45 protein-coding genes (2 of these 45 running past the window's edge) are annotated in these 57,671 nt (G+C 68.6%); 18 read left to right on the plus strand and 27 right to left on the minus strand.

Translation table 11 applies throughout. The features are described from left to right. From aspS to R5H19_RS13800, 3 genes are all read right to left on the minus strand, one after another. Window positions 1-196, minus strand: the 5' end (the start) of a protein-coding gene (gene aspS, locus R5H19_RS13790) for an aspartate--tRNA ligase (RefSeq protein WP_318159602.1). 1,577 nt of this gene lie to the left of the window's left edge; 196 of the gene's 1,773 nt are visible here — the first part of the coding sequence; its start codon is at window positions 194-196; its stop codon lies off the left edge, out of view. A gap of 86 nt (window positions 197-282) precedes the next feature. Continuing rightward, a complete protein-coding gene (locus R5H19_RS13795) occupies window positions 283-825 on the minus strand; it encodes a DUF3011 domain-containing protein (RefSeq protein ID WP_318159603.1) in 543 nt (180 codons plus the stop codon). A gap of 103 nt (window positions 826-928) precedes the next feature. Then, window positions 929-1,225 carry a zinc ribbon domain-containing protein gene (locus R5H19_RS13800; protein WP_318159604.1) on the minus strand — a complete coding sequence of 99 codons (297 nt, stop codon included), beginning with the start codon at window positions 1,223-1,225 and terminating at the stop codon, window positions 929-931. 679 nt (window positions 1,226-1,904) lie between these two features. On the opposite strand from R5H19_RS13800, the gene R5H19_RS13805 reads away from it, so the two are divergent. Then, the gene (locus tag R5H19_RS13805) at window positions 1,905-2,612 is read left to right on the plus strand and encodes a CsgG/HfaB family protein (RefSeq protein ID WP_318160191.1); all 708 of its coding nucleotides are present in this window, start codon (window positions 1,905-1,907) and stop codon (window positions 2,610-2,612) included. A 73-nt stretch (window positions 2,613-2,685) separates the two neighbouring features. Here the strand turns inward: R5H19_RS13805 and clpB are convergent, their stop codons facing one another. The 4 genes from clpB to rluD all read right to left on the minus strand — a co-directional run bounded on the left by clpB (window position 2,686) and on the right by rluD (window position 8,228). Beyond that, window positions 2,686-5,277: an ATP-dependent chaperone ClpB gene (gene clpB, locus R5H19_RS13810; protein ID WP_318159605.1), complete on the minus strand. Its 2,592-nt coding sequence runs from the start codon at window positions 5,275-5,277 to the stop codon at window positions 2,686-2,688. Between the two features lie 174 nt (window positions 5,278-5,451). Beyond that, the gene (locus R5H19_RS13815; RefSeq protein ID WP_318159606.1) at window positions 5,452-6,336 is read right to left on the minus strand and encodes a c-type cytochrome; all 885 of its coding nucleotides are present in this window, start codon (window positions 6,334-6,336) and stop codon (window positions 5,452-5,454) included. Window positions 6,337-6,458: 122 nt separating this feature from the next. Next, window positions 6,459-7,208, minus strand: coding sequence for a peptidoglycan editing factor PgeF (gene pgeF / locus R5H19_RS13820; protein ID WP_318159607.1), 750 nt, complete (start codon window positions 7,206-7,208; stop codon window positions 6,459-6,461). Window positions 7,209-7,253: 45 nt separating this feature from the next. Then, window positions 7,254-8,228, minus strand: a complete 975-nt coding sequence (rluD, locus tag R5H19_RS13825) for a 23S rRNA pseudouridine(1911/1915/1917) synthase RluD (protein WP_318159608.1) — start codon at window positions 8,226-8,228, stop codon at window positions 7,254-7,256. Between the two features lie 73 nt (window positions 8,229-8,301). On the opposite strand from rluD, the gene R5H19_RS13830 reads away from it, so the two are divergent. Further along, entirely contained in the window at window positions 8,302-9,168 is an 867-nt protein-coding gene (locus tag R5H19_RS13830; protein ID WP_318159609.1) for an outer membrane protein assembly factor BamD, read from the plus strand. A 185-nt stretch (window positions 9,169-9,353) separates the two neighbouring features. On the opposite strand, the gene R5H19_RS13835 is transcribed toward R5H19_RS13830, so the two are convergent. The 3 genes from R5H19_RS13835 to sucC all read right to left on the minus strand — a co-directional run bounded on the left by R5H19_RS13835 (window position 9,354) and on the right by sucC (window position 13,401). After that, the gene (locus R5H19_RS13835) at window positions 9,354-10,985 is read right to left on the minus strand and encodes an NAD+ synthase (RefSeq protein WP_318159610.1); all 1,632 of its coding nucleotides are present in this window, start codon (window positions 10,983-10,985) and stop codon (window positions 9,354-9,356) included. Window positions 10,986-11,059: 74 nt separating this feature from the next. Then, window positions 11,060-11,932: a succinate--CoA ligase subunit alpha gene (gene sucD, locus R5H19_RS13840; RefSeq protein WP_318159611.1), complete on the minus strand. Its 873-nt coding sequence runs from the start codon at window positions 11,930-11,932 to the stop codon at window positions 11,060-11,062. 14 nt (window positions 11,933-11,946) lie between these two features. Next, on the minus strand, window positions 11,947-13,401 hold the full coding sequence (gene sucC, locus R5H19_RS13845; protein ID WP_318159612.1) for an ADP-forming succinate--CoA ligase subunit beta: 1,455 nt from the start codon (window positions 13,399-13,401) through the stop codon (window positions 11,947-11,949). Window positions 13,402-13,418: 17 nt separating this feature from the next. On the opposite strand from sucC, the gene R5H19_RS13850 reads away from it, so the two are divergent. Beyond that, window positions 13,419-15,068, plus strand: a complete 1,650-nt coding sequence (locus R5H19_RS13850; protein WP_318159613.1) for a HAMP domain-containing sensor histidine kinase — start codon at window positions 13,419-13,421, stop codon at window positions 15,066-15,068. Window positions 15,069-15,180: 112 nt separating this feature from the next. Here R5H19_RS13850 and R5H19_RS13855 read toward each other — a convergent pair whose 3' ends face one another. After that, entirely contained in the window at window positions 15,181-15,549 is a 369-nt protein-coding gene (locus R5H19_RS13855) for a substrate-binding domain-containing protein (protein ID WP_318160192.1), read from the minus strand. Between R5H19_RS13855 and R5H19_RS13860 the strand changes: the two genes are divergently transcribed. The 3 genes from R5H19_RS13860 to R5H19_RS13870 all read left to right on the plus strand — a co-directional run bounded on the left by R5H19_RS13860 (window position 15,450) and on the right by R5H19_RS13870 (window position 17,689). Next, on the plus strand, window positions 15,450-15,728 hold the full coding sequence (locus R5H19_RS13860) for a hypothetical protein (RefSeq protein ID WP_318160193.1): 279 nt from the start codon (window positions 15,450-15,452) through the stop codon (window positions 15,726-15,728). The genes R5H19_RS13855 and R5H19_RS13860 overlap by 100 nt on opposite strands. Then, window positions 15,626-16,192 carry a glycosyl hydrolase family 65 protein gene (locus R5H19_RS13865; RefSeq protein ID WP_318159614.1) on the plus strand — a complete coding sequence of 189 codons (567 nt, stop codon included), beginning with the start codon at window positions 15,626-15,628 and terminating at the stop codon, window positions 16,190-16,192. The genes R5H19_RS13860 and R5H19_RS13865 overlap by 103 nt, the downstream gene beginning before the upstream one ends. A gap of 141 nt (window positions 16,193-16,333) precedes the next feature. Beyond that, window positions 16,334-17,689 (plus strand): sigma-54 dependent transcriptional regulator, encoded by a 1,356-nt coding sequence (locus R5H19_RS13870; RefSeq protein ID WP_318159615.1) that lies wholly within the window; start codon window positions 16,334-16,336, stop codon window positions 17,687-17,689. Between the two features lie 138 nt (window positions 17,690-17,827). Here R5H19_RS13870 and R5H19_RS13875 read toward each other — a convergent pair whose 3' ends face one another. The 4 genes from R5H19_RS13875 to R5H19_RS13890 form a co-directional block, all read right to left on the minus strand. Next, the gene (locus R5H19_RS13875; RefSeq protein ID WP_318159616.1) at window positions 17,828-19,372 is read right to left on the minus strand and encodes a response regulator; all 1,545 of its coding nucleotides are present in this window, start codon (window positions 19,370-19,372) and stop codon (window positions 17,828-17,830) included. Window positions 19,373-19,473: 101 nt separating this feature from the next. Further along, the gene (locus tag R5H19_RS13880; RefSeq protein ID WP_318159617.1) at window positions 19,474-19,920 is read right to left on the minus strand and encodes a response regulator; all 447 of its coding nucleotides are present in this window, start codon (window positions 19,918-19,920) and stop codon (window positions 19,474-19,476) included. A 9-nt stretch (window positions 19,921-19,929) separates the two neighbouring features. After that, a complete protein-coding gene (locus R5H19_RS13885; RefSeq protein ID WP_318159618.1) occupies window positions 19,930-21,711 on the minus strand; it encodes an ATP-binding protein in 1,782 nt (593 codons plus the stop codon). 93 nt (window positions 21,712-21,804) lie between these two features. Then, on the minus strand, window positions 21,805-24,096 hold the full coding sequence (locus R5H19_RS13890; protein WP_318160194.1) for a GH92 family glycosyl hydrolase: 2,292 nt from the start codon (window positions 24,094-24,096) through the stop codon (window positions 21,805-21,807). A 193-nt stretch (window positions 24,097-24,289) separates the two neighbouring features. Here R5H19_RS13890 and R5H19_RS13895 point away from each other — a divergent pair, with 193 nt between their 5' ends. The 5 genes from R5H19_RS13895 (at window position 24,290) to R5H19_RS13915 (ending at window position 30,885) form a co-directional block, all read left to right on the plus strand. Continuing rightward, window positions 24,290-25,342, plus strand: a complete 1,053-nt coding sequence (locus R5H19_RS13895; RefSeq protein WP_318159619.1) for a LacI family DNA-binding transcriptional regulator — start codon at window positions 24,290-24,292, stop codon at window positions 25,340-25,342. 94 nt (window positions 25,343-25,436) lie between these two features. Next, entirely contained in the window at window positions 25,437-26,693 is a 1,257-nt protein-coding gene (gene fucP / locus R5H19_RS13900) for an L-fucose:H+ symporter permease (RefSeq protein ID WP_318160195.1), read from the plus strand. A gap of 1 nt (window position 26,694) precedes the next feature. Continuing rightward, window positions 26,695-27,675 carry a carbohydrate kinase gene (locus R5H19_RS13905; protein ID WP_318159621.1) on the plus strand — a complete coding sequence of 327 codons (981 nt, stop codon included), beginning with the start codon at window positions 26,695-26,697 and terminating at the stop codon, window positions 27,673-27,675. Further along, entirely contained in the window at window positions 27,672-28,883 is a 1,212-nt protein-coding gene (locus R5H19_RS13910) for an AGE family epimerase/isomerase (protein WP_318159622.1), read from the plus strand. Before R5H19_RS13905 ends, R5H19_RS13910 begins: the two co-directional genes overlap by 4 nt. A 25-nt stretch (window positions 28,884-28,908) precedes the next feature. After that, window positions 28,909-30,885: a M1 family metallopeptidase gene (locus R5H19_RS13915; protein WP_318159623.1), complete on the plus strand. Its 1,977-nt coding sequence runs from the start codon at window positions 28,909-28,911 to the stop codon at window positions 30,883-30,885. A 150-nt stretch (window positions 30,886-31,035) separates the two neighbouring features. Here the strand turns inward: R5H19_RS13915 and R5H19_RS13920 are convergent, their stop codons facing one another. Both R5H19_RS13920 and R5H19_RS13925 read right to left on the minus strand, forming a co-directional pair. Further along, window positions 31,036-36,606: an AAA domain-containing protein gene (locus tag R5H19_RS13920; protein WP_318159624.1), complete on the minus strand. Its 5,571-nt coding sequence runs from the start codon at window positions 36,604-36,606 to the stop codon at window positions 31,036-31,038. Between the two features lie 450 nt (window positions 36,607-37,056). Next, window positions 37,057-39,081: a TonB-dependent receptor gene (locus tag R5H19_RS13925; RefSeq protein WP_318160196.1), complete on the minus strand. Its 2,025-nt coding sequence runs from the start codon at window positions 39,079-39,081 to the stop codon at window positions 37,057-37,059. A gap of 382 nt (window positions 39,082-39,463) precedes the next feature. Here R5H19_RS13925 and R5H19_RS13930 point away from each other — a divergent pair, with 382 nt between their 5' ends. Both R5H19_RS13930 and R5H19_RS13935 read left to right on the plus strand, forming a co-directional pair. After that, window positions 39,464-39,901: a hypothetical protein gene (locus R5H19_RS13930; protein WP_318159625.1), complete on the plus strand. Its 438-nt coding sequence runs from the start codon at window positions 39,464-39,466 to the stop codon at window positions 39,899-39,901. Further along, window positions 39,894-41,213 (plus strand): sorbosone dehydrogenase family protein, encoded by a 1,320-nt coding sequence (locus R5H19_RS13935; RefSeq protein ID WP_318159626.1) that lies wholly within the window; start codon window positions 39,894-39,896, stop codon window positions 41,211-41,213. The genes R5H19_RS13930 and R5H19_RS13935 overlap by 8 nt, the downstream gene beginning before the upstream one ends. Before the next feature lie 231 nt (window positions 41,214-41,444). Here R5H19_RS13935 and ssb read toward each other — a convergent pair whose 3' ends face one another. The 10 genes from ssb to R5H19_RS13985 all read right to left on the minus strand — a co-directional run bounded on the left by ssb (window position 41,445) and on the right by R5H19_RS13985 (window position 53,438). Then, window positions 41,445-41,963, minus strand: coding sequence for a single-stranded DNA-binding protein (gene ssb / locus R5H19_RS13940; RefSeq protein WP_318159627.1), 519 nt, complete (start codon window positions 41,961-41,963; stop codon window positions 41,445-41,447). A gap of 174 nt (window positions 41,964-42,137) precedes the next feature. Further along, window positions 42,138-42,827, minus strand: coding sequence for a response regulator transcription factor (locus R5H19_RS13945; RefSeq protein ID WP_318159628.1), 690 nt, complete (start codon window positions 42,825-42,827; stop codon window positions 42,138-42,140). Further along, window positions 42,824-45,487, minus strand: a complete 2,664-nt coding sequence (locus R5H19_RS13950; RefSeq protein ID WP_318159630.1) for a sensor histidine kinase KdpD — start codon at window positions 45,485-45,487, stop codon at window positions 42,824-42,826. The genes R5H19_RS13945 and R5H19_RS13950 overlap by 4 nt, the downstream gene beginning before the upstream one ends. Window positions 45,488-45,526: 39 nt before the next feature. Next, a complete protein-coding gene (kdpC, locus tag R5H19_RS13955; RefSeq protein WP_318159631.1) occupies window positions 45,527-46,111 on the minus strand; it encodes a potassium-transporting ATPase subunit KdpC in 585 nt (194 codons plus the stop codon). Between the two features lie 9 nt (window positions 46,112-46,120). After that, window positions 46,121-46,918 carry a TorF family putative porin gene (locus tag R5H19_RS13960; protein WP_318159632.1) on the minus strand — a complete coding sequence of 266 codons (798 nt, stop codon included), beginning with the start codon at window positions 46,916-46,918 and terminating at the stop codon, window positions 46,121-46,123. Then, complete coding sequence (kdpB, locus tag R5H19_RS13965) at window positions 46,918-48,990, minus strand: potassium-transporting ATPase subunit KdpB (protein ID WP_318159633.1); 2,073 nt, start codon at window positions 48,988-48,990, stop codon at window positions 46,918-46,920. The genes R5H19_RS13960 and kdpB overlap by 1 nt, the downstream gene beginning before the upstream one ends. Before the next feature lie 3 nt (window positions 48,991-48,993). Then, on the minus strand, window positions 48,994-50,796 hold the full coding sequence (kdpA, locus tag R5H19_RS13970) for a potassium-transporting ATPase subunit KdpA (protein ID WP_318159634.1): 1,803 nt from the start codon (window positions 50,794-50,796) through the stop codon (window positions 48,994-48,996). Beyond that, entirely contained in the window at window positions 50,793-50,885 is a 93-nt protein-coding gene (gene kdpF / locus R5H19_RS13975) for a K(+)-transporting ATPase subunit F (RefSeq protein ID WP_318159635.1), read from the minus strand. Before kdpF ends, kdpA begins: the two co-directional genes overlap by 4 nt. Before the next feature lie 265 nt (window positions 50,886-51,150). After that, the gene (locus tag R5H19_RS13980; RefSeq protein ID WP_318160197.1) at window positions 51,151-52,116 is read right to left on the minus strand and encodes a VTT domain-containing protein; all 966 of its coding nucleotides are present in this window, start codon (window positions 52,114-52,116) and stop codon (window positions 51,151-51,153) included. Between the two features lie 116 nt (window positions 52,117-52,232). Continuing rightward, window positions 52,233-53,438: an MFS transporter gene (locus R5H19_RS13985; protein ID WP_318159636.1), complete on the minus strand. Its 1,206-nt coding sequence runs from the start codon at window positions 53,436-53,438 to the stop codon at window positions 52,233-52,235. 133 nt (window positions 53,439-53,571) lie between these two features. Here R5H19_RS13985 and R5H19_RS13990 point away from each other — a divergent pair, with 133 nt between their 5' ends. The 5 genes from R5H19_RS13990 to R5H19_RS14010 all read left to right on the plus strand — a co-directional run. After that, a complete protein-coding gene (locus tag R5H19_RS13990; RefSeq protein WP_318159637.1) occupies window positions 53,572-54,573 on the plus strand; it encodes a polyprenyl synthetase family protein in 1,002 nt (333 codons plus the stop codon). A 275-nt stretch (window positions 54,574-54,848) separates the two neighbouring features. Continuing rightward, the gene (locus tag R5H19_RS13995) at window positions 54,849-55,469 is read left to right on the plus strand and encodes a YceI family protein (RefSeq protein WP_318159638.1); all 621 of its coding nucleotides are present in this window, start codon (window positions 54,849-54,851) and stop codon (window positions 55,467-55,469) included. Then, window positions 55,466-56,047 (plus strand): cytochrome b, encoded by a 582-nt coding sequence (locus tag R5H19_RS14000; protein ID WP_318159639.1) that lies wholly within the window; start codon window positions 55,466-55,468, stop codon window positions 56,045-56,047. The genes R5H19_RS13995 and R5H19_RS14000 overlap by 4 nt, the downstream gene beginning before the upstream one ends. Then, the gene (locus tag R5H19_RS14005) at window positions 56,044-56,589 is read left to right on the plus strand and encodes a YceI family protein (RefSeq protein WP_318159640.1); all 546 of its coding nucleotides are present in this window, start codon (window positions 56,044-56,046) and stop codon (window positions 56,587-56,589) included. Before R5H19_RS14000 ends, R5H19_RS14005 begins: the two co-directional genes overlap by 4 nt. 9 nt (window positions 56,590-56,598) lie before the next feature. Beyond that, a protein-coding gene (locus R5H19_RS14010) for a GTP-binding protein (protein ID WP_318159641.1) crosses the window boundary here: on the plus strand, window positions 56,599-57,671 show its 5' portion. 292 nt of this gene lie beyond the right edge of the window; the window shows 1,073 of its 1,365 coding nt (coding positions 1-1,073); it begins with the start codon at window positions 56,599-56,601; the stop codon falls past the right edge of the window.

The following is a 57,671-nucleotide window of genomic DNA, read 5'->3' on the forward strand; positions in this document are numbered from 1 at the left end:
CGTAGCCCAGCTCGCCGGCGACGGCGAACGCCGTGGCGTTGTCGCGGTCGATCACCACCTGGGCCAGCCCCTCGTGGTCGCGCAGGTCGACGAACGCCACGTGCGCCTGCAGCCGGATCTTGTTGACCCAGCCGCACAGGGTGACGGTCTGTCCGATCAGCGCCTCGTCGATGAGGCCGCAGTAATGCGTGCGCATGCGTTGGAACTCCGGCGTCGCCGCGGCGACTCAGGCAAGGGAAAAGACCGCGAAGTCTACCACCGCCCCGCGAGGCGGCGGCCGCGCTACCAGCGCCGGTCGACCAGGAACTGGCCGCGGCAACCGTGCGCCACCCACACCCCGGCGCGGTTCCAGCCCCAACTGTAACCCTCGGTGCAGCGGGCGTCGGAGAGTTGTCGCCCCAGCCGCACGCGACCGTTGCGCCCCACGTCGACCTGGCACATCTGGTACTTCTTCTTGTTGCTGTCGCACTGCAGGCTGATCTGCCGGTCCCAGCCGGGGCCGGGCCGCCAGCCGCCGCGAGCGTCGTGGCGATCGCCATGGCCGCCGCGATCAGCCGGGCCGAACAGGCCACGGCAGCCGCGGTCAACCCACAGGGTTCCGCGATCCACGCCCCAGCTCTCGCCGCGGACACAGGCGGCCTTCGACTCCTGCTTGTACAGCTCGACGTACCGCCACGGCACGGCGCAACGTGCGTAGTGGCCGTCATTGCTCACGCAGCGCACCGGCGCGTTCGACTGTGCCCGAACCGGCGACGCCAGCCCCAGCAGGCCACTCGCCAGTCCGACCAGGACGACTCCGACTACCCACCCGCCGATTGCCCGCATTGCTCCGCCTCCCGTTCACGTCGCCCCGGCGCCATCGCCGGGGTCATGCGCAAGCAGCATATCCTGCGTCGGGAGGCGACGGCTGGCCGGGCGCTCCGGCGGTTCAGCCGGCGCTGTTTCCGGAATTGCCGGTGGCCGGCGCGGGAGCGGGGGCCGGAGAAGCTGCCGCCGCGCCGGGTTGCCCCGCGTCACCGGCCAGGTTGCGCTTCCGGTCGCCGTCCTTCTTGAAATCGGTCTCGTACCAGCCGCCGCCGGCGAGCCGGAACGAGGGTGCGCTGACCATTCGCCGCAAATGCGGTGCATCGCAGGCGGGACAGACGACGGGGTCGGTATCGGACAACTTCTGCAGGCGGTCGAAGCGATGGCCGCAACTGCCGCATTCGAATTCATAGATAGGCATGGAAACTCCGTACGCACCAGCCATCGTGGGCCGGCAACAGGCCATTATCGGCGCGCCCGGCCGGATTTCAACGTGTCAGGCGACGCACGGTGACGGCCCTGACGTGGCAATGCCAGCGGACCAGAATCGGACACAGGCCGTGTCGCACCCTCCAGGCGAGCTTCACACGCATATGAAAATCCCTTCCATCCATTTGGACTTATAGACGCCTATCCATCCATTGACGAGGCACCGGCAGCCATTGCTGGACCTGGCCGGCGACGACACGCTCGACCAGTGGACCTTCACCCTCGGCGCGGACAACGTGTTCAACCCCGCGTCATCCCCGCCGCCATCCATTGAAGGATTTCCCTGACAGTTTCTGCTGCCTGCACCGACAGCCGTGAGGACAACGGCCCCGGATAATCGCCCCCGCAACGTCATCTGGCGGCGCCCGGCGGCCGCCACTTGACAACACCAATCAGGCATGGACAGCATCCCCCCGCGTTCGCGCGACGGCATCCTCGCCTTCGCCGCCCGCGCAACACGGTGGCCATACGGACACCAGGGGGATCCAGGGTAGACATGACTCGCCACGGCGCTCACGCGCCAGCGGCGGGTGCGGATCGGCCACTGATAGGGGACACGCATTGCGTCATCAACCGGAGGGGAATTCATGAGACCCGTGAACCGTACAAGCATGCTGGGCGCAGCCTTGGTCCTGGCATTGACTGCGAGCGGCGCCGTCATGGCCCGTGAGGCGCCGACCATGACCGTCGCCGTGATCGACTTCACCAACGACACCAGCTCCGCCAACTGGTGGAACGGCGACGTCGGCCGGCAGCTCGCCGACGTGCTCAGCAACGAACTGAGCGCCACCGGCGACTTCAAGGTGATCGAGCGGCAGAAAATCGACGCCGTGCTGGCGGAACAGGACCTGGCCGCATCCTCGCGCATGCGCCCGGGCAGCAGCCCGCACACCGGCAACATCACCGGCGCGCAGTACCTGGTCACCGGCAGCGTCGCGGCGTACACCGAGGACACCTCCAACACCGGCGGCGGCCTCAACATCGCCGGCTTCCGGGTGGGCGGCGGCAAGTCGGAGGCCTATGTCGCAATCGACCTGCGGGTGATCGACGCGGAGACGTCCGAGGTGGTGTATTCGCGCACCGTCGAAGGTCGCAGCTCCAGCGGCGGCGTCAACCTGCGCGGCTATGTCAGCGGCGTCGGCGGCGACTTCGCCCACGCCAAGAAGACCCCGGCCAGCAAGGCGGTGCGCGCGGCGCTGATCGAGGCCACCGATTACCTCGACTGCACCATGGTCAAGCGCGACGGCTGCGAAGCCCGCTACCAGCAGAAGGAACAGCGGCGGCGCGAGAACACCAAGAAGACGCTCGACCTCGACTGAGCACCGGCGACAGACCGTGCGGCGGCCCGGCCGCCGCACGGCGTTGTGGGGACGGTCCGCCCCCGCGCCTGCCTCACGCCTTGCGGAACACCAGCTGCCCGCCTTCGGCGGCCACCCGCACCGTGTCGCCCGACTGGAAGCGACCTTCGAGAATCTGCCTGGCCAGCGGGTTCTCCAGTTGCTGCTGGATCGCCCGCTTCAGCGGCCGCGCGCCATACACCGGATCGAAGCCGACGTTGCCCAGCAAGGCCAGCGCATCGTCGCCCACGTCCAGCTTCAGCTGCCGCTCGGCCAGGCGCTTCTCCAGATATTCCAGCTGGATCTTCGCGATCGCGCGGATCTGGCTCTTGTCCAGCGGACGGAACACCACGATCTCGTCGAGCCGGTTGATGAACTCCGGACGGAAGTGCGCCTGCACCACGCCGAGCACGGACGCCTTCATCTGGGTGTACTGCTCTTCGGCGTCGCCGTTGCTTTCGGCCGCGTCCTGGATCATCTGCGAGCCGAGGTTCGAGGTCATCACGATCACCGTGTTGCGGAAGTCCACGGTGCGGCCCTGGCCATCGGTGAGGCGGCCGTCGTCGAGCACCTGCAGCAGGATGTTGAACACGTCCGGGTGCGCCTTCTCCACCTCGTCCAGCAGGATCACGCTGTACGGCCGGCGGCGCACCGCCTCGGTGAGGTAGCCGCCTTCCTCGTAGCCGACGTAGCCCGGTGGCGCGCCGACCAGTCGGCTCACCGAGTGCTTCTCCATGAACTCGCTCATGTCGATGCGCACCATCGCATCGGTGGTGTCGAACATGAACTCGGCCAGTGCCTTGCACAGCTCGGTCTTGCCCACGCCGGTTGGGCCGAGAAACAGGAACGAGCCGTTCGGCCGGTTCGGGTCGGACAGCCCCGCGCGCGAACGGCGGATCGCGTCGGACACCGCGTGCACCGCCTCGTCCTGGCCGACCACGCGCTTGTGCAGCTCGTCTTCCATGTGCAAGAGCTTGTCGCGCTCGCCTTCCAGCATCTTGTTGACCGGGATGCCGGTCCAGCGGCTGACCACCTCGGCGATCTCCTCGGCGGTGACGCGGGTCTGCACCAGCTTGAAGTCCTGGTGTTCGGCGGCCTGCGCCTCGGCCAACTGCTTTTCCAGCGCGGGCAGCTTGCCGTACTGGATCTCGCTCATCTTGGCGTAGTCCTGCCGGCGCTGGGCGGCGTCGAGTTCCTGCCGTGCCTGCTCGATCTGCTCCTTCACCCGGGTCGTGCCCTGCAGCGCGGCCTTCTCGGATTTCCAGATCTCGTTGAGGTCGGAGAACTCGCGCTCCAATTTCTCGATGTCGGCTTCCAGATCGGCCAGGCGCTGCTTCGATTCGCTGTCCTTCTCCTTCTTCAGCATCTCGCGCTGGATCTTCAGCTGGATCAACCGCCGTTCCAGCCGGTCGAGCTCTTCCGGCTTGGAGTCGATCTCCATGCGGATGCGCGAGGCGGCCTCGTCCATCAGGTCGATCGCCTTGTCCGGCAGCTGGCGGTCGGCGATGTAGCGGTGCGACAGCGTGGCCGCGGCGACGATCGCCGGGTCGGTGATCTCCACGCCGTGGTGCACGGCGTAGCGCTCCTTCAGGCCGCGCAGGATGGCGATGGTGTCCTCCACGCTCGGCTCGCCCACGAACACCTTCTGGAAGCGCCGCTCCAGCGCGGCGTCCTTCTCGATGTACTTGCGGTACTCGTCCAGCGTGGTGGCGCCGATGCAGTGCAGCTCGCCGCGCGCCAGCGCCGGCTTGAGCATGTTGCCGGCGTCCATCGCGCCCTCGGCCTTGCCGGCGCCGACCATGGTATGCAGCTCGTCGATGAACAGGATGATCTGGCCCTCGTTCTTGGCCAGGTCGTTGAGCACCGCCTTCAGGCGTTCCTCGAACTCGCCGCGGAACTTCGCGCCGGCGATCAGCGCGCCCATGTCCAGCGCCAGCACACGGCGGTCGCGCAGGCCTTCGGGCACCTCGCCCTTGATGATGCGCTGGGCCAGGCCCTCGACGATCGCGGTCTTGCCCACGCCGGGCTCGCCGATCAGCACCGGGTTGTTCTTGGTGCGCCGCTGCAGCACCTGGATGGTGCGGCGGATTTCCTCGTCGCGGCCGATCACCGGATCGAGCTTGCCCGACTCGGCGCGTGCGGTGAGGTCGATGCAGTACTTCTCCAGCGCCTGGCGCTGCTCCTCGGCATTCTCGCTCTGCACCTTCTCGCCGCCGCGCAGCTTGTCGATGGCGGCCTCCAGGTTGGCCTTGTTCGCGCCCGCCGCCTTCAGCGCCGCGCCCAGTTCGCCCTTGTCCTCCAGCGCCGCCAGCACGAACAGCTCGCTGGCGATGAACTGGTCGCCGCGCTGTTGCGCCAGCTTGTCGGTGAGGTTGAGCAGGCGGTTGAGGTCGTTGCCGAGGTTGATGTTGCCTTCCTGCCCGCTGACCTTCGGCAGCCGTTCCAGCAGGTCGTTGACGCGCTGGGTCAGCAGCGGCACGTTGACCTGGGCCTGGGTCAGCAGCGGCGCGGTCGAGCCACCCTGCTGGCCGAGCAGCGCGGCCATCACGTGCACCGGTTCGAGCATGTTGTGGTCGCGGCCAACGGCCAGCGACTGCGCGTCGGCCAGCGCCTGCTGGAAACGCGAGGTGAGTTTGTCCATCCGCATCGGTCGATCCCCACATAGGCGTTTGACGGCCGCGCCGCCACTGGGCCGGAAAATGCGGACGGCATCCGCCGATTCAAGCAGGCGGGGCGCATGGCTGGCGTCAAGACCCCGGCGGCGTTGACGCGGCCATTCGCCCCACACACGGCGAGGCGGAGCCGGACTACGCGCGCCCGCCTATGGCTCGGCGGACGCCAGCGTCACCAGATAGGCGTGCAGTGCGTCGATCTCGGCATCGGTGAACCGACTGGTGCGCTCGCGCGCGACTCGGGTCATCAGGTCATTCAGCGTGCGCCCGCCGAGCGCGACGCCGGTGCGCATCAGCTGGCGGAAGTCCTCCAGCGGGTAGGCGGCGACCGCGACCAGCGGCGGCGTGTGGAAGCCGGCCTCGTGGATGCCGCGCAGGTCGGCGCCATGGCATTCGGTGCAGGTGCTGTGCGCGAGATAGCGGCCCCAGGCGCGGGCGTCGTCGGCGCGCGGCTTGGGCGGATGCGGCGCGGCGTGGTCGATGCGCGCGGCGGCGAAGCTCGCCCCGGGCGCGCCGAAGGCGAGCTGCCAGCGCAGCAACGGGCCGGTGGTACTGGCCGGCAACGCGTGCTCGACCGCCGGCTCGGCACGCAGAAACGCGATGATCGCGCCGAGGTCGGCGTCGTCCAGCTGCGCGAACATGTCCGACGGCATCACCTGCACCGCGCTGCCGTCGCGCTTGATTCCATGCCGGATCACCCGCGCCAGCTCGGCGTCGCTGTAGCGGCGCACGGCGTCGCCCAGGTTCGGCGCGACCAGGCGGCCGTACCAGCGGTCGTCGTCGAACACCGCGCCGCCGATGCCGGGCTTGCCGTGGCAACCGTTGGCGCAACCACGGATCGTGGCGAGGCGCCGCCCCTCGGCGATCGCCGCCGCGTCGGTCGGCACGCTGACCGTGGCCAGCGGCACGTCCCAGGCCCGCCGCAGCGCGCGCTCGGACAGTCCATACACGATGGCGGCGGCCAGCAGGGCCAGCGCAGCCAGCATCAGGCCGGCGCGGCCGAGCAGGCGCCGGTACGCTCGTACGGTCGTCATGGATGTCTCTCCCCCGCTGGTCTACGTCCGGCAAGCCCCCGGCTTCGCCGGGCACCGCACGCCCTTCCCTCCTGCGATTCTACCTACTGCCGCGCCCGCGCAAGGCGGTGCCGCGGAGGGAGTCAACCGCCCGCCAGCCAGACCAGGCTGGCGAACCGCCCGCTCCGCGCCCCTTCGCGTCGATACGAGTAGAACCGCGGGTCGGCGAAGGTGTCGAAGCCGCCACCATACACGCGCGCGACACCGGCCGTCGCCAGGCGCTGCCGTGCCAGCGCCGCCAGGTCGCAATGCCAGTGCCCCGGCCGCGTCGCCGCGAAGCAGGCGGCGGCCGCAGCGGCGCGGTCCACGAAGGCGGCGCGCACTTCCTCGCCCACCTCGTAGGAAGCCGCGCCGATGCACGGCCCCAGCCAGGCCAGCAGCCGCGAAGGCGCGAGCTGCATCTGCTCGATCGTGGTCTCCAGCACGCCCGCCGCCAGGCCACGCCAGCCGGCGTGGGCCGCGCCGATCGCGCTGCCGTCGTCGCTGCAGAACAGCACCGGCAGGCAGTCGGCGGTGAGGATGGCCAGCACGGTGCCGGGCAGGTGCGAGACCGCGGCGTCTGCCTGCGGTTCGTCGGCGCCGGCCAGCGGGCCCAGCGTAGCCACCGCGGTGCCGTGCACCTGGCGCAGCCAGCGCGGCGCCGCGGGCAGGCCCAGCGTCTGGCGCAGGATGTCGCGGTTGCTGGCCACCGCCTCGGGCGCGTCGCCGCTGTGCACGCCGAGGTTGAAGCGTGCATGCGGCGGCGCCGACACCCCCGGACCGAGCCGCGTGGTGACCGCAGCGTGCACGCTGCGCGGGGTGGGCCAATCGGGGAACAGCCAGGCGTCGTTCATGGGGGTATCGGCGACACGCGGGGAAACGCCAAGCCTAGCAGGCCCTCAGTCGTCGTCGTGTCCGTGGACAGCGAGGTCGTCGCGCATGGCCGCGATCAGCGCGGTCATGTCGGCCGGTCGACCGGCGCCGAAGGCCAATGGCTCGTGCGTGGCCGGATGCACGAACGCCAGCCGTTCCGCGTGCAAGGCCTGGCGCCGGAAACCGCGCAACGCGGCCACCAGCTCCGGCGTGGCGCGCCGGGGCAGCTTGAGCCCGCCGCCGTACAGCGGATCGCCCACCAGCGGGTGGTGGATGTGCGCCAGGTGCACGCGGATCTGGTGGGTGCGGCCGGTTTCCAGGTTGCACTGGATCAGGCTGTGGGCACGGAAGCGCTCGCGCAGGCGGTAGTGGGTCACCGCGCGCTTGCCGTCCTCCTCGTCGCGCACCGCCTGGCGCAGGCGGTCGCCCATGCCGCGGCCGATCGGCGCGTCCACCGTGCCGCCGGCCACCAGCGTGCCCAGCACCACCGCCTCGTACTGGCGTTCCACTTCGTGCCGCGACAGCAGGTCGACCAGCGCGGTATGCACCGGCAGCGTCTTCGCCACCACCATCAGGCCCGAGGTGTCCTTGTCCAGCCGGTGCACGATGCCGGCACGCGGCAGCTCGGCCAGCTTCGGATCGTGGTGCAGCAGCGCGTTCAACAGGGTACCGGCCGGATTGCCGGCGCCGGGGTGGACCACCAGCCCGGCCGGCTTGTCCAGCACCAGCAGGTGCTCGTCCTCGTGCACGATGGCCAGCGCGATGGCCTCCGGCGCGCTGGCAACCTCGTTCTCCAGCTCGGCCTCGAGGCACACCCGTTCGCCGCCGCGCAACAGCTGCCGCGGCGGCACCTGCGCGCCGTCCAGGGTCGCCGCGCCGGACTTGATCCAGCCGCTGAGCCGCGAGCGCGAGTAGTCGGGGAACATCTCGGCCAGCGCCTGGTCGAACCTGCGCCCCGCCGCGGCCAGCGGGACTTCCGCTTCGTGCCGGATCGTGGTCATGCCGGCCTCCGCGGCTGGTGGCCGGTTTCGGCTATGATGCCTTTTCGCTCAAACATCCTGAATTCTTTCCTTTATGCGCCCAACGACCGACTCGCCCAGGCTGCCCTCGTCCCGACTGCCTGCCCTCAAAGTGCTGGTGGTGCTCATGCTCGCGGTGTCGATGAGCGCATGTTCGATGTTCAAGTCGAAACGCGAGACCATCGATACGATGCCGCTGGTGGCGCTGTACGACAACGCACATGCCTCGCTGCAGAACGCCGACTATGCCGCCGCCACCAAGGCCTACCAGCGCCTGATCGCGCGCTTCCCGTCGGGCGAATACAACGAGCAGGCGCAACTGGAGATGGCCTACTCGCAATACAAGGACAACCAGCCGGACGACGCCTTGTCGACCGTGAACCGCTTCATCAAGACCTATCCGACCAACAAGCATGTCGATTATGCCTATTACCTGCGCGGCCTGATCAACTTCGACCGCACCAGCGGCGTGATCGAGCGCTATATCAACCGCGAAGGCTCGCAGGCCCGCCGCGACCAGGGCTACAACCTGCAGTCGTTCGACGACTTCTCCGAGCTGTCGCGACGCTTCCCGGACAGTGCCTACACCGCCGACGCCCGCCAGCGCATGATCTACCTGCGCAACATCCTGGCCCAGTACGAAATCAACGTGGCCGAGTTCTACCTGCGCAACAAGGCCTACATCGCCGCCGCCGACCGCGCGCAGTACGTGATCGAGCACTACCAGCAAGCCCCGCAGACCGGCGACGCGCTGGCCATCCTGACCCGCAGCTACCTGGCGCTGGACCAGAAGACCCTGGCCGACCAGAGCCGCCAGGTGCTGGCACTGAACTACCCGAACCACCCGTACCTGAGCGACGCCAAGTGGCCGCACCCGCCGTCCACGCTGCGCAAGATGGTGCCGTTCTCGGGGCATCACTGAGCTTTGCCGACTGCTACGTCCACAAGAGAGCCGGCGCACGCGCGCCGGCTTTTTTCATGGGGACTTCGCAAGCCCCGCACCCTCACCCTCCCACAGGGATTCCCTTCGGTCGCCAGAGGGAGAGGGGGTAAATGTGCCGTGCGGGTTCGGCTTCGTTAAATCACGATGACCCTTCGCTTCGAGGGTCAATGCCAACCGGAAGTAATCGGATAGCGCCGCTCGCGGCCGAACGCACGGGTGGTCACCCGCGGTCCCGGCGCCGATTGCCGGCGCTTGAACTCGTTCAGCAGCACCAGCCGCACCACCCGGCGCACCACGTCGGCCGCAAAGCCCTGCGCCACGATCTCCGCCTGCGACTGCTCGCGCTCGATGAAGCGTTCGAGGATCGCGTCCAGCTCGTCGTACGGCGGCAGCGAATCCTGGTCGGTCTGGTTGTCGCGCAGTTCGGCCGAGGGCGGCCGCTCGATCACCTCGGCCGGAATCACGTCGCCCTCGCCGGCCTGCGCGGCCCGCGCATTGCGCCAGCGCGACAAGCGGTACACCACGGTCTTGTAGACGTCCTTCAATGGCGCGTAGGCGCCGCACATGTCGCCATACAAGGTGGCGTAGCCGACCGCCATCTCGCTCTTGTTGCCGGTCGCCAGCAGCAATCGGCCGTGCTTGTTGGACAACGCCATCAGCATCGTGCCGCGGATGCGCGACTGCAGGTTTTCCTCGGTGGTGTCGGCCGCCTTGCCGGCGAACGCCGGAGTCAGCGCCGCGATGAACGACTGGTAGGTCGGCTCGATGCCGATCACGTGGTAGTCCACGCCCAGTCGTTCGGCCTGGGCACGCGCGCCGTCCAGCGACAGCGGCGAGGTATAGCGGGTGGGCATCATCACCGCGGTGACCCGCTGCGCGCCCAGCGCATCGACCGCCAACGCCAGGGTCAGCGCGGAGTCGATGCCGCCGGACAGGCCCAGCAGCACGCCACCGAAGCCGTTCTTGTCGATGTAGTCGCGGGTGCCGCGCACCAGCGCGGCATACAGCGTCGCCTCCGGCGAGCGGTCGGCGGGAGCCGGCCAGTCCTGCGCCGACCAGGTGCGCATGGCCGGATCGAACTCGGCCCACAGCAGCGCGTCGACGAAGGCCGGCGCGCGCGCGGCGATCGAGCCGTCGCCGTTCACCAGCATGGAGCTGCCGTCGTAGACCACCTCGTCCTGGCCGCCGACCAGGTTGAGGTAGGCAAGTGCGCAGCCGGTTTCGCGCGCCCGCGCCTGCAGCACGGCTTCGCGCTCGACCTGCTTGCTTCCGTCCCACGGCGAGGCGTTGATCACTACCAGCAGCTCCGCACCGGCCGCCGCGGCCTGCGCCGCCGGCTCCGGCTGCCATACGTCCTCGCAGATCAGCAGGCCGACGTTGACGCCGTCGACCACGGCGGTGGTCGTGGCATGGCCGGGGCGGAAATAGCGCTTGTCGTCGAACACGCCGTAGTTCGGCAACGCCTGCTTGTGCGCCGTGCATTCCACCCGGCCGTCCCGCAGCAGGCTGGCCGCGTTGAACACCTCGCCCTCGCTGTGCGGGTGGCCGACCAGGGCGGCGATGCCGTCGGTCGCCGCCGCCAGCGCGGCCAGTTCGCCGGCGCAGGCGGCCAGGAAGCTCGGCCGCAACAGCAGGTCCTCCGGCGGGTACCCGGAAAGAGTCAGCTCGGGAAATGCCACCAGCGCGGCGCCGCCGCGGCGCGCCTGCACGATCAGCTCACCCGCCTTCGCGGCATTGCCCGCCACCGCGCCGACCGGGAAATCGAATTGGGCCAGCGCCACGCGCAGCTTTGCCATGAACCAGGACTCCAGGAACGACGAAGGCCGCGACGAATCGCGGCCTTCGCATTTTACGGTACGGCGGTGCCGACTTACTTCATCAGTCCGGCGAGTGTCTTGCCGAGGTCGGCCGGCGACTTCACCGTGGTGACGCCGGCCTTTTCCAGCGCGGCGAACTTCGCCGCGGCGGTGCCCTTGCCGCCGGAGATGATCGCGCCGGCATGGCCCATACGCTTGCCGGCCGGGGCCGAGGCGCCGGCGATGAACGACACCACCGGCTTGGTCACGTACTCGCCGATGAACTCGGCGGCGTCTTCCTCGGCGCTGCCGCCGATCTCGCCGACCATGATGATGCCTTCGGTCTGCGGGTCGTCCTGGAACAGCTTGAGGCAGTCGATGAAGCTGAGGCCGTTAATCGGGTCGCCGCCGATGCCGATCACCGTGCTCTGGCCGAGGCCTTCGTTGGTGGTCTGGAACACCGCTTCATAGGTCAGCGTGCCGGAGCGCGAGACCACGCCGACCTTGCCCTTCTGGTGGATGTGGCCGGGCATGATGCCGATCTTGCATTCGCCGGGGGTGATGATGCCGGGGCAGTTCGGCCCGATCAGCACGATTTCCGGATGCTGTTGCAGCACGTTCTTCACGCGCAGCATGTCCAGCACCGGGATGCCTTCGGTGATCGCCACGATGACCTTGATGCCGGCGTCGATCGCTTCGAGGATCGAGTCAGCCGCGAACGGCGGCGGCACGAAGATCACCGACGCGTCGGCGCCGGTTTCCAGCACGGCTTCATCGACCGAGTTGAAGACCGGCAGGCCGATGTGCTCGGAACCGCCCTTGCCCGGGGTGACGCCGCCGACGATCTGCGTGCCGTAGTCGAGGCACTGCTGCGCATGGAAGGTGCCCTGCTGGCCGGTGAAACCCTGCACCAGCACCTTGGTGTTCTTGTTGACGAGTACGCTCATGTTTCGATTGCTCCTCAGGCCTTGGCCGCAGCCACGGCTTTTTGCGCCGCGTCGTTGAGATCGTCCGCCGGCGTGATCGCCAGACCGGAGTTGGCCAGCAGTTCGCGGCCCAGCTCGACATTGGTGCCCTGCAGACGCACCACCACGGGAATCTTCAGGCCCACTTCCTTCACTGCGGCGATGATGCCCTCGGCGATCAGGTCGCAGCGCACGATGCCGCCGAAGATGTTGACCAGGATGCACTTCACCTTGTCCGAGGAGAGGATCAGCTTGAACGCCTCGGTCACGCGCTCCTTGGTGGCGCCGCCGCCCACGTCGAGGAAGTTGGCCGGCTCGCCGCCCGCCAGCTTGATCACGTCCATGGTGGCCATGGCCAGGCCGGCACCGTTGACCATGCAGCCGATCGAGCCGTCCATGGTCACGTAGTTGAGGTTGTTCTGCACCGCGGCCGCCTCGGCGGCGTCTTCCTGGGTCAGGTCGCGCATGGCGACCAGCTCGGGGTGGCGGAAGTCGGCGTTGTCGTCGGAGTTGACCTTGCCGTCCAGCGCGGCCAGGTTGCCGTCCTCGAGGATCGCCAGCGGGTTCAGCTCGACCAGCGACAGGTCCTTCTCGTTGAACAGCTTGTACAGGCCCAGCATGATCCTGGTCAGCTGGTTGACCTGCTTGGCGTTGAGGTCCATCGCGAAGCCGAGCTGGCGGCACTGGTACGGCTGCAGGCCCTCGACGAAATCGACCACGACGGTGTGGATATCTTCCGGCGTCTCCCTCGCCACCTGCTCGATGTCCACGCCGCCGTGCTTGGAGGCGATGAAGGACACGGCCCTGGAATCGCGGTCCACCAGCACCGACAGGTACAGCTCCTTGGCGATGTTGGTGGCGTCGGTCACCAGCACCAGGTTCACCGGCAGCGCGCGGCCGGCCGACTGGTAGGTTTCCATGCGGGTGCCGAGCATGCCCTTGGCGGCGGCGTGGACGTCGTCCAGGCTGCGGCAGAACTTCACGCCGCCGGCCTTGCCGCGGCCGCCTGCGTGGATCTGCGCCTTGACCATCCACTGGTTGCCGCCCAGCGCCTTGGCGGCGTCGACGGCGGCGTCGGGGGAACTGGCGATCTTGCCCGGCGGCACGGCGATGCCGTACTGCGCGAACAGTTCTTTGGCCTGGTATTCGTGGAAATTCATTCGATACCTCGAGCGAACGGAGAAACGATGGCGGCCGCACGCGTGACATCGGCGTGGGTCAGGAGAGTCGGACGGCGGATGGACGCGCTGCCGGGGGTGCAGTGCGCCTGCCGGATGGAACCGGCAAAACCGCGCAATACGGCCGCCTATTTTCGCGGAAGCGGGCGCGGATGGAAAGGGCCGCCGGCGCGGACCGCCCGCAGAGACCGCGCTTCCACGTGTTTTCGCCCACTTACAGCGCCAATCAGCCCGTCTATACTCGCCCCGACCCTCGGAAATGCGCCGATCCATCCAGCACGGGCCACACGATGTCCAGCACAGCACCCCTGAACGCCCAGCGCGCGGGCACGGCGACGGTCCGCCACGAGCTGACCTTCCTCAACGTGTTCCGGCTGGTGCAGGCGCTGGTCTATGCCGGCTTGGCGTTCAGCCCGCCGGGCCTGGGCTGGCCCGCACTGGCCATTCCCGACTTCGCCCGCGCCGTGACCACGCTGTACCTGGTGTTTGCACTGGTCGCGCTGCTGTTCAACCGGCGCAGCATGCCGTACGCCCGCACGATGGTGGCGGCGACCCTGGCGGTGGACATCACGGCCGCCGTGCTGGCGATCATCGCCATGCACGACGCACGCATCGGCATCGCCATGATGCTGGCGGTGAACCTCAGCGCCGGCGCGCTGATCCTGCCGCTGCGGCTGTCCAGCTTCTTTGCCGCGCTGGCCACGCTGGGCATGCTCGGCCATACCCTGTTCGGCGCCTCCGCCGGCAGCACGGGCGACCGCGGCCTGCTGGAAGCGGCACTGTTCGGCCTGGCCTACTTCGCCACCACCACGCTGTGCCACGTGCTGGGCCGGCAACTGCGCGCCACCGAGGCGCTGGCCGAGCAGCGCAGCACCGACCTGGCCAACCTGGCCCAGGTCAACGAGCTGATCATCCGCCGCATGAAGACCGGCGTGCTGCTGGTCGACGACGCCAATCGCATCCACCAGATCAACGAATCGGCGTGGATGCTGCTGGGCAACCCCGGCGCCGACCAGCGCGACCTGGGCCAGCTGGCGCCGGAGCTGTCGCGCCGGCTGTACCACTGGATGACCTCGGGCAAGCTGGACGAAACCGCCACCCAGCTCGCCGACGGCGTGCCCGAGGTGGTGCCGCGCTTCACCCGGCTGGCGCCGAACGACGATTCGCACGTGCTGATCTTCCTCGACGACACCTCGCTGCTGTCGCGCCGCGCCGAGGAACTCACGCTGACCTCGCTGGGCCGGCTGTCCGCCTCGATCGCCCACGAGATCCGCAACCCGCTGGCGGCGATCCGCTACTCGGCGCAGCTGCTGGCCGAGTCGCGCAGCATGGACGCCACCGACCAGCGCATGGTCGAGATCATCAACAACCACTGCATCCGGCTCAACGAGATCATCGAGAACATCCTGCAGCTGTCGCGGCGCGAGCGCTCGCGCCCGGAGACGCTGGACCTGGGCCACTGGGCACAGGCCTTCGTCGAGGAATACCGCCAGGGCAACGACCTGGGCGCCGATTCGCTGCGTGCGATCGCCGGCAGCGGCGCCCCGGTGGCGGCGGTGGCCGACCCGCAGCAGTTGCAGCAGGTGGTGTGGAACCTGGTGCAGAACGCGCTGCGCTACGGCCGCCTGCCCGGCGAACCGGCACGGGTGATGGTGGTGACCCGGCAGGGCGAGCACGGCGTGCCGATCCTGGAGGTGATCGACCGCGGTCCCGGTATCGCGCCGAAGGTGGCCGCGCAGATCTTCGAGCCGTTCTACACCACCCATGAATACGGCACCGGCCTGGGCCTGTACCTGGCCCGCCAGATGAGCGACGCCAACCAGGCCTCGCTGGAATACGTGCGCGTGGCCGGCGGCGGCAGTTGCTTCCGGCTGGTGCTGACGCCGCCGGCGCGTGGCCCGGCCGACGCCGCCGAGACCACCGAGGCCGCCACGCGCTGAAGCGGCGAAGCCGCCGTCAGGTCGAGCGCACGATCAGGCTGACCGGCAGGCATTCCGAGCTGGCCGGCTCGCCCTTGATCAGCGCCAGCAGCATGCCGCCTTCCTGCCAGTCCTACCGCACCGAACTCAGCGGCGGCAGGAAGCTCGCGCCGAGCGGCATGTCGTCGTAGCCCACCACCGACACGTCGGCCGGCACCGAGCGCCCCGGATCCAGCGTGGCGCGGATCGCGCCCATCGCCAGCAGACGCTGGTCACCCTGCCGTGCACCCGGACCTGTACTACCTGCTCTCCAACACCACGACGGGCACCGCCTGGCCGATGGGCGCCTGCGCGCTGACCCCGGGCTACGCCGGCCACGCGTTCTGGGACAGCGATTCGTGGGTGTTTCCCGCGCTGCTCCTGCTGCACCCGGAGCGCGCCAAGCCGATCGTGATGTTCCACGCGCGCACGATGCAGCCGGCGCGCGAGCGGGCGAAACAATACGGCGCGAAAGGCACGATGTACCCGTGGGAGGCCGATCCGGAAACCGGCGTCGACGGGCCGCGATTGCCGCGAAGATGTACATCCCGTTCGACGACGCCAACCAGCGCCACCTCGACTTCGACGTCTCGGTGCCGCACGACAAGATCACCTGGATGGGCTCGTCGCTGGCCTGGCTGATGTACCCGAACATGGACCTGCCGATGTCGATGCAGGTGCGCCGCAACGACTTCGCGTTCCAGCTGCACGAGCTGAAGGTGCATGGCGACGACCCGAACGAGATGATGATGGTGATGCTCGCCGTGGGCGCCGCCGAGCTGGGTGACGGCAAGGCCGCGGGCGAATGGATCCAGCGCAACCTGGTCGGCTTCCTGAAGCCGCCGTTCAACGTGCGCACCGAGACCGTCGCCAACAACGCCGGCTACCTGCTGGCCAGCTCGGCCGGCTTCGTGCAGAGCTTCGTCTACGGCCTCAGCGGCCTGCGCATCGAGGACGACGGCCTGGTCGAGGCGTACGCGCCGGTGCTGCCGCCGGCGTGGCACTCGCTGACGCTGCAGGACATCACGTTCCGCGGCAGGCACTACGACATCCGCATCGACCGCGGTGCCGACGGCAGGCCGCGGCTGCTCCGCGAGCCGCGCTGAAACCGCCGCTGGCCTGCCCGGATCGCGCCTGCCACATGCTGCCGCATCGGGTTGCGAGGGGCTACCCGCAACACCGGTAGTCTTTGCCCCGCGGGGCGGGGCCGAGTATTCTGTGAGGCACCGTTTGCCACGCGCCGTGCCATGAACCCACAGACCGTTCTGGTCATTGATGACGAACGCGACATCCGCGAGCTGCTGACCATCACGCTGGGGCGGATGGATCTGCAGGTCGACGCCGTCGGCACCGTAGCCGAGGCGCGCCGTGCATTGGCCGAACGCGGCTACGACCTGTGCTTCACCGACATGCGGCTGCCCGACGGCACCGGCCACGAAATCATCGAGCTGATCGCCGCGGAACACCCCGACATGCCGGTGGCGATGATCACCGCCTACGGCAACGTCGACGCCGCGGTGAACGCACTGAAGGCCGGCGCCTTCGATTTCGTCTCCAAGCCGGTCGACATCCAGATGCTGCGCGGACTGGTGCGTACCGCGCTGCGCCTGGCCGAAGAGCGGCGCAACGGCGGCGCCGCGGCGAAAACCGGCGACTCCGGCGATCGCCTGATCGGCGACTCCGCGGCGATGCAGCAGGTGCGCGCCACCATCGGCAAGCTGGCGCGCAACCAGGCGCCGGTCTACATCGCCGGCGAATCCGGCGTGGGCAAGGAGCTGGTGGCACGGCTGATCCACGAGCAGGGCCCGCGCGCCAGCGGCCCGTTCGTGCCGGTCAACTGCGGTGCGATCCCGTCCGAGCTGATGGAAAGCGAATTCTTCGGGCACCGCAAGGGCAGCTTCACCGGCGCCAGCGTGGACAAGGAAGGCCTGTTCCAGGCCGCCCAGGGCGGCACGCTGTTCCTCGACGAGGTGGCCGAACTGCCGCTGCACATGCAGGTGAAGCTGCTGCGCGCGATCCAGGAAAAGGCGGTGCGCCCGATCGGCGGCCGCGACGAGATCCCGGTCGACGTGCGCATCCTCTCGGCCACCCACAAGAACCTCGGCCAGCTGGTCGAGCAGGGCCAGTTTCGCCAGGACCTGTTCTACCGCATCAACGTGATCGAACTGCGCGTGCCGCAACTGTCCGCGTTCATCCTCAAGGCGCTGGCCGGCAAGAGCGGCGAGGAGGTGGGGCGGCTGTCGCCGGCCGCGCTGGAGGCGCTGGAGGCCTACGACTTCCCCGGCAACGTGCGCGAGCTGGAAAACATCCTCGAACGCGCGATGGCGATGTGCGACGGCAGCACCATCGAGGCCGCCGACCTGATGCTGCCGCAGCGCAGCGCGCGATCCAACCAGGAAGCGGCGGCGCCGGGCCAGCAGCCGCAGCCGCCGGCCACCGCCAGCGCCGACGGCGGCCTCGACGACTACATCAGCAACCTCGAGCGCACCGCCATCGTCAAGGCGCTGGAGGAATCGCGCTACAACAAGACCGCGGCGGCCCGAAAGCTCGGCATCACCTTCCGCGCGTTGCGCTACAAGCTGAAGAAGCTCGGCATCGACTGAGCCCGCCTTCCACCCTGCCACCCAACTTGCTCACACTGACGGGTCGCCCCGTCGGCGAAACGGTGGTGGTGCTCCGCGGGGCCGGATCGAAGCAATACGCCGACATCCCTGTGCTCGCGGCCGTCGTATCCGCGCAGCTCACGCGCCAGCCGCGTCACCGGCCGTGTCCAGCGCCTTGCGCAGGGCGCGCAGCAGCACCTGGGTGGTGACCGGCTTGTCGATCACGTAGAGGTGTTCCAGCGAAGGGAGTTCGTGCAGATCCGGCGTGGCGCCGGGGCGCGCCAGCAGGATCACCGCGCCGCTGTAGCCGTGCTCGACCAGCGCGGCCAGCGTGCGCACGCCGGGGAACAGGCTCATGTCCGCGTCCAGCACCACCAGGTCGGGCAGGCCGGCGGCCTCGATCCATTGCAGCGCAGCGGTGCCGCTCTGGCTGGCGTGGGCCTGGTAGCCCCAGGCGTCCAGCGTGTCGGCCAGCAGCGACAGCTGGCCGGCCTCTTCCACCACCACCAGCACGCGCTCGGCGGCGCCTTCGAGGTTGTCCTGGCCGTCGGCCTGGGCGCTGTCGGCGGTCGGCTCCTCCAGCGGGAAGTACAGGTCGAAACGGCTGCCGTGGCCCGGCTGGCTGTCCACCCGCATCACGCCGCCATGGCTGCCGACGATCCGCTTGCACGACAGCAGACCGAGCCCGGTGCCGTTTTCCTTGGTGGTGAAGAACGGCTCGAATATCTGATCGAGCACGGCCTGGTCCATGCCGGGGCCATCGTCGATCACGCTGATGCACAGGTAACGGCCCGGCCGCGGCTGCTCCCCCGGCAGGAAGAAATCCGCCGGCAAGGTCGTCTGGGCGGCCTCGACACGCAGGTGGCCACCGTCCGACATCGCCTGGATCGCATTCAGGCACAGGTTCAACAGACATTGCTGCAGCTCGGTGTGGTTGCCCCCGAACGACAGTTCCGGGTCGTCGATGGCCAGTTCCATCGTCACCGTGTGCGGCACGCTGCCCTGCATCAGCAGGTCGAACGCGCTGAACAGCGCGCCCAGCCGCACCTGTTCCGCGCGACGTGCGCCGCTGGCGAACGACAGCATCGAGTGCACCATCTCCAGGCCGCGCTTGCCGCAATCGCGCACCAGCTTGCCCAGCCGCGCCAGGCGCGGATCGTCCTGGTAATCCTGCAGGCTGTCGCCGGCCAGCAGCAGCGGCTGCAACAGGTTGCGCAGATCGTGGCTGAGGCCTCCGGCGAGCATCGCCAGGCTCTCGAAACGCTGCGCGCGGATCAGTTCCGCCTCGGAACGACGGCTGGCCCGGCGCGCCTCGGCCTCGCTCAGCGCGCGGCGCACCGCACTGGCCAGCCGGGCCGGGTTCTGCTTCAGGATGTAGTCGGTGGCGCCGTTGCGCAGCGCCTCGATCGCCGCCTCCTCGCCGAGCGTGGCGGAGACGAAGATGAACGGCAGATACTCGTCGCGCTGGCGCAGCAGCTCGAGCGCGTGCTGGCCGGAGAACCCCGGCATGCTGAGGTCCGACAGCACGATGTGCGGCCTGAATTCGTCCAGTGCGGCGAGGAAGCTCGACTCGTCGTCGACCAGGCGCACCTCGTAGCAGAGATTGTCGGCGTCAAGCTCGGCCAGCACCAGCTCGGCATCGAGTTGGCTGTCCTCGACCTGCAGCACCCGGATCGTCGGCATCGCCCGATTTTGCCCGTTTGGCATATGGCTCCCTGTTGCCCCGTCCGTACCGGTGCCCGCATACCGTCCGTCGGTCGGCGCGGGTACCGTGTCCCATTCGCTCATTCGTGTTCTGGCGCCTGGTTGAGCACCGCCCAGAACTGCCCCAGCGTGCGCACGGCCTCGAAGAACTGGTCCACGTCGACCGGCTTGATCACATAGGCGTTGGCGCCGAGATCCCAGCTGCGCGCCAGGTCGCTCTCCTCGCGCGAGGACGACAGGATCACCACCGGGATGCGCCGCAGCCGCTCATCGGCGCGCATCGCGGTCAGCACGTCCAGCCCGCTCATGCGCGGCATCTTGATGTCCAGCAGCACCACCGCCGGATCACCCGGCTCGCGCGAGGCCCAGGCGCCGGTGCAGCGCAGGTAGTCCATGCACTCCACGCCGTCCTCCACGTGCACCACCGGGTTGGCCAGGTGGGCCTCGCCGAGCGCGTCGATCGCCATCTCGGCGTCGGCCAGGCTGTCTTCGACCAGCAGGATGGTGCGCAGGTCTTTGTTGTTCATGCTTCACTCTCAGGTGCGGGTACCGGCCGCGTCGGTGGCCGGCAGCGAGAAATGGAAGTGGGCGCCGTGCCCCGGCTCGGCCTCGGCCCAGACCCGGCCGCCGTGGCGTGCCACGATCCGCCGCACGTTGGCCAGCCCGATACCGTTGCCCGGAAATTCCGAAGCGCGGTGCAGGCGCTGGAACACGCCGAACAGCTTGTCCGCATACTGCATGTCGAACCCCGCGCCGTTGTCGCTTACCGTGAATTCGTAGTCGCCGTTGCGGCCCTGTCGCACGCTCACCGCGATACGCGCCACCTCGCAATGCCCGGTGTACTTCACCGCGTTGCCGAGCAGGTTCTGCCATACCGTGCGCAGCATGTTCTCATCGCCGATCACCATCGGCAACGGCGCGATGGCCCACACGATACGCCGATCCGATACGCCCGATTCGGCCAGCGCGCGAGCCTCGTCGACCAGCGACTGCATGTCCACCGCCTGCAACCGCAGCGCACCACGGCCGAGCCGCGAGAACACCAGCAGGTCGTCGATCAGCACCGCCATGCGCTGCGCCGAACCGGCGATCACCTCGATGTAGTGGGCGGACTTCTCGTCGACCTGGTCGCCCAGGTGTTGTTCCAGCTTGCGCGCGAACCCGGCGATATGGCGCAGCGGCGCGCGCAGGTCGTGCGACACCGAATAACTGAACGCCTCCAGCTCGCGGTTGACGTCGGAAATCTGCGTGACCTTGCCTTCCAGCTGGCGGTTGAGCTCGTTCACTTTCTGCTCGGCCAGCGCGCGCGTGGTGACGTCGCTGACCGTCAGCAACAGCGCCGGCGTGCCGCCATCGTGTTGCTGCAGACGACGCGCGTTGATCACCACGTGCCGGTCGACACCGTCGACGGTACGCTGGACCAACTCGTGGTCCCACAATTCGCGGTCACGCAGCAGCACGTCGTTCAGGCGCTGCAGCAGCACGCTGTCGTTCCAGGCGCCTTCGCCGATCTGCACCAGCGGCTGGGAGCGCTGCCCCGGGTCCATCCCGTAAAGCTCGCTGAAGGCGTTGTTCACCAGCAGGCTGTTCAGGTTCTCGTCGAACAGCGCGATCGGTTCGCGCACCGCCTGGAAGATCAGCTGGGTACGCAGCACCGCACGGCCTTCGCGGGTCTCGGCCAGCTGGCGTCGGCCGATCTGCCGCTCGGAAGCGATCACGATGATGGTCAGCAGCAGGAGCTGCGCCATCGCGGTGATCGACAGCACGATGCGCCCGCTGAGGGATTGTCGTGCGACCGCCGCCTGGCGTTGCTGCAGCAGGCCGCCCTCGATCTGCACGATGCCGGTGATCTGCGCATCCATCCCGAACAGGTCGTCGGCGTCGCGCAGCGACTGCCGGGCGCCGTCCGGGTTGCCCTGCCGCAGCCGGTCCAGCGCCTGCTTCATCAGGGTGATCCGGCCGTTGACGTTGCTGGCCAGCGAGCCTATCAGGGCCTGCTGGTCGGGATTGTCGCGCGTCATGTCGCGCAGTTGCCGCAGCAACGGCGGCATTTCCTTGCCGACCCGCTCGGCGCGCGCGCGGGTGGCCTCGTCCACGTCGCCCGCCAGCAGCCGATAGGTGGCCGCCTCGCTGTCGTGCAAGACGTAGGCGACCCGGTAGGCCAGCGACTTCACCTCGGTCGAGCGGACCACCCACTCGGTGGCCCGCTCGGTGTCGCGCGTCCATTGCAGCGTGACGACATACGGCAGACCGACGATGATCAGCATCGCCAGCAGCAGGCCGGCGGTACGCCAGCGAATGACGCTTCCGGTTTTCATGCCGCTCGCCGCATCGGCAGACCCACGATGGAGGGTTCCCGCCGCATTCTGGCATGTTTTATCCGCGCCTAGCCCGGATCGCGCGGGCGCCGATCATCCACCGTAATGGCTCATCGCGGCCGCCCGGTCGGCTGCCGCACGGCCCCACTCCCGGTTCGGTTCGGCCTGCATGGTGAAATGCAGCTCGCCGCCGGCCACGATTTCGCCGTGGCGCAGGTACGTGCGCTGTAGCGGCTTGCCGTTCAAGGTCACCGCGCCAACGTAGGGATGGGCGTCGTCCAGCGGCGCGGCGCTGACCGTGAACGTGCGGCCGTTGGCGAGATGGATCGCCGCTTTCGCCACGAACGGCCGGCCGATCGCGTACTCGTCGCTGGCCGGCGTCACCGGATAGAAGCCCAGCGCGGTGAACACGTACCAGGCCGACATCTGGCCGAGGTCGTCGTTGCCGCTGAGGCCGTCGGGGCGCGGCGCGTACTGGCTGTCCATGATCTGTTTCAGCCTGGCTTGCGTCTTCCACGGCGCGCCGGCGTAGTCGTACAGGTAGGCGATGTGGTGGCTGGGCTCGTTGCCGTGCGCGTACCAGCCGATCAGGCCGGTGATGTCCTCGACGTGCTTGAAGTGCGACGGGTCGACCTTCGCCTCGAACAAGGCATCGAGTTTCGCGACAAACTTCGCGTCCCCGCCCATCGCGCCGATCAGCCCGGCCACGTCCTGCGGCACGTACCACGAGTACTGCCACGCGTTGCCTTCGGTGTAGTCGCTGCCGTAGCCGGCGGCCTCCGGATCGAACGGCTCGCGGAACGCGCCGTCGGCGAGCCGGGCGCGCATGAAACCGGTTTTCGGATCCCAGGCATGACGCCAGTTCGCCGCCCGCTTGCGGAAGGTGGCGGCGATGTCGGTCTTGCCCATCGCCTTCGCCATCTGCGCCAGCGACCAGTCGTCGTAGGCGTATTCCAGCGTCTTGGAGGCGCCCTCGGGTTCCTTGTCGATCGGCACGTAGCCGAGCTTCATGTAGTCGGCCAGGTCGCCGTACGGCGCATAGGTGGCGCTGGCCACCATCGCCTGCAATGCCTTGTCCGCATCGAAGCCGCGCACGCCCTTGACGTACGCGTCGGCAATCACCGGCACCGCGTGGTAGCCGATCATGCACCAGGTCTCCAGCCCCTGGTACGCCCACACCGGCAGGATGCCGAACGGGCTGGCCTCGCGCGCGGCGATCAGCGAGCGGATGAAATCGGTGCTGCGCGCGGGGTTGAGCAGCACCATCAGCGGCTGTTGCGCGCGGTAGACGTCCCACAGCGACCAGGTGGAATAGAAATCGAAGCCGTCGGCGCGGTGCACCGCGTGGTCGGGGCCGCGGTAATCGCCGTTGACGTCCATGCTCAGCGTGGGCGACAGCATGGCGTGGTACAGCGCGGTGTAGAACTGGGTCTTCACCGTCGCCGGCGCGTCCACGTCGATCACCGCCAGCGCCTGGTTCCAGGCGGCGGTCGCTGCGGCGCGGCGGGCATCGAAATCCCAGCCCGCGCCGTCCTTGTCCAGATTGGCGATCGCATTCGCCTCGCTCACCGGCGAGATCGCCACCTTCACCTCCAGCGGCTGCTTCAGCTTGCCGAAGTCGAACACGCCGACCAGCGCGCGGCCGTCCTGCGCATCGCGGTCCTCGGCCTGGTGGCCCGGCCCCTTGAAGCCCTTGTAGGTGATGTCGGTCTCGCGGTTGTACAGCTCGCGCGAGGTCATCGGCTGCGAAAAGCGCATGGCGAAGCACAGCTCGCGCCCCGGCGCCCAACCGCGGGTGGTGCGGCAACCGGTGACGGTGCCGTCCGCGTGCACGCGCAGGCTGGCCCACAGCACCTTGCCAGGGTAGTCGTAGATGCTCGGGCGCAAGTCCAGCAGCAGATGCGCCGGACTGCCGACCGGGAAGGTGTAGCGGTGCCAGCCGACCCGGCGGCCGGCGGTAAGCTCGGCGCGCACGCCGTAGTCGTCCAGGGTCACCGCGTAGTAGCCGGCCTGCACCACCTCGCTGTCGTGCGAGAAGCGCGAGCGGTAGCCGCTGCCTGGCCTGGCCGGATCGCCCGGCTCCAGCCGCACGTCGCCGGCGATCGGCATCACCAGCACGTCGCCCAGGTCCGAATGGCCGGAACCGGAGAAGTGGGTGTGCGAGAAACCCAGGATGCTGCCGTCGCCGTACTGGTAGCCGGCGGCCCACTGGTAGGCATGCTTGAAATCCGGCATCGCGGTGTCCGGCGACAGCTGGATCATGCCGAACGGCACCGTGGCGCCGGGAAAGGTGTGGCCGTCGCCACCGCTGCCGATGCGCGGGTCGACTGCGGCGGCGTGGCCGACTGCACGGGTGCCGGCGCGGGCACCGGCCGGTGTCGCCATGGCGATGCCGAACGCGGCACCGAACAGGCAGGAAAGCACGCCACGCAAGCGGAGGGTCATCTCGATCTCGCCTTGTTTGGAACGATCCAAAGCCGCACGCTAGCACTCGTTGTCAGTCGAGGCATGCTGCGTCGCGACGTGCTTGATGGCGGCGACAAGCTACATTTGGATCGTTCCAATCTGGTGAAACCGCATGTCGAGCCAACCCCCGGTCGGGCGCAGGGCGACCTTGAACGACATCGCCGCCGGCTGCGGCATGTCCCGCGCCACGGTGTCGCTGGTACTGCGCGGGAGTCCGCTGGTGAACAAGCTCACGCGCGCCCGGGTCGAGGAGGAACTGCGCCGGCAGGGCTACGTCTACAACCGCGCCGCGGCAAACCTGCGCCGACGCACCTCGACCAGCATCGCGCTGGTGCTGAATGACCTGGCCAACCCGTTCTTCGCCGAATTCGCCGCCGGCGTGGACGAGGCGCTGGCCGCCGCCGGTTTCGTCACCCTGCTCGGCTGCACCGGCGAATCGCCGGCACGCGAGCGGGCGGTGCTCGGCTCGTTGCTGGAACACGACCCGGCCGGGATCATCCTGTCGCCGGCCGAGCACAGCCGCGCCGCAGACGTGTTGGCCACGATCGGGCGGCGCGCACCGCTGCTGCTGTTCAACCGCGAACTGGGCGGCGCGCTGCCCGAAGCCGCGCACTGGGACCGGCTGATGCTGGACAACCGGCACGGCGCCCGCCTGGCCACCGAGCACCTGCTCGAGCGCGGCCACCGGCACATCGCGTTCTTCGGCGGCCATCACGACTCCAGCTCGTGCCGGCAGCGCCACGCCGGCTACGTCGAGGCGATGCGCGCGGCCGGGCTGCGCACCGAACCGTACTGGCGCATCGAATGCGCGCCGACCCGGCTGGACGCCGCCCGCCACGCGCCCGCCCTGTTCGCCGGTGCGCTCGCCCCGACCGCGGCGGTCTGCTACAACGACGCGGTCGCGCTGGGCCTGATGCTCGGGCTCCACCAGCGCGGACTGCGCCCCGGCCACGATTTCGCATTGACCGGCTTCGACGACATCGCCGAGGCGGCACTCGGCATGCCGCCGCTGACCACCTTGTCGGTCGCGCCGCGCGAGCGCGGTGCCCAGGCGGCGCAACTGGTACTGCAGCGCCTGCAGCAGCCACAGGCCGCCAGCCGCCAGATCGTGGCGCCGGTACGACTGATCGTCCGCGAAAGCAGCTGCCCACCACCCATCGCCTGACCACACCTACCGGGGAATCCACATGGCCTTCGCCCAAGCTCCGTCACCAACGTCTGGCTCGCCCGCCCATGGCGAGCGCTACACCGACTATCCGATGGCGATGGGCGTGCTCACCACCATCTTCTTCATGTGGGGCTTCCTGACCTGCCTCAACGACATCCTGATCCCGCACCTGAAGTCGATCTTCCAGCTCAATTACGCCCAGGCGATCCTGGTGCAGTTCACCTTCTTCGGCGCGTACTTCCTGATGGCGCTGCCGGCTGGCCGGTTGATCGCCGCGCTCGGCTACAAGAAAGGCATTGTGGCCGGACTGGCGATCGCCGGCGTCGGCGCGCTCGGCTTCTGGCCGGCGGCCAGCCTGCACCTCTACCCGGCGTTCCTCGGCGCGCTGTTCGTGCTGGCCACCGGCATCACCGTGCTGCAGGTGGCGGCCAACCCGTACGTGGCGCTGCTCGGTCCGGAAAAGACCAGTTCCAGCCGGCTGACCCTGGCGCAGGCGCTGAACTCGCTGGGCACCACGCTGGCGCCGTGGTTCGGCGGCCTGCTGATCCTGTCCAACGTGGTGAAGACTCCGGACGAGCTGGCCGCGCTGGAACCGGCGCAACGCCTGCTCTACGACACCCAGCAGGCGCAGGCGGTGCAGTTCCCGTACATCGGGCTGGCCGTGGTGCTGTTCCTGCTGGCGATCTTCGTGTGGCTGTTCCGCCTGCCGGCGCTGACCGAGGCCACCGACAAGGGCGATCACGCGCGTCACGGTTTCGCCGAGGTGCTGCGCCATCCGCACGTGCTGTTCGGCGTGCTCGGCATCTTCTTCTACGTCGGCGCCGAGGTTTCGATCGGCAGCTTCATGGTCAACTACCTGTCGATGCCGGAGATCGGCCACATCAGCGAGCAGCAGGCCGCGCACTACGTGTCGTGGTACTGGGGCGGCGCGATGGTCGGCCGCTTCGCCGGTTCGGCCCTGATGGCGAAGTTCTCGCCACGCCGGCTGCTGGCCCTGTTCGCCGCGATCAACGCACTGCTGGTGCTGACCACCATGCTGAGCAGCGGCGGCCTGGCGATGTACAGCATCATCGCGATCGGCCTGTTCAACTCGATCATGTTCCCCACCATCTTCGCGCTCGGCATCGAGCGGCTCGGGCCGATGACCAGCAAGGCGTCCAGCCTGCTGATCATGGCGATCGTGGGCGGCGCGATCCTGCCCTTCGTGCAGGGTGTGTTCGCCGATCACATCGGCCTGCAGCACGCATTCTTCCTGCCGCTGCTGTGCTACCTGTACATCGTGTTCTACGGTTTGCGCGGCTCGCGCATCCGCAGTCTCCCGGCGCCGGACGCCAGCGGGAACTCCTGAGGTGGCCGCACGACCCATCCTGTGTTTCGGCGAGGCGCTGATCGACCTGCATGCCGACGGCCTCGACCCGCGCGGCTTTGCCGCGCGCTTCACGCCGTTCGCCGGCGGCGCACCGGCCAACGTGGCGGTCGCCGCCGCGCGGCTCGGCGGGCACGCGCGCTTCGCCGGCATGCTCTCGCATGATCGCTTCGGCGACTTCCTGCTCGACAGCCTGCGCCAGGCCGGCGTCGGCACCGATGACATCGTGCGCGCCGACAAGGCGAACAGCGCGCTGGCCTTCGTCACCCTGGACGAACACGGCGAACGCAGCTTCAGTTTCTACCGCCACAACACCGCCGACCTGCTGTTCCGGCCGGCCGACTTCCGCGCCGACACCTTCCGCGACGTCGCCGTGTTCCACGTCTGCTCGAACAGCATGACCGACCCGGCGCTCGCCGCTACCACCCGCGAAGGCATGCAGCGCGCGCATGGCGTCGGCGCGCTGGTCAGCTTCGATCTCAACCTGCGCCCTGCGCTGTGGCCGGCCGATGTCGATCCGCACCCGCTGCTGTGGCCGGCGTTGCACCTCGCCGACGTGGTGAAGCTGAGCGCCGAGGAATTCGCCTGGCTGGCGCCGGACGGCGAGCAGGCCGCGCTGGACCGGCTGTGGCGGGGCCGTGCGCGGCTGGCGGTGGTGACCGACGGCGCCAGGCCGCTGCGCTGGTTCCATCCCGACGCCGAAGGCGAGCTGCCCGGCTACGCGGTCGAGGTGGTCGATTCCACCGCCGCCGGCGACGCCTTCATGGGTGGCCTGCTGTGCTGCCTGGCCGAGCTGGAAGCCACCCCGGACCGGCTCGACCGCCTGGTCGCCGCGATGCCGCGCCTGCACGCGACGCTGCGCTTCGCCGCCGCCTGCGGCGCGCTCACCGTCACCCGCCAGGGCTCGTTCGCCGCGATGCCGCGCGGCGACGAAGTGCTGGCCTTCATGGAACAACAGGCATGAACAACGCCCCCGACTTCCGCTCCGCCGCTTTCCTGCGCGAGCATATCGCGCAGACGATGGCGTTCTACCACCCGCGCGCGATCGACCCGGACGGCGGTTTCTTCCACTACTTCCGCGACGACGGCACGGTCTACGAGCGCAGCCACCGGCACCTGGTCAGCAGCACCCGTTTCGTCTTCAACTACGCGATGGCGGCGGTCGAGTTCGCCAACCATGAATACCTCGACGCCGCCCGCCACGGCCTGCGCTACCTGCGCGAAGCGCACCGCGATCCGTACACCGGCGGCTACGCCTGGACGATCCGCGACGGGCAGCCGGAAGACCGCACCAACCATGCCTACGGCGTGGCTTTCGTATTGCTCGCCTACGCCACCGCGCGCAAGGCCGGCATCGACGAGGCCGCCGCATGGATGGACGAAACCTGGAGCCTGCTGGAGGAGCGCTTCTGGGACGCCGACGCCGGGTTGTACCGCGACGAAGCCGATGCGAACTGGCACTTCAGCGACTACCGCGGCCAGAACGCGAACATGCACATGTGCGAAGCGATGCTGGCCGCCTGGCAGGCCAGCAACGAACCGCATTATCTCGAGCGTGCGTACACCCTCGCCGACCACATGACCCGCCGCCAGGCCGCGCTGGCGGGCGGACTGGTGTGGGAGCACTACGACCGCGACTGGGCCATCGACTGGAACTACCACCGTGACGACCCGAAGCACCTGTTCCGCCCGTGGGGTTTCCAGCCCGGCCACCAGACCGAGTGGGCCAAGCTGCTGCTGATCATGGAACCGCTGCTGCGCGCACGCGGCTACGACGAGGACTGGCTGCTGCCCACCGCACGGCAATTGTTCGACACCGCGCTGGCGCGCGCCTGGGACCGCGAGTACGGCGGCATCTGCTACGGCTTCGCGCCGGACGGCCGCGTCTGCGACGACGACAAGTACTTCTGGGTGCAAGCCGAATCGCTAACCGCCGCCGCGCTGCTGCACGCGCGCACCGGCCTGGCCGAGTATGACGACTGGTACGCGAAGCTGTGGGCGTACGCGTGGCAGCATTTCGTCGACCACCGACACGGTGCGTGGTACCGCATCCTTACCCGCGACAACCGCAAATACAGCGACGAGAAAAGCCCAGCCGGCAAGACCGACTACCACACCATGGGCGCCTGCCACGAAGTGCTGGCGCTGCTGCGCGCCGGCGGCCGGCCATGATCCTCCCTCTCCACCAAGGCAATGCATGAAGAAGCCCGCGCTTTTCCTCGCCATCACGGTCGCCTCGCTGCTGGCGGCGCCCGCGTTCGCCGACGACGGCACCACCTCGCGCTTCGACCCGTTGCAGGCCTTCGCGCCTTACAGCTATCCGCAGCCGGCCACCGCCTATCGCTCGGCCAGCGGCAAGCCGGGTCCGCTGTTCTGGCAGAACCGTGCCGACTACACGATCACCGCCACGCTCGATCCGGCCACGCGCCGGCTCAGCGGCAGCGAAGTGATCAGCTACACCAACCACAGCCCCGACGCGCTTGATGTGCTGTGGCTGCAGCTGGATCAGAACCGCTACCGCCGCGATGCCCGCGGCGCGTTCACCAGCAAGTTCCCCGCCGAGTTCACCGATGGCTACCAAATCGCCTCGGTCGAAGTGGACGACACGCACGGGGGCAGGCAGCCGGTGAAATGGGTGGTTTCCGACACGCGCATGCAGGTGCAACTGCCCGCGGCGCTGAAGGGCCACGGCGGCAACCTGCGCCTGCACGTCGCCTGGAGCTATACCGTGCCCGGCGAATTCGGCGGCCGTACCGACGTCAACCCCAGCAAGAACGGCGAGATCTTCGAGATCGCGCAGTGGTACCCGCGCATGGCCGTGTACGACGATCTGCGCGGGTGGGACACCGCGCCCTACCTCAACAGCGAGTTCTACCTCGAATACGGCGACTTCGACTATTCGGTCACCGTGCCGTGGGACATGATCGTGGCCGGCTCCGGCGAGCTGGTGAATCCCGAAGACGTGCTGAGCAAGACCGAACGGCAGCGGCTGGAGCAGGCACGGCGCAGCGACAAGACGGTAATGATCCGCACGTCCGAGGAAGTCACCCAGCCGTCCAGCCGTCCGAAACAGAGCGGCACGCTGACCTGGCACTTCCGCATGCACAACACCCGCGACGTGGCGTTCGGCGCGTCGAAGGCGTTCGTGTGGGATGCCGCACGGATCAACCTGCCCGAGGGCAAGACCGCACTGGCGATGTCGGTGTACCCGGTCGAAAGCGGCGGCGATGCGGCGTGGGGCCGCGCCACCGAATACCTCAAGGCCTCGACCGAATACTTCTCGAAGCAGTGGTATCCGTACCCGTGGCCGGTGGCGATCAACGAGGCCGGCACCGCCGGCGGCATGGAATACCCGGGCATCACCTTCGACCACAAGCTGGCCAAGGGCAGGAACCTGCACATGGTGATCGCGCACGAGATCGGCCACATCTGGTTCCCGATGATCGTGGGCAGCAACGAGCGTCGCGCCGCATGGATGGACGAAGGCTTCAACACCTTCATCGACGTCTACGAGGACGACGCCTTCAACCACGGCGAATATGCACCCAAGCGCGACAGCGAGTACGCGCCCGGCGGCGGCAACCCTGCCGACGAGATCGCCAAGGTCATCGCCGACCCGGCCGCGCCCGTCCTGCTCAACAGCGCCGACATGGTGCCGGAGAAGTACCGCCACCCGATCAGCTACTTCAAGGGCGCGTTCGGCCTGGTGCTGCTGCGCGAGCAGATCATCGGGCCGGAGCGCTTCGACCCGGCGTTCCGCCGCTACATCGCCACCTGGGCGTACAAGCACCCCAGCCCGTCCGACTTCTTCCGCTTCATGGAAAGCGACACCGGCGAGGACCTGGGCTGGTTCTGGCGCGGCTGGTACGAACACAACTGGCAGCTCGACCTGGCCGTGCAGAAGGTCGCCTACCCCGACGGCGACTACCGCAAGGGCGCCGACGTTACCGTGGCCAACCTCGACCAGCTGGCACTGCCGGCCACGCTCGAACTGACCTACGACGACGGCAGCAAGCAGGACGTGCGTGTGCCGGTGGAAACCTGGCAGCAGCACCGCAGCTACGTCATCCACGTGGCCGGCACGCGCAAGCTGGTGTCGGCCACCATCGACCCGGCGCACGCGCTGCCGGACCGCAACCGGAGCAACAACACGCTTTCAGTCATCCAGGAATAGCCTGCCCAACCATGCCCAACGTACACGTGCCCGATGTGGGGCAGACGCCGGGAGAAGACGCTTCCTCCGACTGATACCCCAGGCGGCAGCCGATTGACGCCAAACGTGGGAAAGCGCCGTTCCGATCCCGCATGTGTCGGGCCCCGACTGCTACACCATGGCTCGTTCGATTCGCGTGAGGACCGCCCTTCGATCGGTCAGCCATTCGATGCCGTCGACGTGCACCACATGCCAACCGCGTTGACGCAACAGGGAAGCCCGCTGGGTCCGGCGGTATGCGCCATCGTCGACGTCGCCCTCATCGCAAAGAATCGCCACGCGATACGCTCGTCCGTCGGATTCGCCCTCAACCGCCACATCCACCTTGAAGCGCGAAGCGCCCACATGCGCGTTGGCCTCGACGCCCTTCGCGGACAACGCCTCGATGATTTGGCCGGCAAGCGGCACGAAGCCCGGCAGGGCCTCTTGCACGTCGCTGACGGGCGGATTGGCTGCGGCGCGCACCACGTCCAGCACGCGCGCAGCAAGCGAGCGATTGCCACCCGACATGTGGTGGACATACTCCAGATAGGCCTTGAACAGACGTGGCCCATCGTTCTTCGCGCGCGCCACGCTCAATTGACCGGGGTCAAACGAGGCAACAACGATGGCTTCCTGGCGTGCGCGAGAGACGGCCACATTCAGACGCCGCTCGCCACCACGCTGGCCCAGCGGACCGAACCTCGCCGGCACGTAGCGCTGCACGCCGCGCGTCTTGTGCACGCGTTCTACTGGTGCATGACCGAGCGAGAACACAATCACATCGCGTTCGTCGCCCTGCACGCTTTCTATGTTCTTGACGAAGGGGCGATCGTCGAGCCGTTCCAGCGCCTCGGCCGCACCGTACAAGTGCGCGAAGTCTTCTTGGGTCGAACGCCGCCGGTCAATGGCGTCAAGTATGGCAAGGCGCTGCGAGAGGTTGAAAGTCACAATGCCGATCGTCGGTGGCTGCGGCCGAGCCAGCAGTTCCCCTACGAGATCCACCACGCGCTCAGCTTCGACATCGTTACGCCCGTTCTCGTACTTTGCACCGGTCACCGCAATCCAGCGCAAGCGGGCCGGTACCGCTGGTCGGGACGAAGCGGGACAGGTGAGCAGCGTGCCTCCGTACATCGCGTGATTGGAGAACGCAATCAGGTCTTCGTCCTGGCAGCGATAGTGCCAGTCGAGTCGTCGCGCCGGCATGCGCAAACGGGCGAGCGTCAGCAGTGATTCAGAGGTGAGGAAATCGGCTGGCTCCGTTTCTTCTTCGGCACCAGTTTCATTTTCGTCATGTGCGGCCTTGAAGAAGGCAGTGGGCGGCATCTGCCGGTCGTCACCCGCTATAACCACTCGCCGTGCACGCAACAGCGCGGGAAAACCGTTGGCAACGGTGCACTGCGACGCCTCGTCGAAGATCGCTACATCGAACACGGGCTGGCGCGGAAACAACACGGCCAACGTTTCCGGCGAAAGCAACCATACTGGCAACGCGTCGAACAAACCTTGCCCGGCGTAGCTGTGCACGAAACTACGCAGCGGCATCAGGCCGCGCTGTTTGGCCACTTCGTGTTGCAGTTTGTCGCGGACAGCCTGCGCTGGCGTGCGTCGCGCGTACTTTTCAGCCGAGGGCATAGTGAGCAGAGGTGCCGCATCAGCACCATCGAGCACGCGGTGGCGGGATGCCTGCGCCTGAGCCTCAAGCGCTTCATTCAGTTGACGAGTGGCGTTGTCGTCCACTTCGCCGCTACGCAAGGTATCCGGCAACGCATCGTATGCCGCCTGTACACGACCCGTTGCCCACGCCTTCAACAAAATGTCCGACCATGCACCGGACGGAACGTCGGCGCAGGCGGCTATCGCCAGGGGACCACATGCGTCCACGGTCAAGGATTCGGCGAGGTATCGGTCCAACTCCGCGGCGCGGTCGGCGGACTGCTCGAAGACACGATGCCGAACGCCGAGCTCCGCAGCCGGAGTATTCGGAGTCAGGTCATGGAAAACCTCGGCAGCGGCACGGTTGGCCGCGACATGTTTGCGCCACGCCTGCGCAGCGGCCAGACGGTCGAATACTGTTTGCCGCCATGCCTTCGCATTGCCGGCAGTCCATGCGTCCAGTGTTGTCAGCACGTTGCGGACGCGCACCAGGCAGTGCACGGGTTCGACAATATCGGCTACGCGCTGCAAGGATTGGGCAACCTGTCCGGCGTCACCCACGAGTATCCGCGCAAGCCCGGTCTGGGCGGCAACCTGGTCGAAACTTGCCCACAGTCGCGCCAGTCGCAGCCGCCGATGCAGGTCGTGCAACAAGGCAACGTCGATCGGTCGGCCCAGGGCATCCGGCCAGACGTCCGCCAACTGGCGCTTGACGGTGGCACGCGCCTTCCACCAACCCGGCGACAGGTAACGCAAGAACGAGGTGCCTTGGATCAAAAGCGCCTGTACACACTGCACGAACACCGGCGTGGCATTGACGCGCACCGGAGCGGGATGGGCCTGCCACGCTTCCGATGCACCCATCCAGTCCGCCCGCAAGGCAAGCAAGGGGGCACGGCGATCGTCGGGAAACTCCAACAGAGCCGCCGCCAGGGCATCGACCTCCTTGAGGGAGGTGAGCGCCTTGTGTGCCATCAGCAGTTCTTCCATGTGCGACTCGCTGACGGCGGGCGCGACACCTTGGCGCGCTGCTGCCGCCTCCACGGCAGCAGCGGCGCGCACTGCCCGCATGAGCGATTCGGCGAAGCTTGCGCGTGCTTCGCGCGTACTCCCGGCCAGCGAGCGGCGCTGGTGTGTCGCTGAAGGGCGCCACGGACTGCCCGATACCATCAAGTCAGCCCAGGGCCGGCAAACCTGCGCCAGCTTCGCCAGTTTGAGCGCGCTACCAAACGGAAGGCCTGCCAGCGGCGGCATGGTTTGGGGCACGGCATCAGCAATGCCGGCGGCATAGGTGGCCAGCTTGCCCAGCGGCGGCTCGCCCGCAGTCGAATGGCGCATATGCGCGATGCGCGGGCGCAGCCTTCCGGCGAACTGCGCGACGTCCTCCGCGGTAGACGCAGGCGCAGCATGGTTGCCGCCCCTGGACTCCAGCCGCTCGCGGATCTTGCGAAACAGCGTCTTGCGGTCATCGACCACGTCGTGTACCACGCCAACCAGGGCACCGAAGCCGATCCCCGCCAGGCGCTGGGCAACCACGTCCAGCGCCGCACGCTTCTCGGATACCACCGCCACGCGCTCACCGCGTGCGAGCGCATCCGCCACCAGGTTCACGATCACCTGGCTTTTGCCCGTACCTGGTGGGCCATCGACGACCATGGCGCGCGTAATGCCCGCCATGCGCACCACACCCACCTGCGAAGGATCGGCAGCGATCACCAGCGTCGGTGTCTGGGCGGTTGACTCGATCTCAGCCGGCTCCGTCACCTGACTCGTGCGCTGGGATGCCGGCAAAAGCGCATTGGCGCAACCCAGCAACGCATGCACATCCGCACCGGGAGAGTCTATTTCGGTGAGCAGTTGCTCATAGTCATGCAGCAGTTCGGAGCGGGACTGGGGAAACAAACCGATGACGGCACAGGCCTCGAGCTCAAGTCGGCAACCCTTCCAGGCAACCGTGTCGTCATCGAGCGGATCGAGCGTATGCAGTGCGGCGTCGATCTCGAAAATGTCCATGCCGATCTGGCGCAAGTGATCCGCCAGCGCCATCACGCCCTGGCGGGCGTCGGCCGCCAGGGCGTCGAGCTTGACTGCCTGAGCGTCGGCAAAGGGCAGGTTCGCCTTGAGATGGATGAGCCGGAACAGCGCCTGGTTGGCAACCGGTGGCTCATCGGCCACATGCACCAGCGCGATACCGCCGACGCCGTCCGATTCCAGTTCCACCGGATACAAAAGCAGGGGTGCTCGCACCACATAACCGTTCACCACGCCGCGCACGAAACCGACGCCGAGATGCAGATCGCGCGCGCCGGTCTCCTCACGGCGTGCCAAGTGCTCGCGCCGCAGTTCGACAAGCTGGCGCAGGAGATTGGCGGCTTCCTTTGACTCGCCAGCCTGTTCCGCCTGCACCAGCACCACCCGGCGGGCGTCCTGTGCCAGTGTCAGGCAGCGATCCGCATGCCCTACCGAGATGCGCGACAGTGCGGCGAGGTCGAACGCGCGCCCGACGCGCACTTCACGCAACCGCACCGATGGACTGCGCCCGTCGCCGCTGATGAGCTCGTCGCGCAGGCGCTGGATGGCGCGCCGCAATGCATCCCGGGGCAAGGGCGGTGGCGGTGTCACGGCTGACGCTGCGTGCCTGGGCGACAACGCAATGGTTCCGTCCAAGTCGATCGTCGCGAGATCGGCCGACGTGGAAAGATCGGCACGTTCCAGCGCTGCCTCGAATCGCGCGAGCACGGCACTCTCACGACGTGTTTCGCCCACCAGGCGCAACAGTTGGCGCAAGGTGGTCTGCGATCCACCGCGCCGCCAGATGGCGGCGAGGTAAACATCCAGCGCTTGCGCGGCGTCACGGATGCGCACCGGCAACGGCTTGGCGGCGTTTTCCTCGCGGCGTTCCACGGTGATCCGCCGGAGCACCGTGCGCATCAATGTACCGAACAACTCCTCGCCGCCAAGCAAGCGACCGATCTCCACGACGCGCGCGAACTCGCGCTCGTCCGCCACGCCGTCGGCTGTGAGCACGTGGATCAACAGATTGAACAGTGGGCGCAGGAACGAAGAGCCCCAGGCCTTGGCCAGCGGTGCAAGCTCCTCGACGCGTTGCGCCGCCTGTGCCGGATCGAGCAGGCGACCCCAGTCGGGCACCAGTGATGCAAAGGTCCGCTCCAGCACCTCGGCCTCTTCATCGCTGAGGTTGTCATCAGCCATCGACACCAGCACAGCAGCCGCCAGCGCCAATTCATGCAGCTCCGCGGGTGGTGGCTCCAGGTACTGGAACGCGCTGTCCAGCCCGGGTCGGCGCAATACGCGCTCGATCAAGGCATCCACCTCGTCGAGCGCGCGCGTGCCGGGACCGCAACCGGTCAACTCGCGATACAGCACGGTCTCGCTGAACAACCACGCAGCCCAGGCACGTACGCCGTGTTCGGGGTGGGTGATGCCTTGCGCACTGTCACCATCTGCGAGGCACGCCTCCACCAGCTCGCGACACTGGGCGAGATAGCCGGCCGTGTCGCCGCCGAGGTCCTCCGCGGGCAACCCGGTGGTCGCCACCATTTCCAGCCGCAGCAGCGCATCGAGGTCGCGCGTGGCCAGCAAAGCGTAGCGGTCGGCAGTCAGTTCACGCGCCATCGAGAGAGTGGAGGCAACCAGCGCAAGCTCCGCAGGCGCATCTTCCGCCAGCGCCAGTGACGTAGCCAGCGCACTCACCTGCGCATGCGGGGAATCCGGTCCGTGTGCGATGAAATGGCCGAACTCGTGGCCGATCACCGCACGCAGGGCGCCGTCGTCGAGCAGGGACAAAAGCCGCCCCTGGATCTCCATCAGGATCGGCTCGCGCAAGAGATGCATGGCCGCGTTCTCGCGGCCGGCGGACTGGTAGATCTCGACAGGCGAGGTCAGCCCGAACGCGTCCCGGATCTCGACTGCCGCCATGATGGCCTTGGGTGCCATGGCTTCGGTGAGTCGCACGGCCCGTCCGAGCAACTGGCGGCGCACCGCCTCGGGCTCAGGCAACGCGTATTGCGCTGCCGTCAGGGCCACTCCCGCATCCAATGCGAGACGCTCAAGCAGTGCATGCTCGACGCGTACCCGTACACGCGCCTCTTTGGCGACCCGTCCTGGCTCCATAGCTGTCCCCTGCCCGCCCTGTCCTTGCTTATCAAGCAGCGCACAGGAAGGCAAGTCAAGTTGGCGACCGCCGACTCCTCGCCAATAGATCCTTCTTGTGCACCGGACGAACGGATCCGCAGCAGCTCCTCCCGAGACATTCGCTACCGAACGCGCAACACCCAAACAGTACTACGCTGCCGGTGAAGTAGAGCCTCAAACTGCGAGCCTCGCTTCTTTCCCTATCTGCAAGGGAGAGCTTGGGAAGGGCGATCCTCGCCTGCGGAAGAAGCTGTATCAAGCTTCGACCACGGCTAACGCGGCCTGCCGATGCCCTCCATCGCAGGGGCCGAACCCTGATTCACGCATGGAGCACGGCACGCCTCAGAAAACCAGCCGCATCCCCAGCATCCAGGTGCGGCCCGGGCCCGGTTCGAAATAGCGTCCGTTACTGTCGTTGACGATCACCGAACCGATGTAGCGGCGGTCGCCCAGGTTGTCCACGCGGGCACTGAGCTGCAGCCGCGTGTCCGGGCCCAGGGCGAAGGTGTAGCCGGCGTCGACGCCGACCACGGCGTAGCCGGCGGCGCGCTCGGTCGCCGTGTCGTTGACGCTGACCGCGCCCACGCCGGTCACGTCCAGGCCTTGGTGCCAGCCGAGTTCGTCGCCGTGGCGGATGCGCAGCGAAGCGTAGTTTTCGGGCACGCCAGGCATGCGGGTGCCGGCCGCCACCGGCACGCTGGCCATGGCGCATGGCGTGGCGCGGCAGGCGAGGAACGCGCTGCGGAAGCGCGACTGCAGGCGGGTGAAGCCGGCCCTGATCTGCCAGTGGTCCGCCAACTGGCCGGCCAGGGAAAACTCGACGCCCTGGCGCCGCGTGTCGCCGACATTGCGGTAGGTCGAACGGCCGTTCTGGTTGGTCCCCACCGCCAGCTCGTCGCGCGTATCGGCGCGGAACAGCGCCGTGTCGAAGGCCAGTCCACGCGTGACCTGCCATTTCGCGCCCAGCTCCAGGTTGCGGCTGCGCGCCGGGCGCAGGTCGAAAGCCAGGCCGGGCCGGCCATCGCTGCGGTAGCCGAGTTCGTTGAAGCTCGGCGTTTCGAAACCCCTGCCGTAGCTGGCGTAGAACCGCAGGTGGTCGCCGGGCCGGAAGCCCAGCCCGAGCACCGGCGTGGTGGCCGTGTAGTTCACCCCGCCGCTGTCGTCCGGATTGGTCGCCGTGACGTAGCGATCGCGTGCTCGGAAGCGCACGTCGTCACGCCGCACGCCGAGCAGCAGCGACCATGATTCGGCGAAGTGCCAGTACCACTGCGCGTACTCGTCGACGCTGTCGACGTTGTCGTCCTCGTTCCGGCGCGGTACGCCGGTCACTCCCAGCGTGTCGCCGACGAAGTTCTCGTAACCGCGGCGATGCTGCCATTGCCCGTCGGCACTCACGCCCAGCACGAACTCGTAGTCGCGGTCGGCCAGCTGGCCGTTGCGGGTCCAGCGCGCGTCGAGGCCACCGTAGACGGTGTCCAGCGCCACCACGCCGCCCGCCGACAGCGGGCTTTGCTGGGCGCTGACCGGGATCGACTGGTACTGCGCGATGCTGCGCTGGCCGAAAAAGCCCATCACCCGCACTTGGTCGTTGCCGTGCAACGGCTGCTCGTAGACGGCGCCGAGCTGGTTCTGTTCGATGCTCTTGCGGGTGTTGTACTGGATGGCCACCGAAGCAACCTGCCGCGGATCGGCATCGACCTGCGCCCGGGTGAGCCCCAGCGCATCCTGGGATACCGGCTGGTCCAGCCGGTTTGCCACGATGGTGAGTTTCTTCCCGCCGCCAAGGTCCACGCCGAACCTGGCGTTGTCCGATTCGCGGCGCACCCGGCTGTGCGGCCGGTAGCCGCCGGAAAGGAACAGCGAGCCGGCGACGTTGTAGTCGACCGACCCCAGCGTGCCGCGCGTGTCGACGCTGCTGCGGAAGGTGTCGTGGCTGCCTGCGTTCACGCCCAGCATGGTCACCGGCGTCGGCGTGCCCTCCGCGCTCCACAGCTGCACCACGCCGCCGGCGGCGTTGCCGTAGAGCACCGAGAACGGACCGCGCAGTATCTCCACCCGCCCGGCCGAATCGAAGTTGAAGTGCGAGACCTGGCCCTGCCCATCCGGCAGCGTCGCCGGGATGCCGTCGACATACAGGCGGATGCTGCGCACGCCGAAGGTCGCGCGCGAGCCGAAACCGCGGATCGAGATCTGCACGTCCTGCGCATAGTTCTGCCGGTCGCGCGCGAGGATGCCCGGCACGCCGACCAGCGACTCGGAAAGATTCACGCCCGGCTGACCGGCGGCGGCGGGCTCGACGCGCACCACGCTGAGCGCGGCGGGAAGATCGAACGGGGGAATCTCCAGGCGCATTGCGCTGACCTGCACCGCAGGCAAGGTCGTGGGCTTCGCGCGCCCGGCCGCTGCCGTCTCCCGCGCGGCGACCGGTGGCGGGGCAAGTCCGAAACAAGACAGCACCGCGACGATGGCCACGACGCGGCGGTGGAAAAGTCGCCGGCACATGCCTGCCAGTGTGTCATGAAGCGCGACGACCCGCGGGTGCCGCGCATGCGTCACGCATGCATCACGCCGCCGCGCACAACATGGCCGCTGGCGGCACGGTTTCCCGCAACCGCCCGCGGCTGTTCCGAGCGGGAGGGGTTGCACGCAGGGGAGGGTTCGGCATTCCGTCCCGGCAACCATTCCTCCCTTCGCCACGACGCGGATCGTCCCCGCCATCGCTAGCGTTCTTCCTGCCGAGGAGCTGCCCGTGAACACCGCATCGCATCGCTCCGTCCTGGCCAACGCGGTCTATGGCCTGCTCAACCCCCTGCCGTTCGGCTTCTTCGCCGCCGCGCTGATCTTCGACATCCTCTATGCCCGCACGGCGGTCGTCATGTGGAACAAGGGCGCCGCCTGGCTGATCGTGTTCGGCCTGCTGCTCGCGGTGATCCCCCGCTTCGTCAATCTCGCCCAGGTCTGGATCACCTCCCGCCACATCGCCCGGCGCGCCGACCGGCTGGATTTCTGGTTCAACCTGTTCGCCATCGTCGCGGCGATCTTCAATGCGTTCGTGCACAGCCGCGATGCCTACGCCGTGGTTCCGGCCGGCGTCTGGCTCTCGGCGTGCACGGTCATCCTGCTGGCCGTCGCCCACGTCGTGATGGCCGTGCAGCACCCGGCGGTGGAGGAGCACGTCCATGCATAAGATTGTCCTTCGCCGTGCGCTGGTCCTGGTCTTCGGGGTGATCCTGGGAGGATGCAGCGGGAAGGCGTCGTATCAGCCCGCGCAGCAGTCGGGTGATGCTCCGCCGCTGCCCGCCGCCCGCAACTTCCTGGTGCCGCCGATGCAGGTTCCCCGCTATGCCGGCTGGAAGCAGGGCCAGACGCCCAAGGTCGCGCCCGGGCTCAGGATCGAGAAGATCGCCAGCGGCCTGCTGCACCCGCGCCAGCTCTACACCCTGCCCAACGGCGACATCCTGGTGGTGGAATCCAACGGCCCCGGTGCCGAGCCGGTGACCACGCCGAAGCAGCTGATCGCCAACAAGGTCAAGAACCTCTCGGGCAAGGGTGCGAAAGGCGGCAACCGGATCACCCTGCTGCGCCACCACGGCAATGCCGGCGGCGAATGGGAGAAGCACGTCTTCATCGAACACCTGCACTCGCCGTTCGGCGTGGCGCTGATCGGCGACACGCTTTACGTGGCCAACACCGACGCGATCGTGAAGTTCCCGTACGTCACCGGTGAAACGCGGATCACCGCGCCGCGCGTGGAATTCACCGACCTGCCGGCCACCATCAACCACCACTGGACCAAGGCGATGGTGGCCAGCCCGGACGGCAGCAAGCTGTATGTCGGGGTCGGCTCCAACAGCAACATCACCGAGAACGGCCTGGACCAGGAGTACCGGCGTGCGGCCGTGCTCGAGGTGGACGTGGCCAGCGCCGGCAGCCGGATCTACGCCTCGGGCCTGCGCAACCCGACCGGGCTGCAGATCGAGCCGCATGCCGGGAAGCTCTGGGCGATCGTCAACGAACGCGACGAGATCGGCGCGGACCTGGTGCCCGACTACCTGACTTCGGTACGGGAAGGTGGCTTCTACGGCTGGCCGTACAGCTATTTCGGCCAGCACGTGGACAACCGCGTCATGCCGCAGCGGCCGGACCTGGTGGCCAAGGCGATCAAGCCCGACTACGCGCTGGGCTCGCACGTCGCCGCGCTCGGGCTGCTGTTCTCGGACACCAACGCGCTGCCGCAGCAGTATCAGCATGGCGCCTTCGTCGGCGAGCACGGCAGCTGGGACCGCTCGCCACTGAGCGGCTACGCCGTCGTCCACGTCGCCTTCGTGGACGGCAAGCCGACCGGCGTGCCCGAACCGCTGGTCACCGGCTTCCACTCGGACGACGAATCGCAGCTGTACGGTGCGCCGGTCGGCCTGGCGCAGGACAAGGACGGCGCGCTGCTGATCGCGGACGACGTCGGCGATGCCATCTGGCGGGTGACGGCAGCCTCGCCCTGAATACCCAGACGCGGCGACGCCCCCGCTTTTGGGCATCGCACCGCTGCCGCATGCTGGCGCCGCTGCATGGCTTCTTCCACGATCCGTGGCCACGGGTGGACGCCGGATCCTCCGAATGACCAGGGGCGCGCCGGAACCGGCGCAGCCCGTCGCAGCAGCCGGCGGTAAAGAAAAAGCCCCGCAGAGCGGGGCTTCCTTGGATCTTGATCACCACTACAGATTAAGTGTTCGCTAGAACGGGATCTCGTCGTCCGCGAAGCCGCTGTCGGCCGGGGCCGGGGACTGGCGCGGCGCATTGCCGTAGTCGCCGCCGCGCGACTGGCCGCCACCGTAGCTGCCACCACCACCCTGGCGCTGGCCACCGCCCTGCGGGCGCTCGCGCTGGTATCCGCCGCCCGCGCCGCCTTCACCACCGGGGCCGCCGAGCATCTGCATGTCGCTGGCGATGATGTCGGTCGAGTAGCGCTCGATGCCCTGCTTGTCGGTGTACTTGTCGGTGCGCAGCGAGCCTTCGATATAGACCTGGCGACCCTTCTTCAGATACTCGCCGGCGATCTCGGCCAGGCGGCCGAAGATCTTCACGCGGTGCCACTCGGTGCGCTCCTGCTTCTCGCCGCTCTGCTTGTCGGTCCACGACTCGGTGGTGGCCAGGTTGAAAGTGCAGATGGCGGTGCCGCCGCCGGTGTGACGCATTTCGGGGTCCGCGCCGAGGTTGCCGACCAGGATGACTTTGTTGACGCCGCGTGCCATGGGAATGCCCTCGTTGAGCCGGCCGTACGTAAGGGATGATTACGGCCGGAGTTGATGGATCAGGCTGGCTATCATAACCGCGGGAAGGGCCGAGTCCAGACGCGGAAAACCTGAACCGCGGGTCGGCGCCGTCCGCTGCCGCCGGTCGGCGCCGAGCGGCGAGTGCCAGGGCGTTCAGTTCGCGATGAAGCGGTAGCCCACGCCGGGCTCGGTCTTCAGCCAGCGCGGGTGGGCCGGGTCGTCACCCAGTTTCTGACGCAGCTTGCCGATCACGATACGCAGATACTGGCTGTCGCTGGTGTGGGTTGGCCCCCACACCTCGCGCAGCAGCTGCTGCTGGGTGACCACGCGACCGGCGTGCTGCAGCAGCAGCGCCAGCACCGCGTATTCCTTGCGGGTCAACGCCAGCGGCACACCGTCCAGACTCACTTCGCGCCGGGCCAGGTCGACGGCCAGATGGCCGTCGTCGTAACGCGGCAGGTGTTCCGGCTCGCCCGGCCGGTTGCGCAGCAGTGCGCGCAGTCGCGCCATCAGTTCCTGGATGCCGAACGGCTTGGTCATGTAGTCGTTGGCGCCGTGGTCCAGCGCGCTGACCTTTTCGCTCTCGGCGTCACGCACCGACAACATCAGCACCGGCAGCTGGCTCCACTGGCGCAGCTCGGCGAGCACCGCGTGGCCCTCCATGTCGGGCAGGCCGAGGTCGAGGATCACCAGGTCCGGCGACTGCGTGGCCGCCAGCGCCAGGCCCGCCGCGCCGGTGGCGGCCAGCAAGACCTCGTAGCCCTCGGCGCGCAGGCCGATGTCGAGGAAGCGGCGGATCTGCGGCTCGTCGTCGATCACCAGCACGCGGGGCGAGGAGTTCATGGCGCACGGTCGGGTGGCGGGGGCAGCGGCAGGATAATGCGGATCGTGGTGCCGCCGCCGTCGCGCGGCAACGCTTCCACGCTGCCGCCATGCGCGCCGATCATGCCGCGGCAGATCGCCAGGCCGAGGCCGGTGCCCTGGCTGGCACGGTCGCCGCGCGACACCGAGTAGAACATGTCGAAGATCAGCGCCCGCTCCGCCTCCGGGATGCCGGGGCCGCGGTCGCTGACGTCGATCAGCAACCGGTCGCCCTCGCCGCGCACCACCACTTGCACCGCTTCGTCGGCCGGCGAGAAGCGCGCGGCGTTCTCCAGGATGTTGAACAGCGCCTGTTCGATCAAGGCCGGATGCACGAACAGCAGCAGCACGTCGGGCGGCAGCAAGATATCCACCCGCAGCGACGGGAACAGCTTGCACAGGCGACCGACCGCGGCGGCGACGATCTCGGCGACATCGGTCCAGTCGCGGTTGAGCTTGAGCGTGCCGTGGCCGAGCCGGGTCATGTCGAGCAGGTTCTGGATGTAGCGGTCCAGCCGCTGGCCCTCGCCCAGGATCGCCTCCAGCAACTCGCGGCGCTCGCCCGGCGGCAGCTGTTCGCCGTAGCTGGACAGCGTGCCGGCCGCGCCGATCATCGAGGCCAGCGGCGAGCGCAGGTCGTGCGACACGGACGACAGCAGCGCGTTGCGCAGGCGCTCGGTCTCGCCCTGCACGCGGGCCCCCTCCAGTTCGTCGGCCAGGCGTGCGCGCTCCAGTGCCTGGCCGATATCCTGCACCATCGCCAGCGCCAGGCTGCGCTGGTCCTGGTCGGGTGCGCCGTTGTCCGCGGCAAGCCGCAACGCGGCCACGCCGAGCCGGTTCTCTTCGCTGCCGAACGGAAGCATCCAGTACGGCGCGGCATTGAGCGTGTCGGTGTGGCGGCCGGCCGGTGCCGCGTGCCGCTCGCACCAGTCGGCGGCGGCCAGGTCCTGCGCCGACAGGGCCACTTCGCGCGGGGCGAAGGCGGCCACCTGCAGATTGCCGCCGGCGTCGCGGGTAAGGATCGCCACCTCGCCGCGCAGGGCCTGCGCCAAGGCATGTGCGCCCACCTTGCGGATGCCCTCGGCGTCGGCGCTGGCGGCCAGCCGCTGGCCCAGCGCCAGCAGCGCGCGCGACTGCGTCTGGGCGGCGCGCAACGACTCCACCTGGCTGGCCAGCCGTGTCGCCAGGTGGCTGCACACCAGCGCCACGATCAGGAACAGGCTGACCGCCAGCACATCGTCGAGATTCGCGATGGCCAGCGTGTAACGCGGCGGCGCGAAGAAGAAGTTGTCGCCGAGGAAACACAGGATGGCGGTATAGACGGCCACCGCCATGCGCGTGCGCACCGCCACCGCCAGCACCGCGGTGAGGAAGATCAGCGACAGGTTGGCCACCGACAGATAGCGGTCGGCGACAAACGACAGGCCCAACGCGGCCAGCGTGGCGAGCGTGGCATAGACATACTCTCTGCGCGAACCGCGCCCGCCGGGAAAGCGCAGTCGTCGCCGCGACGCCGCCCGCTCGCTCGGCGTGGCGATGATGGTCAGCTCCAGGTGCGCGCCGCGGCGCAGCAGCTGCTGGGTCAACGAGCGGCCGAGCATGCGCGCCAGCGGGCGCTCGCGGGTACGTCCCAGCAGGATCTGGCCCACGCCCTCGCGGTCGGCATGCGCCAGCAGTTCGTCGGCGATCGACGCACCGCGCAATACCACCGTATCGCCGCCGAGCCGGCGCGCCAGCCGCAGCGCCGCTTCCAGCCGGTCGCGCCGGGCCGGTTCCAGCCGCGCGCCGGTGTCGACGAAGGCTGCGCTCCACGGCGCGCCGCGGCGCTCGGCAATGCGCCGCGCCACCCGCACCAGGTACTCGCTTTGCGCATGGCCGTCGATCGCCGCCAGCACGCGGCGACGCACCGGCATCGTGCCGCCGCGCGCCAGCATCGACTCGCGCAGGTCGTTGTCGACGTGGCCGGCCATGGTGTCCATCGCCAGCTCGCGCAGCGCGCCCAGGTTGGTCGGCGAGAAGAACGCATCCAACGCCGCCGCCGCAGTCTCCGGCACGTAGACCTTGCCCTGCTTCAGCCGCGTGATCAGCTCGCGCGGCGGCAGGTCCACCAGCACGATGTCGCGGGCGCGGTCGAGGAATGCGTCCGGCACCCGCTCGCGTACATTGATCCCGGTGATCCGGCGCACCTGGTCGGCGAGGCTTTCCAGGTGCTGCACGTTCAGCGCGGTATAGACCTCGATGCCGGCGTCGAGCAGCTCGGCGATGTCCTGCCAGCGCCGCTCGTGCCGGCCGCCGGGCAGATTGGTGTGCGCCAGTTCGTCCACCAGCAGCACGGCCGGGCGCCGTTCCAGCGCGGCATCCAGATCGAATTCCGTGAAATCGCGGCCCTGGTAGTTCACCCTTCGACGCGGCAGCACCTCCAGCCCGTCCAGCAGCGCCTCCGTCTCGGCGCGGCCGTGCGTCTCGACCAGGCCGACCACCACGTCCACGCCCTGCCGCTTCAGCTCGCGCGCGGCCGACAGCATCGCATAAGTCTTGCCGACGCCCGGCGCGGCGCCGAGGAACACCTTCAGCCGTCGGTCGGCGTCGTGCACCGTGCCCAGCAGGGCATCGGCACGTGCTTCGCGGGAGGGTTCGCTCATGCCAGGGTCGGTCCGTGGAATGGCGCTACGGTAGCGCGATCAGCTGCCGTGCGCCTGCGCCGCATCCAGCGCCAGGTTGAGCTGCAGCACGTTCACCCGCGGCTCGCCGAGCAGGCCGAGCTGGCGGCCGCGGGTGCAGGCGTTCACCAGCGCCTGCACCCGTGCGGGACTCAGCCCGCGCGCCCTTGCCACCCGCGCCAGCTGGTACTGCGCCGCGGCGGGACTGATCTCCGGATCGAGTCCGCTGCCCGAGGCGGTGACCAGGTCCACCGGCACCGGTGCATGGTTGCCCGGGTCGGCCGCACGCAGCGCCGCAATGCGCTGCTTCACCGCCTCGGTCAACGCCGGATTGGTCGGGCCCATGTTGGAGCCCGATGAAGCGCTGGCGTTGTACGGATTCGGCGCGGTGGCCGATGGTCGACCCCAGAAATACTTCGGCTCGGTGAATGATTGCCCGATCAGGGCCGAGCCGGCCGGCGTGCCGTTCTTCACGATCAGGCTGCCGTTGGCCTGCCCCGGAAAGATCAGCTGCGCCAGTCCGGTGGCGGCCAGCGGATAGAGCACGCCGGTGATCGCGGTCATCAGCAACAGCAGGACGATGGCTTGGCGCAATAGCTTGCTCATGGGACGTCCTCAGAAACTTCCTTGCAGCATCACGAAGCCGCGCAAACCGCCGACATTGCGCGTGTCGCTGGCATCGAGGAAGCTGGCAGTGCGGCGGTAGAAATCCGCGTTGGTGGCGTAGCTGAGGCCCGCACTCAGCGACCAGTGCGTGGCGACCTGGTACTTCAGCGTGACACCGACATCGCTGTAGCCGGGGTCGCGCGCGCCATCGGCCAGCGGCGTCGCCAACCTGGTGGTGTAGTGCGTGTGGCCGGCGTGCAGCGCCAGGCTCCATGCGTCGCCCAGCGCGAACGTGGCGTCCAGCTGCAGGTAGCCGGTGCCCCTGGAATCACTGCGATAACCCTGCTCCGTGTCCACCCCGAAATAGTCGGTGAGCGCGCGGTTGTACTTCAGCGTGAACTGCTTCCAGCTCAGCGCGACATTGGCCTCGGCAGTGTTCAGCGAGCGCGACGGCAAGCCGGCGTGGTCGAGATTGGCGCCGGGGTAGACATAGGCATAGATGCCGGCACGCCACGACCAGTCACGGTTGATCGCCTGTCCGTAGCTGGCATACAGGTCCAGCTCCATCGCGCCGCCGGGATAGCTGCGCTCGCTGACGCTGGAAGCCCAGAAGCCGGCCGCGAAGCCGGCCGGATCGGCGTAGTCGGCGCCGCCCTGGATCGCCGGCCGCCCCCAGCTCTGGGTGAGGCCGCGGAACAGGTAGTCGGAGGCCAGCGCGGCATTGCCGCTGACGTTGCTTGCCGGCATGCCGCTGGCGAGGTCGGGGACGAGTAACGCGGCGAGCGTGACGATGACAAGGCTGCGCATCAGGACAACCCCAGCAGGACCAGCAACAGGTCGACCAGCTTGATGCCGACAAACGGCACCACGATGCCGCCCAGCCCATAGACCAGCAGGTTGCGGCGCAGCAGCGCGGCGGCGCCGAGCGCGCGGTACTTCACGCCCTTCAATGCCAGCGGAATCAGGCAGACGATGATCAGCGCGTTGAAGATCACCGCCGACAGGATCGCGCTCTGCGGCGTGGCCAGACGCATCACGTTGAGCGTGTTCAGCGCCGGATAAGTGGTCGCGAACGCGGCCGGGATGATCGCGAAATACTTGGCGATGTCGTTGGCGATCGAGAACGTGGTCAGCGCGCCGCGGGTGATCAGCATCTGCTTGCCGATCTCCACCACCTCGATCAGCTTGGTCGGGTTGGAGTCGAGGTCGACCATGTTGCCGGCCTCTTTCGCCGCCTGCGTGCCGGTGTTCATCGCCACCGCCACGTCGGCCTGGGCCAGCGCCGGCGCGTCGTTGGTGCCGTCGCCGCACATCGCCACCAGCCGGTTCTCGGCCTGGATGCTGCGGATGAGTTTCAGCTTGGCTTCCGGCGCGGCCTCGGCGAGGAAGTCGTCGACGCCGGCCTCGGCGGCGATCGCCGCGGCGGTGAGCGGGTTGTCGCCGGTGATCATGATGGTCTTGATGCCCATCCGGCGCATCTCGGCGAAGCGCTCCTTGATGCCGCCCTTGACGATGTCCTTCAGCTCGATCACGCCCAGCGCGGCCGCGCCATCGGTGACGACCAGCGGGGTGGCGCCGCGCCGCGCGATGTCCTCGGCCATGTGCCTGACCGATGGCGGCAGGCGGCTGCCGTTGGCCTCCAGGTATTTCTCCACCGCGTCCAGCGCGCCCTTGCGGATGAGCCGCGTGCCGATGTCCACGCCGCTCATGCGGGTCTGCGCAGTGAACGGCACGAACTGCGCATGCAGGGTTCCGAGCTGCTGCTCGCGCAGGCCGAAGCGGTCCTTCGCCAGCACGACCACGCTGCGCCCTTCCGGCGTCTCGTCGGCCAGCGAGGCAAGCTGCGCGGCTTCGGCCAGGATGCTCTCCTCCACGCCGGGCGCGGGCAGGAACGCTACTGCCTGGCGGTTGCCCAGGGTGATCGTGCCGGTCTTGTCCAGCAGCAGCACGTCGACATCGCCGGCCGCCTCGACCGCGCGGCCCGAGGTGGCGATCACGTTGGCGCGGATCATCCGGTCCATGCCGGCGATGCCGATCGCCGACAGCAGTGCGCCGATGGTGGTAGGAATCAGGCACACCAGCAGCGCGATCAGCACGGTCAGCGTGATCGGACTGCCGCTGCCGGCCACCTGCACGCTGTAGATCGAATACGGCAGCAAGGTGGCACAGGCGAGCAGGAAGATCAGGGTGAACTTCGCCAGCAGGATGGTCAGCGCGATCTCGTTCGGCGTCTTGCGCCGCCTGGAACCTTCCACCATCGCAATCATGCGATCGAGGAAGCTTTCGCCAGGGTTGCTGGTGATGCGCACCACCAGCCAGTCCGACAGCACGCGGGTGCCGCCGGTGACCGCGCTGCGGTCGCCGCCGGACTCGCGGATCACCGGCGCGGATTCGCCGGTGATCGCGCTCTCGTCCACGCTGGCCGCGCCGATCACCACCTCGCCGTCGCCCGGCATCTGCTCGCCCGCCTCGACCAGCACGTGGTGGCCGCTGCGCAACTCGCCGGACGGCACCAAGGTGATCGCCGCGTGGCGGTGGGGCATGGCCAGCTTCTTCGCGATGACATCCTTGCGCGAGCCGCGCAAGGCATGGGCCTGCGCCTTGCCGCGCCCTTCCGCCAGCGCCTCGGCGAAGTTCGCGAACAGCAGGGTGAACCACAGCCACAGGCTGACCCAGAAGATGAAACCCGTGGGCGCCTCGCCATGGCCGGCGAGCGCCTGCGCCCACAGCAGCGTGGTCAGCACGCTGCACACGAACACCACGGACATCACCGGGTTGCGGAACTGCACCCGCGGCGACAGCTTGCGGAACGCATCGGCGACGGCCGCGAGCACCAGCTCGCGATGGAAGCCACTTGCAGCTCGAGTGTGTGCGGCCATGCTTCAGTGCCCCGACATCAGGGACTCGGCGATCGGCCCCAGGGCCAGCGCCGGCAGGAAGGTGAGTGCACCGACCACGATCACCACGCAGGCCAGCAGGGTGACGAACAGCGGTGTGTGCGTGGGCAGCGTGCCGGCCGATGCGGGCACATGCCGTTTGGCAGCGAGCGAGCCAGCCATCGCCAGCATCGCGATGGCGAGCGGAAAGCGCGCGAGGAACATGCACAGGCCCAGCAGCACGTTCCAGAACGGCGTGTTGGCCGAAAGGCCGCCGAACGCGCTGCCGTTGTTGTTGGAAGCGGAGCTGACCGCGTAGAGGATCTCGCTGAAACCGTGCACGCCGGGATTGGCCACGCCCGCCGCGCCGGCCGGCGTCATCACCGCGATCGCCGTGCCGATCACCACCAGCGCGCACGGCAGCAGCACCGCGAGGTTGGCCATCTTCATCTCGTAGGCTTCGATCTTCTTGCCCAGGTATTCAGGCGTGCGACCCACCATCAGCCCGGCGATGAACACTGCCACCACCGCGAACGCGAGCATGCCGTACAGGCCCGAGCCGACGCCGCCGAAGATCACTTCACCCAGCTGCATCAGCCACATCGGCACTAGGCCGCCCAGTGGGGTCAGCGAATCGTGCATCGCGTTCACCGCGCCGCACGAGGCGGCCGTGGTGATCGCGGCGAACAGGCCGGACGAGGCGATGCCGAAGCGCGTCTCCTTGCCTTCCATGTTGCCGCCGGCCTGCAGTGCCGAGGCCTGCGCATCCACCGCCAGCCCGTGCAGCGCCGGGTTGCCGGCCTGCTCGGCGGCGACCAGGCTCAGTGCCAGTGGCACGAAGATCACCAGCATCGCGGCGAGGATCGCCCAGCCCTGCCGCCGGTCGCCGACCATCTGGCCGAACATCACGCACAGCCCCCCAGGGATCAGGAAGATCGCCAGCATCTCGACGAAGTTGGACAGCGGCGTGGGGTTCTCGTACGGATGCGCCGAATTCGCATTGAAGAAACCGCCGCCGTTGGTGCCGAGCATCTTGATCGCGACCTGCGAGGCGGCCGGGCCCATCGGCAAGGTCTGCGTGAGGACCGGCGTTTCCCTGGTCACGTCATGGCCGGCGGCATCCTTCACGGCATGGCCCGCAGCGTCCTTCACCGCCTCGGCATAACTGCTCGCCTGCACCACCGACACGTCGACATACGGCCTGAAGTTCTGCACCACGCCCTGCGAGGCCAAGAACAATGCCATCAGCAGTGACAGCGGCAGCAGCACGTACAGCGTGGCGCGGGTCAGGTCGACCCAGAAGCTGCCGAGCCCGCCCGCGCCGCGCCGCACGAAGCCGCGCACCACCGCCACCAGCACGGCGATGCCGGTGGCCGCCGAGAGGAAGTTCTGCGCCGCCAACCCCAGCACCTGGGTCAGATAGCTCATCGTCGACTCGCCGGCGTAACCCTGCCAGTTAGTGTTGGTGGCGAAGCTGATCGCGGTGTTCATCGCCGAATCCGGCGCCACGTTGCCGAAATGCTGCGGGTTCAGCGGCAGCCACTGCTGCACGCGCTGCAGCAGATAGACGGCCAGCAGGCCGAGCACGTTGAACAGCAGCATCGCCAGCGCGTAGCGCTTCCAGCCCATGTCCTCGTCGCCGCGAATGCCGGCGAGGCGGTACAGCAGGCGCTCGACGCCCGACCCGGCACGCGTCAGCCGGTTCGGCGCCTCGGCGAACACCAGTGCCAGGTAACTGCCCATCGGCTTGAGCAGCAACAGCAGGACGGCCAGGTACAGGCCAACCTGGACGAAAACGTTGGCGCTCATTCGAACCACTCCGGCTTGAGCAGGGCCACGCACAAGTAACCCGCCAGGGCCACCGCGATCAGGGCCGCCACGAAGTACAGAACGTTCATCGGTCGATCTCCCGCACAGCAGCGATGCAGGCCGGGTCGCCGCGCAAGGCGGCAACGTGGCTCAGGGGCGCCGCCCCAGCCGGTCGCAGATCAGCAGGAAGCCGAGCGCCGCGGCGAACAGCGCCAGCAGGAACAGCAGGTAGACGACATCCATGGGCTGCGAACCACCGTCATTGCGACGGTGGGCATTGTCGGCAGCGGCGCATAAGAAAGGGGTAGCGATCCGGCCGGCCGGCGTATGGAACGCGTAAAGAAACGCCGCGGCTCAGGCGGTCGTCCGCAGCGGGGGTAAATCGGCGCCAGCGCCCTCCAGCCGCATGACCGGGTAGCCTGCCGCGTCCCAGGCATCCAGCCCGCCCAGCAGCGGGCGCACGTGCCGGTAGCCCTGCGTCATCAGCGCCTTGGCCGCCATGGCGGCAGAGGCCTCGTTCGGACAGTTGCAGTAGATGACCAGCTCGCGCTCGAGCGGCACGTCGTGCACGGCCTGGTCGATGCCGTCGAGCCCGGCCAGCAGCGCGCCGGGGATGACGCGCGCATCCACCCGGCGGGCGGCGGGCGAGCGCACGTCGACGATGACCGGCGGCATGCCTTCACCGGCCAGGCGGTTGAGCTCGTCCACCGTGATGCGCGCCGTGCGCAGCGTGCGCAGCAGGCGCCGGCGCCGCCACCAGCGCAGCAGCACGTAGAGCGCCAGCAGCCCGGCCAGCAACTCGATCGCCAGCGTGCCGGCGCTGGCGATGGCGGCCAGCAGGCTGTCGATCTGCGCGGCGAACAGGTAGCCGAGGCCAACCGCCAGCGCGGCCCACCACAGCGACCCCAGCCCGTCGAACAGCACGAACATCGGCAGCCGCAAGCCCATCGCGCCGACCAGCGAGGACGACACCGTCGACAGCCCGGGCACGAACTTGGCGATCAGCAGCACCCGGCCGCGCCAGCGCTGGAAATGCAGCTCGGAGCGGGCCACGCACGAATCCGGCGACAGCGAAATGCGGCACAGCAGGCGCATCACCCCGGCGCCGTAGCGCCGACCGGCGCTGAACCAGGCCAGGTCGCCCAGCACCGCGCCCGCCACCGCCGCGCCGATCGCCGCCGCCGGTGCCAACTGCCCGCCCGCCACCAGAGTCCCAGCCACCACCAAGGTCGGCACTGCCGGCAGCGGTGCGCCGAGCTGGGTCAGCAGCACGTTGAGGAACACCAGCAGCACGCCGTATTCGGTGATCAGCGCAATGATTTCGTGGGCCATCGGGATGGTTCTCGGCGGGCATGCCGGCGGGGCGCAGCAACCCATGATTGGGCCGCCTCGCGGCTATTGCAAACCACCCTCGCGGCCGCAACGGCCGCGCCCGCCTAGGCGAGGTGCGCCTGCGCCGTGGCGGCGCGACGGGTGATCCCGCGCGCGCCGGTGATCACCAACGGCAGCCACAGCAGGGTCAGCGCGGCGGCGCAGACGAACACGCCGTCGGGACCGAGCCGGCCCAGCGCGATGCCGCCGAGCGCGCCACCCACGAACGCGCCGATGAACTGACTGGTCGAATACGCACCCATCGCCGCGCCGCGCAGCTGCTCCGGCGCCAGCCGCGAGACCAGGCTGGGCAGCGCCGCCTCGAGCAGGTTGAAGGCGGAGAAGAACACCGCCGCGGCCACGCCGAACGCGGCCAGGTGGCTGCCGGACAAGGCGAAGCCGAGCAGCGCCAGGCCGATCGCCACCACGCACACTGTGACGATGCGCAGGCTCTGCGCCACCTCGCGCATGTGGTGCAGGCACACGCCCATCACGAACGCAGCCACCGCCATCACCGGCAGGTACAGCTCCCAGTGCCGGCTCACCGGCAGCTGCAGCGTGTCCGCCAGTAGCAGCGGCAGGCCCACGAAGCTCGCGGTGAGCAGCGCATGCAGGAAGAACACCGAGCCGTTCAGCACCAGCATGCGGCCGTCGCGCAGCATCGCCAGCACCGCACCGACGCCCGCCGCGGCCGGCGCCCGCGCGCGCACCGGCGTGGGCACGATCAGCCACAGCAGCGCCAGCGAGGCCAGCGCCAGCAACGAGGTCGCGGCGAACAGGCCGGACAGCCCGGCGATCGCTTCCAGCGGCGGCCCCAGGATCAGCGCCAGCAGGAACGCCAGTCCGATCGACACGCCGATGATGCCCATCGCCTTGCCGCGGTTTTCCTCGGCGGTGAGGTCCGCCGCCAGCGCGATGCCGGCGCCGGCCACCGCGCCCATGCCCTGCACCGCGCGGCCGACGGCGATGCCGGCCAGCGTGTGCGACAGCGCCGCGATCAAGCCGCCGATGGCGAACAGGATCAAGCCCAGGGTGATCGCCGGCTTGCGCCCGATCCGGTCCGACAGCAGCCCCAGCGGGATCTGCAGCAGCACCTGGCCGATGCCGTACACGCCCAGCGCCAGACCGATCATGAAGCCGCTGGCGTCGGGCATCACCTTCGCGTACAGCGAGAACACCGGCATGATCAGGAACAGGCCGAACAGGCGCAGACTGATCACGCAGGCCAGCGTCACCGCGCTGCGCAATTCGGGGCGGGAGAGTTTGCTCACGAAACCGTGGACATCGGGAAAGTCATGTCCGGCATTATAAGGTGCGTCCCCGGGACCCGGGTTTGCGGCGACATGTCGCGGCGCAGGTTCCTGCACCCCCTATAATCGCGGGCTACGCCGCCGTGACGCCTCCATGAATTCGATGCCAGCCGACGCCATCCGCCCCGCCGACTTCGCCCAGGTGAGCAGCCTCGCCGCCGCCGACATGCAGCGGGTCGATACGCTGATCCGCCAGCGACTGTCCTCCCACGTGGTGCTGATCAACCAGATCGCCGACCACATCATCGGCTCCGGCGGCAAGCGGCTGCGCCCGATGCTGCACGTGCTGGCCGCCGGCGCCGCCGGCTATCGCGGCGAGCATCACGTCAAGCTCGCCGCAATCATCGAGTTCATCCACACCTCCACCCTGCTGCACGACGACGTGGTCGACGAATCCGATCTGCGCCGCGGCCGCCAGACCGCCAACGCGCTATGGGGCAACGCCGCCAGCGTGCTGGTGGGCGACTTCCTGTACTCGCGCTCGTTCCAGCTGATGGTGGAACTGGACGACATGCGCATCATGCGCATCCTCGCCGACACCACCAACACCATCGCCGAGGGCGAGGTGCTGCAGTTGCTCAACATCGGCAACGCCGACGTGGACGAGGCCGCCTACCTGGCGGTGATCGAGCGCAAGACCGCGGTGCTGTTCGCCGCCGCCACGGAACTGGGCGGCCTGCTCGGCGGCCTGCCGGAAAACCAGGTGGCGGCGCTGCGCGACTATGGCATGCAGCTGGGCTACGCCTTCCAGATCGCCGACGACCTGCTCGACTACACCAGCGACGCCGGCACGCTGGGCAAGAACATCGGCGACGACCTCGCCGAGGGCAAGCCCACCCTGCCGCTGATCTACGCGCTGGAGAAGGCCAGCCCGGAACAGGCACAGTCGCTGCGCCATGCCATCGAGCACGGCGGGCTGGATTCGCTCGACCGCATCGTCGCCGCGATCCGCGATTCCGGTGCGCTGGAGCGCACCCGCGAGTGCGCCCTGCGGCACGCCCGCGCCGCCCGCGACGCGCTCGCCACGCTGCCTCCCTCGGCCTACCGTGACGCCCTGGCCGCGCTGGCCGACTATTCGGTGCAACGCACGTTCTGATTCCCCGCGACAGCGCTCGCCTTCGACAGGCAAGGTCAAAAGCACCCCCTCCTGACCTCCCCCTGCTGCGCAGGGGGAGGGACCGGACATGGAACACCGGGCCCTGCATCGCAGGGGAAGGCTGTGGCCGAAGGGAATCCCTTTGGGGAGGGTGGGGTCGCTCTTCGGCTCGCCTCCGTCCCTGGCGCCGCGCCCGCCATTGGCTCGCCCGCGGAAACCCATCGTTCAGCTCCCGACGCTGGAAGCACCGCCACCGATCGGCCAGACTTCGCGGCATGTTCCGTCTGCGCTCAACCCGCTGGCTGTGGTGTCTTGCGGCAATCCTGTTGCCGCTGGCCGCGACGCATGCCGCCGAAATCGGCTGGCGCTATGACACGGTGCACAGCCAGGTCGTCTTCAGCATCAGCCACAACGGCTACTCGCGGCCGTTCGGGCGGCTGCACATCGCGCGCGGCTGGCTGCGCTTCGACCCCCACGACTGGAGCACGGCGGCGACCGAACTGGACATCGACCTGGCCAGCCTGGACATGGGCGACGCCGACTGGAACCGGGCGGTGTGCAAGCCGGCCCTGCTCGACTGCGCGAACCAGCGCTACGCGCACTTCCGCAGCACCGCGGTGGAACGCACGGACGACCGGCACGGCGTGCTGCACGGCGAGCTGACCCTGCGCGGCGTCACCCGCCCACTGGAGCTGGCGTTCACCTTCAACCGCGCCGCGCGCACCATCTTCGAAGCGCACGAGGTCGCCGGCTTCTCGGCCACCGCCAGCCTGGACCGCAACGACTTCGGCATCACCGCCAACCCCAACTCGATCGGCGCCAATGTCAGCGTGTGGCTGGAGCTGGAGGCGATACGCGACGATCATGCCGTTCCACCACGCAAGGAAACACCATGAGTCTGCGCAGCAACGACCGCCAGTGGGGTTCGGTCGCCAAGTTCTTCCACTGGATCATCGCGCTGGGCATCCTCGGCAACGGCCTGTTCGGCCTGCTGATGGACCTGGCGCATTCGCCGATGCAGAAGATCAACTGGCTGGCGCTGCACAAGTCGATCGGCCTGACCGTGCTGGCGCTGGCGCTGCTGCGCATCGCCTGGCGCTGGGCCGACCGTCGCCCGCCGGAAGAACCGGCGCCGCGCTGGCAGCAGCTGGCGGCACGCGCGGCGCACGGTGCGTTGTACGTGCTGATCGTGGCGTTGCCGCTCAGCGGCTGGTGGTTCAACTCGGTCACCGGCAAGCCGCTGCAATGGTTCAAGCAGTTCAACCTGCCGGCGCTGGCGGCAAAGAACGACGCCTGGCGCGACTTCGCGCACGGCGTGCACGAGTACCTGTTCTGGTTGCTGCTGCTGGTGCTGCTGGCGCACGTCGGCGGCGCGCTGAAGCATCACCTGACCGACCACGACGACACGCTGCGCCGGATGCTGCCGTTCGCCCGCCTGCGCCGGCGCAATCCTTCCGAAGGAGACTCCCGATGAAACGTCTTGCCCTCCTGCTGGCGCTCGCGCTGCCCGGCGCCGCCACGGCCGCCGACTACACGGTGCAGCCGGCGTCCAGCACGCTCGGCTTCAGCAACACCTTCCAGGGCGAGTCGTTCGACGGCCAGTTCGGCCAGTGGACCGCCGCGATCCGCTACGACCCGGCCAATCTCGCCGCGTCGAAGTTCGACGTGGAAGTGACCCTGGCCAGCGTGAAGACCGGCGACAGCGACCGCGATACCGCACTGCCCGGCGCGGATTTCTTCGACGTGGCGAAATTCCCCAAGGCGCACTTCGTCACCACCGGCTTCCGCCGCAGCGGCGGCAAGGTGATTGCCGACGGCACGCTCACCCTGCGCGGCGTGAGCAAACCGGTGAGCCTCGAGGTGGCGTTCAAGCCGCAGGCCGGCGGTGCCACGCTGGACGTGGCCGGCACGGTGAAGCGGCTGGACTTCGGCGTGGGCACCGGCGACTACGCCGACACCTCGGTGATCGGCGGCGAGGTGAAGGTCACCGCGCACCTGCAGCTGGCGCCGAAGTAAGCCGCCGCGATGGCGCGCGACACACTGTGGCGGCGGCTGCGCGGCTGGATCCGGCCTGATCCGGGCCACCGCTTAGCCGTGCCGCCGGCTCGCGACGCCGCCGGTTCGACGCAGGTGGCCGACAGCCTGCGCGCACTGCTGGACGACCCGACCATCCCGGCCGCAGTGCGCGGCGAACTGGCCGGCGACTTCGCGCGCATCGAGGCCATGCTGCACAAGCTCGAACGCGGTGAATTGCATGTCGCCGTGTTCGGCCGCGTCTCCGCCGGCAAGTCGGCGCTGGGCAACGCGCTGCTCGGCCGCGAGGCGTTCGCGGTGGGCGTCCTGCACGGCACCACCACCGACGCCGACCACGCCATGCTCGACGAGGCGCAGCACGGCGGCCTGGTGCTGATCGACACGCCCGGCATCAACGAGCTGGACGGCGAGGCGCGCGAGCGGCTGGCGTTCGAGGTGGCCGAGGTCAGCGACCTGGTGGTGTTCGTCGCCGACGGCGACCTCACCCGCGAGGAGCTCGACGCATTGAAGACCCTGGCCGCCACCCAGCGCCCGCTGCTGCTGGCGCTGAACAAGGCCGACCGCTACGGACCGGACGAACTGGCCGACCTGCTCGAACACCTGCGCCGGCGCGTGGCCGGCCTGGTACGTGCGGAAGACGTGCTGGCGGTGGCGGCGCGGCCCGCGCCGCAGCGGGTGGTCGAGGTCGACGCACGCGGCCACGAACAGGTGCGCGAGCAGGCGCGCATGCCCGACGTCGCCGCCCTGCGCGAACGCCTGCTGGCGATCGCCGCGCGCGAGGGCAAGACGCTGTCGGCGATCAACGCCGGGCTGTACGCCGGCCGGCTCACCGACCAGGTCAGCGCGCGCATCGCGCAGACGCGCCAGACGGTGGCCGCGAAACTGATCCGCCAGTACTGCCTGGCCAAGGGCGTGGCGGTGGCGTTGAACCCGGTCCCGGTGGCCGACCTGCTCGCCGCCGCGGGATTGGACGCGGCGATGGTGGTGCAGCTGTCGCGTGTCTACGGCCTGCCGCTGACCCGCGCCGAATCCGGCCGGCTGGTGGCGGTGATCTCGGCGCAACT

Origin of the sequence: Rhodanobacter sp. KK11 (genome assembly GCF_033345435.1) — a bacterium.
Lineage (GTDB): Bacteria > Pseudomonadota > Gammaproteobacteria > Xanthomonadales > Rhodanobacteraceae > Rhodanobacter.

Bases quoted from the DNA above. Each gene is read 5' to 3' on its own strand.
- R5H19_RS13800 (WP_318159604.1), bottom strand. From the start codon at position 1,225: ATGCCTATCTATGAATTCGAATGCGGCAGTTGCGGCCATCGCTTCGAC.
- fucP (WP_318160195.1), top strand. From the start codon at position 25,437: ATGGCGATGGGCGTGCTCACCACCATCTTCTTCATGTGGGGCTTCCTG.
- R5H19_RS13995 (WP_318159638.1), top strand. From the start codon at position 54,849: ATGTTCCGTCTGCGCTCAACCCGCTGGCTGTGGTGTCTTGCGGCAATC.
- kdpC (WP_318159631.1), bottom strand. From the start codon at position 46,111: ATGAGCAAGCTATTGCGCCAAGCCATCGTCCTGCTGTTGCTGATGACC.
- R5H19_RS13910 (WP_318159622.1), top strand. From the start codon at position 27,672: ATGAACAACGCCCCCGACTTCCGCTCCGCCGCTTTCCTGCGCGAGCAT.
- kdpA (WP_318159634.1), bottom strand. From the start codon at position 50,796: ATGAGCGCCAACGTTTTCGTCCAGGTTGGCCTGTACCTGGCCGTCCTG.
- R5H19_RS13990 (WP_318159637.1), top strand. From the start codon at position 53,572: ATGAATTCGATGCCAGCCGACGCCATCCGCCCCGCCGACTTCGCCCAG.
- R5H19_RS13935 (WP_318159626.1), top strand. From the start codon at position 39,894: ATGCATAAGATTGTCCTTCGCCGTGCGCTGGTCCTGGTCTTCGGGGTG.
- R5H19_RS14000 (WP_318159639.1), top strand. From the start codon at position 55,466: ATGAGTCTGCGCAGCAACGACCGCCAGTGGGGTTCGGTCGCCAAGTTC.
- R5H19_RS13795 (WP_318159603.1), bottom strand. From the start codon at position 825: ATGCGGGCAATCGGCGGGTGGGTAGTCGGAGTCGTCCTGGTCGGACTG.
- R5H19_RS13885 (WP_318159618.1), bottom strand. From the start codon at position 21,711: ATGAAAACCGGAAGCGTCATTCGCTGGCGTACCGCCGGCCTGCTGCTG.
- kdpB (WP_318159633.1), bottom strand. From the start codon at position 48,990: ATGGCCGCACACACTCGAGCTGCAAGTGGCTTCCATCGCGAGCTGGTG.
- R5H19_RS13850 (WP_318159613.1), top strand. From the start codon at position 13,419: ATGTCCAGCACAGCACCCCTGAACGCCCAGCGCGCGGGCACGGCGACG.
- R5H19_RS13865 (WP_318159614.1), top strand. From the start codon at position 15,626: ATGTACATCCCGTTCGACGACGCCAACCAGCGCCACCTCGACTTCGAC.
- R5H19_RS13950 (WP_318159630.1), bottom strand. From the start codon at position 45,487: ATGAGCGAACCCTCCCGCGAAGCACGTGCCGATGCCCTGCTGGGCACG.
- rluD (WP_318159608.1), bottom strand. From the start codon at position 8,228: ATGACCACGATCCGGCACGAAGCGGAAGTCCCGCTGGCCGCGGCGGGG.
- R5H19_RS13830 (WP_318159609.1), top strand. From the start codon at position 8,302: ATGCGCCCAACGACCGACTCGCCCAGGCTGCCCTCGTCCCGACTGCCT.
- R5H19_RS14005 (WP_318159640.1), top strand. From the start codon at position 56,044: ATGAAACGTCTTGCCCTCCTGCTGGCGCTCGCGCTGCCCGGCGCCGCC.
- R5H19_RS13945 (WP_318159628.1), bottom strand. From the start codon at position 42,827: ATGAACTCCTCGCCCCGCGTGCTGGTGATCGACGACGAGCCGCAGATC.
- kdpF (WP_318159635.1), bottom strand. From the start codon at position 50,885: ATGAACGTTCTGTACTTCGTGGCGGCCCTGATCGCGGTGGCCCTGGCG.
- clpB (WP_318159605.1), bottom strand. From the start codon at position 5,277: ATGCGGATGGACAAACTCACCTCGCGTTTCCAGCAGGCGCTGGCCGAC.
- R5H19_RS13870 (WP_318159615.1), top strand. From the start codon at position 16,334: ATGAACCCACAGACCGTTCTGGTCATTGATGACGAACGCGACATCCGC.
- ssb (WP_318159627.1), bottom strand. From the start codon at position 41,963: ATGGCACGCGGCGTCAACAAAGTCATCCTGGTCGGCAACCTCGGCGCG.
- R5H19_RS13875 (WP_318159616.1), bottom strand. From the start codon at position 19,372: ATGCCGACGATCCGGGTGCTGCAGGTCGAGGACAGCCAACTCGATGCC.
- R5H19_RS13895 (WP_318159619.1), top strand. From the start codon at position 24,290: ATGTCGAGCCAACCCCCGGTCGGGCGCAGGGCGACCTTGAACGACATC.
- R5H19_RS13890 (WP_318160194.1), bottom strand. From the start codon at position 24,096: ATGGCGACACCGGCCGGTGCCCGCGCCGGCACCCGTGCAGTCGGCCAC.
- sucC (WP_318159612.1), bottom strand. From the start codon at position 13,401: ATGGATCGGCGCATTTCCGAGGGTCGGGGCGAGTATAGACGGGCTGAT.
- R5H19_RS13915 (WP_318159623.1), top strand. From the start codon at position 28,909: ATGAAGAAGCCCGCGCTTTTCCTCGCCATCACGGTCGCCTCGCTGCTG.
- R5H19_RS13960 (WP_318159632.1), bottom strand. From the start codon at position 46,918: ATGCGCAGCCTTGTCATCGTCACGCTCGCCGCGTTACTCGTCCCCGAC.
- sucD (WP_318159611.1), bottom strand. From the start codon at position 11,932: ATGAGCGTACTCGTCAACAAGAACACCAAGGTGCTGGTGCAGGGTTTC.
- R5H19_RS13815 (WP_318159606.1), bottom strand. From the start codon at position 6,336: ATGACGACCGTACGAGCGTACCGGCGCCTGCTCGGCCGCGCCGGCCTG.
- R5H19_RS13880 (WP_318159617.1), bottom strand. From the start codon at position 19,920: ATGAACAACAAAGACCTGCGCACCATCCTGCTGGTCGAAGACAGCCTG.
- pgeF (WP_318159607.1), bottom strand. From the start codon at position 7,208: ATGAACGACGCCTGGCTGTTCCCCGATTGGCCCACCCCGCGCAGCGTG.
- R5H19_RS13805 (WP_318160191.1), top strand. From the start codon at position 1,905: ATGCTGGGCGCAGCCTTGGTCCTGGCATTGACTGCGAGCGGCGCCGTC.
- R5H19_RS13835 (WP_318159610.1), bottom strand. From the start codon at position 10,985: ATGGCAAAGCTGCGCGTGGCGCTGGCCCAATTCGATTTCCCGGTCGGC.